The sequence below is a fragment of the Sphaerotilus natans genome (genome assembly GCF_900156335.1).
In the GTDB taxonomy this organism is placed as follows: Bacteria; Pseudomonadota; Gammaproteobacteria; order Burkholderiales; family Burkholderiaceae_C; genus Sphaerotilus; species Sphaerotilus natans.
On sequence record NZ_FTMZ01000030.1, the window covers coordinates 1 to 51715 of the forward strand.

Here is a 51715-nt window from a genome sequence, read left to right on the forward strand (position 1 = left end):
GCCTGGGGATAAGCCGGGAGCTGGTGGAGAGGCTGGGCGGGACGCCGGAGGCGCTGGAGGATCTGGCGACATCAATGGTGCGCTTGGCGACGGTGCGAGAGCCCGCCGACACCAGCCTGCTGTCAGAAGCGGCGACAATCTATGCTGCGCTGGTGCAGCGGTGTCCTCAGGTGACGGTCTATGCCGATCGACTCGCCTCCATGCAGAACCTGCTCGATACCGGCAAGAACGCTTTTCCCGACCCCCGTCCCGACGACTCCAAGTGAAATACATCAGCACCCGAGGCGACCAGACCCCCCGCCGTTTCTGCGAGATCCTGCTGGAGGGCCTGGCGCCCGACGGCGGCCTGTACCTGCCGGTCAGCTATCCGGTGATCGATGCGGCCAAGCTGGCGCGCTGGCGCGGCCTGTCGTATGCCGAGCTGGCCTTCGAGATCCTGTCGCTCTACATCGATGACATCCCGCCGCTGGACCTGAAGGCGCTGGTCGACAAGACCTACACGGCCGAGGTGTTCGGCACCGCCGCGATCACGCCGGTCACGCCGCTGGAGCCGGGCCTGTTCCTCGAAGGCCTGTCGAATGGCCCGACGCTCGCCTTCAAGGACATGGCGATGCAGCTGCTGGGCAACCTGTTCGAGTTTGAACTGGGCCGCCGCGGCGAGCAGCTCAACATCCTGGGCGCGACCTCGGGCGACACCGGCAGCGCGGCCGAGTACGCGATGCGCGGCAAGAAGGGCGTGCGCGTCTTCATGCTCAGCCCGCACGGCCGCATGAGCCCCTTCCAGCAGGCGCAGATGTTCAGCCTGCAGGACGAGAACATCCACAACCTGGCGGTCGAAGGCGTGTTCGACGACGCGCAGGACATCGTCAAGGCGGTCTCCAACGACCTCGAGTTCAAGCGCGCCTACCGCATCGGCACCGTCAACTCGATCAACTGGGCGCGCCTGCTGGCCCAGGTCGTCTACTACTTCGCCGGTTATTTCCAGGCCACGAAGAGCAACGACGAGCAGGTCAGCTTCACCGTGCCGTCGGGCAACTTCGGCAACGTCTGCGCCGGCCATGTGGCGCGGCAGATGGGCCTGCCGGTCAAGCACCTGGTCGTGGCCACCAACGAGAACAACGTGCTCGAGGAGTTCTTCCGCACCGGCACCTACCGCGTGCGCGCAAGCAGCGAGACCTACGAGACCTCCAGCCCGTCGATGGACATCTCGAAGGCCTCGAACTTCGAGCGCTTCATCTGCGATCTGGTCGAGCGCGACGGCGCGCGCACCCAGGCGCTGTTCGGCGCGGCGCTGTCGAAGGACGGCGTCTTCACGCTCACGGCCGAGGAATTCGCCCGCGTGCAAGGCTACGGCTTCCAGGCCGGCCGCTCGACCCACGCCGACCGCCTGGCGACGATCCGCGCCACTTACCAAGGCCAGGGCGTGCTGATCGACACCCACACCGCCGACGGCGTGAAGGTCGCGCGCGAGCTGATCGAGCCGGGCGTGCCGATGATCGTGCTGGAGACGGCGCTGCCGGCCAAGTTCGAGGGCACGATCGCCGAGGCGCTGGGCACCGAGGTCAAGGCGCCGCGCCCGGCGGCTCTGGCTGATCTGGAATCGCGCCCGAAGCGCTTCCAGGTGGTGCCGGCCGACACGCAGGTCGTCAAGCAGTACCTGCGCGACCACGTGCCGCTCTGAGCGTCCGGGCCCGGCCACGATGCAGGTCATCGGACTGTGCGGAGCCTCGAACTCCGGCAAGACCACGCTGGCCGAGAAGCTCATCCGTGCGCTGAAGGCGCGCGGCTGCCGCGTCTCGGTGGTCAAGCATGCGCACAAGCGCTTCGACATCGACCGCCCCGGCAAGGACAGCTTCCGCCACCGCGAGGCCGGCGCCTTCGAGGTGCTGGTCGCCAACGGTCAGCGGCTGGCGCTGATGCGCGAGTTCGAGGTCGAGGCCGAGCTCTCGGTGCACCAGATGCTGGCCGAGCTGAGCGATCTCTCGGCGCTGGGCCTGGAGCATTGGGTGCTGGTCGAGGGCTTCAAGCACGCCGACCTGCCCAAGATCGAGGTCTGGCGCGCCGCGCATGGTGCGCGGCCGCTCTATCCGGACGATCCGTTTGTCGTCGCGCTGGCGGTGCCTGCCGCCGACGCGCTGCCCCATCCCTGCGGCCTGCCGCGCTTCGACCTCGACGAGGCCGACGCCGGGGCGCTGGCCGATTTCCTTCGCAGCGATCCTTCCCGCCATGAGTACCACGCCCCCGATCCCGAGCTCGGCTGAGGCTCCGCGCCGCTCCGCGCTGCGCAGCCTCGACGAGGCGCTTGCGGCCCTGCTGGACGGCCTGTCGCCGGTCTGCGCCGCCGCGTCCGAGACCGTGCCGACCGCCGACGCGCTCGGCCGCGTGCTGGCCGCCGATGTCGTCTCGCTGCTGGACGTGCCGCCGGCCGACAACACCTCGATGGACGGCTACGCGATGCGCGCCGCCGACGTGCCGCGCGAGGGCACGGTGCTGCCGGTGTCGCAGCGCATTCCCGCCGGCGTGGTCGGCGAGCCGCTGCAGCCCGGCAGCGCTGCGCGCATCTTCACCGGCGCGCAGGTGCCCGCCGGCGCCGACGCGGTGGTGATGCAGGAGGTCTGCGAGGCGCTGCCCGACGGCACGGTGCGCATCAACCAGGTGCCCGCGCCGGGCCAATGGGTGCGCCGCCGCGCCGAGGATGTCGCGCGCGGCGCGGTGGTGCTGGCCGCCGGCACCCGGCTGACGCCGGCCGCGCTTGGCCTGGCCGCCTCGGTGGGCGCGGCCACGCTCGCGGTCGCGCGCCGGCCGCGCGTGGCCGTCTTCTCGACCGGCGACGAGCTGGTGATGCCGGGTGAGGTCGCGCCCGAGGCGATGCGCCCGGGCGCCATCTACAACTCCAACCGCTACACGCTGCGCGGCCTGCTGCAGGCGCTGGGCTGCGAGGTCGACGACCTCGGCATCGTGCCCGACCGCCGCGAGGCCACCCGCGCGGCGCTGCGCGAGGCGGCCGCCGGCCATGACCTGATCGTCACCTCTGGCGGCGTCTCCGCCGGCGAGGAGGATCACCTCAAGCCCGCGGTCGAGGCCGAGGGCCGCCTGTCGCTGTGGCAGGTAGCGATGAAGCCGGGCAAGCCGCTGGCCTTCGGCGCGGTGCGCCGCCCGGACGGCGCCGGCGAGGCGGCCTTCATCGGCCTGCCGGGCAATCCGGTGTCGGTCTTCGTGACCTTCCTGCTGACGGTGCGCCCGCTGCTGCTGGCGCTGCAGGGCGTGCCGGCCGTCCAGGCGGCGCGGCTGCCGGCGCTGCCGCTGCCGGCCGGCTTCGACTGGCCCCGGCCCGACCGCCGCCGCGAGTTCGTGCGTGCGCGCGTGGGCGAGGACGGCCGCGTGCAGCTCTTCCCGAACCAGAGCTCGGGCGTGCTGACCTCGGCGGTCTGGGCCGAGGGCCTGGTCGACATCGCCGCCGGTCAGGCGATCGCCGCGGGCGAGACGGTGCGCTTCATCCCGCTGGCCGCGCTGAACTGAACCCGGAGACCTGAGCGATGACGATCCAGATCCGCTATTTCGCCTCGCTGCGCGAGGCCCTGGGCGCGGGCGAGACGCTGGTGCTGGAGCCGGGGGCACCGGCGCTGACGGTCGGCGCGCTGCGCGACCGGCTGATCGCGCGCGGCGATGCGTATGCCGAGGCGCTGGCCCGTGGCCGCGCCCTGCGCGCCGCGCTGAACCAGACGATGTGCGCCGAGACCGCCGAGATCGCCGACGGCGCCGAGGTGGCCTTCTTCCCGCCGGTCACCGGAGGCTGAGGCGATGAGCACCACGCCTGCGCGCCCGCGGGTCGCCATCCAGACCGAGGACTTCGACCTCTCCGCCGAGGTCGCCGCGCTGCGGGCCGGCGACGGCGCGGTCGGCGCGGTCACCACCTTCATCGGCACGGTGCGCGACCGCCACGCCGGCCAGCCCGACCCGGACAGCGCTTCGGTCAGCGCGATGGAGCTCGAGCACTATCCCGGCATGACCGAGCGCGCCATCGAGGCGATGATCGACGAGGCGCTGCGTCGCTTCGACATCCGCGCCGCGCGGGTGGTGCACCGCGTCGGCCCGCTGGCCATCGGCGACCAGATCGTGCTGGTGGCGGTCAGCTCGATGCACCGCGGCGAATCCTTCCAGGCCTGCGAGTTCCTGATGGACTGGCTCAAGTCCGAGGCGCCGTTCTGGAAGAAGGAGACGACCGCCGAGGGCGCGCGCTGGGTCGATGCGCGCGTCAGCGACGAGCGCGCGCTGGCGCGCTGGGGCATCGCCAGCACGAACGCCTCGCCGGCCGGCACGCCGTGAGCCTGGGCGCGGTCGCGCTCCAGACCGGCGCGGTCGCGCTGGGCGCCGCGCTGGGCGCGATCCTGCGCTGGCAGGCCTCGCTGCGGCTGGGCCTGGTCGTCGCGGGCTTTCCGATGGGCACGCTGCTGGTCAACCTGGTCGGCGGCTTCTTGATCGGTCTGGCCATTGTCTGGTTTCGCCTTCATCCAGAAGAAACTAACAGCCGACTGTTGATCGTCACCGGCTTCCTGGGCGGACTGACGACCTTCTCGTCGTTCTCGGGGGAGTCCTTGCTGCTGCTGCAGGCGGGGCAGGTGCCGCTGGCGCTGCTGCACAGCGCCGCGCACCTGCTGGGCGCGCTGGCGGCGGTGGCGCTGGGCTGGCGGCTCGGGCAGGTGATCTTCGGCGGCTGATCCTCGGCGCTTCTGGCATCCGGCTCCGCGCTTTCCCTGGCCTGTCGCTCGGGTGTCAGCACCAGCGGCCGGTCTGCGCACAGACTGCGCTCCCGTCCTCCCACGCTGCCCGGAGCCTCGCCGATGTCCGCCACCATGCGCGCCTTGATCTGTCACGCCTTCGGCCCGATCGCCGACCTCCAGGTCGAGACGGTGCCGGTGCCCGAGCCCGGTCCGGGCGAGGTACGGGTCCGCGTCGAGGCCGCCTCGCTGAACTTTCCCGACGCGCTGATCGTCCAGGGCCTCTACCAGGTCCGCCCGGCGCTGCCGTTCTCGCCGGGTGCCGAACTGGCCGGCACGATCGTCGCGGTGGGCGAGGGCGTCAGCGACTGGCGGCTGGGTCAGCGGGTGCTGAGCTTCTGCGGCCACGGCGGCTTCGCCGAGCAGGCGATCGTGCCGGCCGCACAGCTGCTGCCGCTGCCCGAGGGCATGGACATGGACACCGGCGCCGCGCTGGTGCTGACCTACGGCACCTCGCTGCATGCGCTGAAGGACGTGGCGCGCCTGCAGCCGGGCGAGACGCTGCTGGTGCTGGGCGCGGCCGGCGGCGTCGGGCTGGCGGCGATCGAGATCGCGCGCGACCTCGGCGCGCGGGTGATCGCCGCCGCTTCCAGCGCCGAGCGCCTGGCGCTGTGCCGCCAGCATGGCGCGCACGAGCTGATCGACTACAGCCGCGAGGATCTGCGCCGCCGTGTCGAGGCGCTGACGGGCGGGCAGGGCGCGCAGGTGGTCTGCGACCCGGTCGGTGGTGCCCTGACCGAGGCGGCGCTGCGTGCCACTGCCTGGCGGGGGCGCTACCTGGTGGTGGGCTTCGCGTCCGGCGAGATCCCGCGCCCGCCGCTGAACCTGGCGCTGCTGAAGGAGCGCCAGATCCTCGGGGTGTTCTGGGGCGACGCGGTGCGACGCGATCCGGCGCAGCATGCGCTGAACATGCGCCAGCTCGCCGAGGGCGTCGTGCAGGGGCGGCTGAATCCCTTCATCAGCGAGCGCCTGCCGCTGCAGGGCGCGCGCGACGCGATCGCGCGCATGGCCGCGCGCCAGGTGGTCGGCAAGGTGGTGGTCCGGCCGCAGGAGCCGGCCGGGGACGGCCGGCGATAATCCGCCGGATGAACGTCTCTCCTGCCTCCACTTTTGCCCCCGAGATCGAGGTCCGCATCCTCGACGAGCGCCTGCACGCCTGGGGCCTGCCGCGCTACCAGACCGACCTGGCCGCGGGCATCGACCTGATCGCCTGCCTGGATGCGCCGCTGCGCATCGAGCCGCAGGCCGCCGCGCAGCTGGTGCCGACCGGCCTGGCGATGCACATGGACTCCGACGCCTTCTTCGCGATGATCGTGGCGCGCTCGGGCCTGGGCCACAAGAAGGGCCTGGTGCTGGGCAATGGCACCGGCATCATCGACGCCGACTACATGGCCCAGATCTACGTGAGCGTCTGGAACCGCAATCCGGCCGGCGAGGCCATCGTCATCGAGCCGGGCGACCGCATCGCGCAGCTGCTGTTCGTGCCGGTGGTGCGCCCGCGCCTGAAGGTGGTGGCCGAGTTCAGCGGCGACAGCGCGCGCGGCCAGGGCGGCTTCGGCTCGACCGGCGTGGCCGCCAAGGGCTGAGCCGGCCTGCCGATCCTGCTCAGTGCAGCGTGGCGCCGGGCGGGGCCAGATCGGTCAGGCTGACCGCGCTCTCGCCGCCGACGCCGCCGTTCTCGATCTCCTCGTCGGTGGCCTCGCGCACCGCGTGCACCTTCATCTGCAGCACCAGCGCGATGCCGGCCAGCGGATGGTTGCCGTCGAGCACCACATGCGTGTCGTAGACCTCGGTGACCGAATAGATCACGTCGGCGGGCAGGTCTGGCGTGGTGCTGCCGGGTGGCGGGCCCTCGAAGCGCATGCCGACCTCGACATGCTCCGGGAAGATCGCGCGTTCCTCGAAGAACACCAGCTGCGCGTTGTAGTCGCCAAAGGCATGTTCGGGCTCGAGATGCAGCGTCATCTCATGGCCTTCGCCCTGGCCGGCCAGGGCTTCCTCGACCTTCGGGAAAAGGTCGTCGCCGCCGACGAGGAATTCGAGCGGTTCGGCCAGGTCGTCGATGAGCTGGCCATGGGCATCTTCGAGTCGCCAGCTCAGGCTGACGACGCAGGGGGCTTGGATCTGCATGGGCGCAATCATCGCATGCCGATCGGCTCAAGGCGTGCGTCCGTCACGCACCGGCACAATGCGCGGATGAACACGAATCCTGTTTCCGCCTCCTGCCATCCCGATCCTGCGGTCGCTCCGATCGACCAGCCTGTCGCCTTGCTCGGCGGCCTGAGCGCGGCCGACTTCATGCGCACGCACTGGCAGCGCCAGCCCTTGCTGGTGCGCCAGGCGCTGCCCGGCGTGCAGCCGCCGATCAGCCGCGCCGACCTGTTCCGTCTGGCCGAGAGCGACGAGGTCGAGTCGCGCCTGGTGGTGCGCCACGGCCAGGGCGATGACGCCGACTGGTCGCTGCAGCGCGGTCCGCTCGCGCGGCGCAACCTGCCGCCGCTGAAGCAGCGCGACTGGACGGTGCTGGTGCAGGGCCTGGACCTGCATGTGCCGGCTGCGCAGGCGCTGCTGACGCGCTTTCGCTTCGTGCCGCAGGCGCGTCTGGACGACCTGATGATCTCCTGGGCGGCCGAGGGCGGCGGCGTCGGTCCGCACTTCGATTCCTACGACGTCTTCCTGATCCAGGTGGCGGGGCGGCGGCGCTGGCGCATCGGCCGCATGCCCGACGCCCGGCTGCGCGAGGGCCTGCCGGTCAAGATCATCGAGAACTTCGTCTTCGAGCAGGAATGGGTGCTCGAGCCCGGCGACATGCTCTACCTGCCGCCGGGCTGGGCGCATGACGGCGATGCGGTCGGCGGCGAATGCATGACCTGCTCGGTGGGGTTTCGCTCGCCGCACCGCAGCGAGCTCGCGCGCGAGACGCTGCTGCGGGTGGCCGACGCGATCGAGGACGAGTCGGACGCCGGCACCCGCCCGGTCGTCTACCTCGATCCGCAGCAGCCCGCCACCACCGCGCCGGGGCGCATCCCGGCCGATCTGCTGCAGTTCACCGAAACGGCGCTGCGCCGGGTGCTCGACGAGCCGGGGGCGCTGGCGCGCGCGCTGGGCGAGTACCTGAGCGAGCCGAAGGCGAACGTCAGCTTCGAGATCGCCGAGGATCCGCTGCCCGAGGACTGCGGCGTGCAGCTCGACGCGCGCAGCATCATGCTCTACGACGAGGCGCACATCTTCATGAACGGCGACTCCTGGCATGCAGCCGACGAGGATGCCGAGGTGCTGCATCGACTCGCTGATGCGCGTCATCTCGATGCCGCCGCGGTCGCCGCAGCCAGCCCGGAGCTGCGCGCGCTGCTCGAGCAGTGGTGCGATGACGGCTGGATCCATCCGCAGGCATGACGCGGAGATGGCGTCTCGATCGTGGCGTAATTGAAACAGGCGGGAGGGCTGTCAACGGCTTTTTCGCCCCAGGCGTTACGATAACGGTGCTGTGCTGCAACATGATGGTGCCCCCGGCATGAGTCCCGGCGGGCTCCGCGTCAGCGAAGCACGAGGTTTGATGTTGTATAATGGAAGGCTGGTTGCAGAAATGCTCGAGCTTTCTGTTTCCTAGATGGCGCGTGAAGACCGCGGCAGGTTTGCCGCAAGTCCGACGAGCCGAAATTACCGGTAATTTTCTGTCTCTCAGACTGAGGTAAAAAGCATGAACAAGTCGCTCCTGATGGCCGCCCTGATCGCTGCCGCTGCCCTGGCCGCCTGCGGCAAGAAGGAAGAAGCCCCGGCCGCTCCGGCCGTTGACGCTGCTGCTTCGGCTGCCGCTCCGGTCGTCGAGGCCGCTTCGGCTGCTGCTGACGCCGCTGCTTCGGCTGCTACCGACGCCGCTTCGGCCGTCGTTGAAGCCGCTTCGGCCGCTGTCGACGCTGCTGCCTCGAAGTAAGTCCTGATGCCGCACCGGATGGTGCGGCTCTGGAAAAAAGAACCGCCCCTTGGGGCGGTTTTTTCATGGGCCCATGAATTCTCATGGGCACAAGGAAAAGGGCCGAGGCCCTGGATCAGCGCAGTTCGTCAGCGCAGTTCGCCGACCAGCAGCTGCGCGATGCTGCGTGCGCCTTCGTCGGCCACCGGGCGACTCTGCTCGTCGAGCACCGCCACCTGGGTGCGCTCGCCGGTGCCGCTCAGGCGCAGGCGGTAGCGTGTGCCGCTGAGGTCATCCTTGCGGGCACCGAACATGCGCGACAGCAGGCTGGGCTCTTCCTTGCCGGCGAGTTTCGGGTCGACATAGCGCAGGGTGTAGAGACCTGTGCCGCGATCGCGTTCCTCGACGGTGAAGCTGCTGCGGTCCAGCGCCAGGCCGACGCGGCGCCAGCTGCGCTCCAGGCTGTCGTCGATCTCCAGCGCGGCACCGGGCTGACCTTCGAGCAGGCGGGCGCGCTGCGCTGCAGCCGGTGCGGCGGTGACGGTCTTCAGCGCGCTGTCGACCGCCTGGGCCGAGGGCTTCGCGTTCTCGTCCGTGCTGCCCAGGCGCACCATGAGCCGCGCCAGCATTTCCGCCTCGAGGCCGGCATCGCTGGGCCGGGCGACCCAGCGCAGCGTCTCGGTGCGCTCCTTCGGGCCGGTGGCGATCTCCTCCAGGCCGCGGTGGCTGATGTAGATCTCGGTGAACTCGCCGTTGCGCTCGACCCGGGTGCGGTAGCGGTCGCGCTCGCCGGTGTCGCGCAGGCGATCGAGCACCTTGCCGACGGTGCGGCTGACCAGATCGTCGGGCAGCTTGGCGCGGTTCTCGGCCCAGTCGGTCTCCATGACGCCGGCTTGGGGCAGATCGCTGGCCAGCGCAAAGCCGCTGTCCTGCCAGAACTGGCGCAGCACCGGCCAGAGCTGTTCGGGCGTCTGGCGAGTGACCAGCCAGCGCTGCTGGCCGGAGCGTTCGATGCGGAGATCGCCGCTGGACTGCGGTGCGATCGTGGTGGCGGACGCGCCGGCCTGCGGCTTGCCGCCGACTTCGGCTGCAGCGGACTGCAGCGCGGTGGCGCTGACACTGCCGCCCACCGGCGGCTGGTAGCGCGGATCGCCGGAGAGCTGGGTCAGGTCGGGCGGCACCTGCAGCGTCGGCGCCGGCGTGGCGGCGGCTGCACGGTAGTCGACACGGCTCGACAGGAAGGAGTCGGTCGTCGTGGTGCAACCGGCCAGCGCGAGCGTGAATGCTGCGGTGCCGAGGGCGACCGGACGCAGGAACAGCGGGGACATCGTCATCCTCGGGAAAACAGGACGGAGGCTCAGAGCAGGCCGGCTTCGCGCATCGCGGCTTCCAGGCCGGGCATCAGCGCGTCGGTCATCGGCACCATCGGCAGGCGCAGCGTGCCGCCGCACAGGCCCAGGCGCTGCATCGCCCACTTGACCGGCACCGGGTTCGGTTCGGCGAACAGCAGCTTGTTGAGCGTGGCCAGGCGGAAGTGGATGTCGCGCGCGGTCTTGACGTCGCCCTCGACGGCGGCGTGGCACAGCTGCGCCATCAGGCGCGGCGCGATGTTGGCGGTGACGCTCACGTTGCCGCGGCCGCCCAGCAGCATCAGTGCGATGGCGGTGCCGTCGTCGCCCGAGTAGACGCCGAAGCCTGCGGGCGCGTGCTTGATCAGCCAGGCGGCGCGCTCGATGTTGCCGGTCGCCTCCTTGATGCCGAAGACGCCGGGCAGCTGCGCGGCGCGCAGCGAGGTCTCGGGCAGCATGTCCGCCACCGTGCGGCCGGGCACGTTGTACAGCATCATCGGGATGTCCACCGCCTCGGCAATGGCCCGGAAATGCTGGTAGATGCCTTCCTGCGACGGCTTGTTGTAGTAGGGCACGACGCTGAGCGTGCAGTCGGCGCCGACCTGCTTGGCGAACTTCGCCAGCTCGATGGCCTCGCGGGTGGAGTTGCCACCGGCGCCGGCCATCACCGGCACGCGGCCGCCCGCCTGCTCGACGGCGACGCGGATGATCTCGCAGTGCTCCTCGACCGACACCGTCGGCGATTCGCCCGTGGTGCCGACGACGCCGATGCACGCCGTGCCTTCGGCGACGTGCCAGTCGATCAGCCGGCGCAGGCTGGGGTAGTCGACGCTGCCGTCCTCGTGCATCGGGGTGACGAGGGCGACGATGCTGCCTGTGATCGGATTCATGTGCTGAGGTCCTTGTGATCCGTGAATTCTAAACTGGCGGGAAGAGGGGGAAATTCGGCTGGCTTGCGCAGGGCCGCGATGCGCTGGACCCGTCGCGGCGGATCCGGCAGCACGCCGTCCTCGTAGGCGACCACCGTCAGGTCATGGCGCTGCGCCAGCGCGAGCAGCTCGCCCGGGCGCAGCAGGAAGTCGGGCCGGCTCGGCCGGCCGAAGCGGGCGTGGCCCTGCGCGAAGGTCTCGTGCAGCAGCACGCCGCCGGGCGCCAGCAGCGCGACCGCCTCGTCCAGGCGCGGCCGCCAGAGGTAGTTGGTGATGACGACCGCATCGAACTGCCGGCCCGCCAGCGGCCAGGGCGTGCCCTCGAGCGGCTCCAGGTCGGCCGCGAGCGGGGTGATGCCGGGCAGGCCCGAGGCTGCGAGCGTGGCCAGCGCGGCGGTGTCGCGGTCGACCGCGGTGACCTGCGCACCCTGCGCGGCCAGCCATCGTGCGTGGCGGCCGGCGCCGCAGGCCAGGTCGAGCACCCGCGCGCCGGTGGACAGTCCGGCGATCAGCGGTGCGTGGCGGGTGATCCAGGACGAGGGCGCGCCGCTGCCGTGAGGCCAGGCGGACGGGGACAGCGACGGATTCAGAAGCAGCTCCAGAGACGGTTGCCGAGCTCGACGATCATCGACGGGCGAAGATAGCTCATGAACACCAGCGCCAGCACGCCGACGGCGAGCAGGCGCAGGGCCCAGCGCTGCGGGGCGCGCATGTCAGGCCGGCTGCGCGACCGGGCGCGCGATCGGGCCCTCGCGCACCGGCAGGTTGGCCAGCGCCGCGAACACGCCCAGCGCCACCGCCAGCCACCAGACGACGTCGTAGCTGCCGGTGGCGTCATAGAGCCGCCCGCCCAGCCACACGCCCAGGAAGGAGCCGACCTGGTGGCTCAGGAAGACGAAGCCGCCCAGCATCGACAGGTACTGCACGCCGAAGATCTGCGCGATGACCGCATTGGTCGGCGGCACGGTGGACAGCCACAGCACGCCCATCACGGCCGAGAACAGGTAGACGCTGGCGGGCGTCAGCGGCGCGGCCAGGAAGGTCACGATCGCCACCGAGCGCAGCAGGTAGATGGTCGAGAGGATGTGGCGCTTGGCCAGGCGCTGGCCGAGCACGCCCGCGCCATAGGTGCCGAAGACGTTGAACAGGCCGATCAGCGCCAGCGCGGTGGTGGCCACCTCGGGCGCCAGGCCGTGGTCCTTCAGGTAGCTGGGCATGTGCACGCCGATGAAGACCACCTGGAAGCCGCAGACGAAGTAGCCCGCCATCAGCCACTGGAAGCTGCGGTAGCCGAAGGCCTCGCGCAGCGCCGCGCCGATGCTCTGCTGCGCACGTGCCGGGCCGCCCGGCGCCACCGGCTCGCGCAGGCCCAGCGCCAGCGGTGCGATCACCAGCGCCGCGCCGCCCAGCAGCATCAGCGCCTGCTGCCAGCCGAAGGAGGCGATCAGCCACTGCTCGACCGGCACCATCAGGAACTGCCCGAAGGAGCCGGCGGCCGCCGCCACGCCCATCGCCCAGGAGCGCCGCGCCGGGTCGATCTGGCGGCCGATGATGCCGTAGACCACCGCGTAGGTCGTGCCCGACTGGGCGATGCCGATCAGCAGGCCGGCGCTGGCGGTGAAGGTGGCGCCGGTGGGCGAGAGCGCCATCAGCACCAGACCGAGCGCATAGAGCAGCGCGCCGCCCGCCAGCACCCGGAAGGCGCCGAAGCGGTCGGCCAGCATGCCCGCCACCGGCCCGGCCACGCCCCAGGCGAGGTTCTGCACCGCCATCGCGAAGGCGAAGGTCTCGCGCGTCCAGCCGCGCTCCATGGTGATCGGGGTCAGCCACAGGCCGAAGCCGTGGCGGATGCCCATCGACAGCGTCACCACCAGCGCCCCGCACAGCAGGACCTGGTGCATCGACAGTCGGGCGGCCTGACCGGGCGGGGAGGGGGGGACGGCAGTGCTCATGGCCGGACACTGTAGCGAAATTCACGAACCCCGGCCGTCGCCGCCACGACGGGCGCGGCGGTCGACCTGCCTACAATCGCCCGCCATGGCCACCAAGACCACGAATTCCGCGAACTCCTCCGCGTCCACCGCCCCGTCCGCCTATGGCGAGGCCTCGATCCGGGTGCTCAAGGGCCTGGAGCCCGTCAAGCAGCGCCCGGGCATGTACACCCGCACCGACAACCCGCTGCACATCGTGCAGGAGGTGCTCGACAACGCCGCCGACGAGGCGCTGGCCGGCCACGGCCGGCGCATCGGCGTGACGCTGCATGCCGACGGCTCGGTCTCGGTCGAGGACGACGGACGCGGCATTCCCTTTGGCCTGCATCCCGAGGAGGGCGTGCCGGTCGTCGAGATCGTCTTCACCCGGCTGCATGCCGGGGGCAAGTTCGACAAGGGCTCGGGCGGCGCCTACAGCTTCTCCGGCGGCCTGCACGGCGTGGGCGTGTCGGTGACGAACGCGCTGTCCACCCGGCTGCAGGTGACGGTCTGGCGCGAGCGCCAGGTCGCCACGCTGGCCTTCTCCGGCGGCGACGTGATCGAGCCGCTGGCGGTGCGCCCGGCCGGGCCGGCGTCTTCCGGCGACCGCAGGCAGGGCACGACGGTGCGCGTCTGGCCCGACGCGAAGTACTTCGAGAGCCCGGAGCTGCCGCGCGGCGAGCTGATGCACCTGCTGCGCAGCAAGGCGGTCCTGATGCCGGGCGTCACCGTCACGCTGCACCACGAGAAGAGCGGCGAGACCCAGACCTGGTGCTATGCGGCGGGCCTGCGCGACTACCTGGCGCAGAACCTCGGCGGCGAGGTGCTGATCCCGCTGTTCGAGGGCGCGCGCCACGCCGGCGCCGGCGAGAGCGAGAGCTTCGCCGAGGGCGAGGGCGCCTCCTGGTGCGTCGCCTTCCTGGAAGAGGGCGCCAGCCTGCGCGAGAGCTACGTCAACCTGATCCCGACGGTGGCCGGTGGCACCCACGAGGCCGGCCTGAAGGACGGCCTGTTCCAGGCGGTCAAGGGCTTCATCGAGCTGCATGCGCTCTGCCCCAAGGGCGTCAAGCTGATGCCCGACGATGTCTTCGGGCGCGCCAGCTTCGTGCTGTCGGCCAAGGTGCTCGACCCGCAGTTCCAGGGCCAGACCAAGGAGCGCCTGAACAGCCGCGATGCGCTCAAGCTCGTGTCGGCCTTCGTGCGTCCGGCGCTGGAGCTGTGGCTGAACCAGCATGTCGAGCATGGCCGCAAGCTCGCCGAGCTGGTCATCCGCCAGGCGCAGGCGCGCCAGCGCGCCGGCCAGAAGGTCGAGAAGAAGAAGGGCTCGGGCGTGGCGGTGCTGCCGGGCAAGCTCACCGACTGCGAGAGCCGCGACATCGCGGTCAACGAGGTCTTCCTGGTCGAGGGCGACTCGGCCGGCGGCAGCGCCAAGATGGGCCGCGACAAGGAGACGCAGGCCATCCTGCCGCTGCGCGGCAAGGTGCTCAACGCCTGGGAGGTCGAGCGCGACCGGCTGTTCGCCAACAACGAGATCCACGACATCGCGGTGGCGGTGGGCGTCGATCCGCACGGCCCCGGCGACCAGCCCGACCTGTCGGGCCTGCGCTACGGCAAGATCTGCATCCTGTCGGACGCGGACGTCGACGGCTCGCACATCCAGGTGCTGCTGCTGACGCTGTTCTTCCGCCATTTCCCGAAGCTGATCGAGGCCGGCCATGTCTTCGTCGCGCGCCCGCCGCTCTACCGGGTGGATGCGCCGGCGCGCGGCAGGAAGCCTGCGGCCAAGCTCTACGCGCTCGACGAGGGCGAGCTGCAGGCCATTCTCGACAAGCTGCGCAAGGAAGGCGCGCGCGAGGGCGCCTGGTCAGTGAGCCGCTTCAAGGGTCTGGGCGAGATGAACGCCGAGCAGCTCTGGGAGACGACGCTCAACCCCGACACCCGCCGGCTGCTGCGCGTCGAGCTCGGGCCGGTCGATCTGGCGGACACCACCCGCTCCTTCGGCCGGCTGATGGGCAAGGGCGAGGCGGCGGCGCGGCGCGAGCTGATGGAGCTGCACGGCGACGCGGTCGAGATCGACATCTGACCCTCTTTCCTTCCTCCCTTCCTCCCTTCCGAGAGACAGAGAGCTTTGCCCATGAATGCCCCCCATGCGCGCCTGCGCATTCTCATCGTCGACGACCACCCGATGATCCGCAACGGTCTGGCCGCGATGGTCCGTGGCGAGGCCGACTTCGAGCTGGTTGGCGAGGCCGCACATGGCGCGGATGCGGTGCGCATCGCGCCGGAGCTGGCGCCCGACGTGGTGCTGATGGACCTGGTGATGCCGCAGATGGACGGCATCGAGGCGATGGCGCGGCTGCGCCCGCTCTTGCCCTCCACCCGCTTTGTCATCCTGACCAGCCTGACCGAGCCGGGCGAGGTGCAGCGCGCGCTGCAGGCCGGCGCCAGCGGCTACCTGAACAAGACGGCTTCAGCGCAGGAGCTGGTCAATGTCATCCGCGCTGCCCACGGCGGGCGCCGGGTGCTCTCGCCCGAGGCCACCGAGGCGCTGATCGCGGCCTCGCAGCCCGGCCAGCCCGGCGCCGACCTGACCCAGCGCGAGCGCGAGCTGCTGGCGCTGATGGCGCGCGGCCTGACCAACCAGGACATCGCCGAGCAGCTGCGCATCGCGCTGCCGACCGTCAAGTTCCACATCACCAACATCCTGTCCAAGCTGGGCGTGGGCAACCGCACCGAGGCGGTGCTGCTGGCGCTCAAGCACCGGCTGGTGCCGCCGGCGGGCTGATCCCCCGCAGGCTCTGCGCAGGCTCATGCGCCGGGCCATGCTTTGGGCGGGTGCGTGCGTGCGTGCCCGGTCTGAAAATTCTCCTCGCGGGCCGCATGTCCACTCCCCCGCGGACGGCCCGCAGGGAACATAACTGGCAGGGAGGAACTTTTTTTCGATATTCAGGAAATCTGCCAGATTTCCCCCTTGTTTCCGGGGCGCAGCCGTTCAGGCGTGCGAGAGATCCGGAATCGATACTCAGGCGCGACTCCTCACCCGTGCCCGTGGCATCGACTTCCATGATCTCTCGCCTGCGATCCCTTCTCCCCATTCTTCCCCCTCAGCACCGGCCGACGCTGACCGCGCTCCTGCTGGGCGTGTCTGCGCTGTGGCCCGCCGTGTCGGCATCGGCCGAGCCGGCCGCCGCGGCGCCGGTGCTGGCCGGCTGCACGATGTTCCCGCCGCAGGCGATCTTCAATCAGCGCATCGACGACGTGATGCGCTTTCCCGCCCATGCCCGCAGCGCCGAATGGATCGGCATGATCGGCGCGGGCCGGCCGCTGCATCCCGACTGGGGCCGCGAGACCGACCCGAACCAGGTCGGCAAGTACTACGGCATGCCCTGGAACGTCGTCGACGGCAGCGAGCGCAGCACCCGCTGGCCGCTGGTCAGTCATGCGATCGTCGATCCGCGCGATGGCAACGGCGCCGGTGCGCCCGACCAGAGCGACTGCGCGGTCATCGAGCAGGGCAAGGTGTCGATCCGGGCCTGCGACAGCGTCATCGCGTCGCGGCGGCGCTTTCCCTTTCCGCTCGACAGCCAGATCCGCGTCGAGGGCGGCCACTGCAACGATCCGGCGCGCTGCGGCGACCGCCATGTGCTGGTGCTGGAGAAGGGCGCGGGCGGCGCCTGCCGGCTCTGGGAGAGCTATTTCAGCTACCAGGACAGCGCCGGGCGCTGGAACGCCTATGCGACCGCCGCCTGGGACCTGGGCTCGCTGGCGATGCGCCCGGACGGCTGGACCTCGGGCGACGCCGCCGGCCTGCCGATCCTGCCGCTGCTGCTGCGCGCCGAGGAGGTCGAGTCCGGCGTGATCCGCCATGCGCTGCGGGTGACCTTCCGCGATGCGGTGCTCGATCGCCGCCATGTCTGGCCGGCGCGCCATTCCGCCGGCAACACCCGCGCCGAGGGCATCCCGTTCGGCGCGCTGCTGCGCCTGCGCGCCGACTTCGAGATCCCGTTCTGGTGGAACGCGCAGGCGCGCACCATCGCGCGGGCGATGCAGAAGTACGGCCTGTATGTCGCCGACATCGGGACGGACTTCTTCGTGCAGGGCGATCCGGACGAGCGCTGGAGCCCGGTCACGCTGATGACGCTGCGCCAGCTCAAGCTCAATCAGTTCGAGTTCGTCGACACCGGGGCCATCACCCGCCATCCGCGCTTCGATCCCGACTCCTACGCCGCGAGCTGGTGAGCCTCGACCTTGGTCGGGTACCGGCCCGGCCCCGGGACCGGTGCCCCGGCCGCCTCGCCGGCCGATCATGCGCATGCCGGTGATTGTTTCCCCCCCGCAGATCGCCGGCCCACGACAAACCTTCAGGGAGGACTTTTTCCGGCGTTCGGCTGGCGTTGCCTGGCCAGCTTGTCGTCGGGTCCTGCGGATTCCCGAGGAGCTGGTGATGTTCTCGACCTTCCATGACCTGGGCCTGGGCATGATCTCGGTGCTGGTCCAGCTGCTGCTGATTCTGGTGCTTGTGGCGCTGTTCTCGGGGCGGCGCCATCTGCGCAGTCGTCAGCAGCGCTATCGCGATCAGACGACGCCGCGGCGACGGCGCGTGGTGGCGGCCAAGGCTGAGACCACGCCTGCGGAGGCGCGCGTGGCGGCATCTCGCCCCAGGCGCACTTCCGGCCTGCGCAGCGACGACCTGCTGCCGCCCAGCTTCGCCGACACCTGCGCCGACTGGACCCCGTTGGCACCGCAGCCGGTCGAGCGCGCACGCGGCTGCGCGGCCGACCCGGCCTCGAACCGCATCGACCTGGACGCGCCGCTGCGCTGCACCGCGCTGGAGCAGCCCTTCGACGAGGCGGATCGCACGCATGCACGGGTCCGGCCCGTGTTGTCCTGCACAATCGGGCGCCAGGTGCACATGCACGCCTGATGCCCGACGATGGACCAGACGACGATCGACTTCTCCTCCCTTCCTCCCGCCACCCCGGCCGATGACGCGCTGACGCTGGCGCACTATGCCGAGCGGGCCTATCTCGAATACGCGCTGAGCGTCGTCAAGGGCCGCGCGCTGCCGGATGTCGGCGACGGCCAGAAGCCGGTGCAGCGGCGCATCCTCTACGCGATGCACCGCATGGGGCTGGCGACGCAGCGCGCCAGCAACGGCGCCACTGGCGGCGCGCGGCCGGTCAAGAGCGCGCGCGTCGTGGGCGACGTGCTCGGCCGCTTCCACCCGCACGGCGACACCGCCGCCTATGACGCGCTGGTGCGCATGGCGCAGGACTTCTCGCTGCGCTATCCGCTGATCGACGGCCAGGGCAACTTCGGCAGCCGCGACGGCGACGGCGCGGCGGCGATGCGCTACACCGAGGCGCGCCTGGCGCCGATCGCGCGGCTGCTGCTCGACGAGATCGACGAGGGCACGGTCGACTTCGTGCCCAACTACGACGGCTCGACCGAGGAGCCGCGCCAGCTGCCCTCGCGCCTGCCCTTCGTGCTGCTCAACGGCGCCAGCGGCATCGCCGTGGGCCTGGCCACCGAGGTGCCCAGCCACAACCTGCGCGAGGTCGCCGCGGCGGCGGTCGCGCTGATCCGCGACGAGCACCTGAGCGACGACGCGCTGCACGCGCTGGTGCCCGGCCCCGACTATCCCGGCGGCGGCCAGATCATCAGCAGCGAGACCGAGATCCGCGAGGCCTACCGCACCGGCCGCGGCTCGCTGAAGGTGCGCGCGCGCTGGAAGATCGAGGAGCTCGCGCGCGGCCAGTGGCAGCTGGTGGTCACCGAGCTGCCGCCGGGCACCAGCAGCCAGAAGGTGCTCGAGGAGATCGAGGAGATCACCAACCCGAAGGTCAAGGCCGGCAAGAAGGCACTGACCCCGGAGCAGGTCCAGCTCAAGGGCGCGGTGCTGGCGCTGCTCGACGGCGTGCGCGACGAGTCCGGCAAGGAGGCGGCGGTGCGCCTGGTCTTCGAGCCGCGCAGCCGCACGATCGAGGTGCGCGAGCTGATCACCGCGCTGCTGGCGCACACCAGCCTGGAGAGCTCGGCGCCGATCAACATGACGATGATCGGGCTGGACGGCCGCCCGACGCCCAAGGGCCTGCGCCAGGTGCTGCGCGAGTGGACCGGCTTCCGGCTCGACACGGTGCGCCGGCGCACCGCGCACCGCCACGAGCGGGTCAGCGAGCGCATCCATGTGCTGGAGGGCCGCCAGCGGGTGCTGCTCAACCTCGACGAGGTGATCCGCATCATCCGCGAGAGCGACGAGCCCCGGGCCGCGCTGATCGCGCGCTTCCGCCTGAGCGAGCGTCAGGCCGAGGACATCCTGGAGATCCGCCTGCGCCAGCTTGCCCGGCTGGAGGCCCTCAAGATCGAGCAGGAGCTGGCCGAGCTGCGCGGCGAGCAGGCGAAGCTCGAGGACATCCTGGGCAACCCGGCCTCGCTGCGCCGGCTGGTCATCCGCGAGATCGAGGCCGATGCCAAGCAGCACGGCGACGAGCGCCGCACGCTGATCCAGGCCGAGAAGAAGGCCGTGGCCGAGGTCCGCGTGGCCGACGAGCCGGTCACCGTCGTCGTCAGCCAGAAGGGCTGGGTGCGCGCGCGCACCGGCCACGGTCATGATCCGGCCGGCTTCGCGTTCAAGGCGGGCGATGCGCTGCACGGCACCTTCGAGTGCCGCACCGTCGACACGCTGGTGGCCTGCGCGAGCAACGGCCGCGTCTATTCGGTGGCGGTCAGCGCCTTGCCGGGCGCGCGCGGCGACGGCGCGCCGATCACCTCGCTGATCGATCTGGAGCCGGGCACGCAGGTGCTGCATTACCTGACCGGGCCAGCCGACCAGATGCTGCTGATGGCGCACAGCGGCGGCACCGGCCTGCTGGCGCGCCTGGGCGACCTGTTCGCGCGCAACAAGGGCGGCAAGGCCTTCCTGACGCTGGAGCCGGGCGAGCAGTGGTTCGCGCCCGTGTCGGTGGAGGCCGCGCACACCCGCGTGGCCTGCCTGAGCGCTACCGGCCGGCTGCTGGTCTTCGGGCTGGACGAGCTCAAGCACCAGTCGGGCGGCGGCCGCGGCCTGATGCTGATGGCCGACATCGACCTGCAGGCCGATGCGCTGCTGGCGGTGACGGTGCTGGGCGAGGGCGGTCTGCGCGTCAGCGGCCTGGGCCGCGGCGCCAAGCCGCGCGACGAGGACCTGAAGCCTGCCGCGCTGGCCGGCTGGGTCGGCCGGCGCGCGCGCAAGGGGCGCGCCTTGGAGACGACGATGAAGGTGCAGGGCCTGGCCCCTCTGCTGCCCGCAGTCGCATCGCCGCGCTCCGGGGCTTAATGCAATCCAAGATTTCTCCGGTAATCTCTCGGCCAGATGAGATGATTGGTACCATTTGTAATAGCTGTGATCTGATGCACGAGACTGGTCGTCTCCGTGCATGATCAAAGACGCGCCGATGAAGATTGCCGGCGCCGGCGACGACAACCCGGATGTCGTCACAGTTCCCCCGCACCGTGCCGCTTCGGCGGCGCGGGCTTCCAGGCCCTTCCGTCGGAAGGGCCTTTTTTTTCCCCTCCCGCCGTGGCGACTAAGCCGGGATTCATCGCTCGCCGCTACGATCGGGGCCTGTCCACCGAGAAATTTTCCACATCATGCGACTGCTGCTTGCCGAAGACGATCAGCTGCTCGGCGACGGTCTGCGTGCCGGCCTGCGGGCCCTGGGCTTCCAGGTCGACTGGGTGCGTGACGGCGTGGCCGCCGAGCGCGAGCTGCTGAACCAGACCTATACCGCCGCCATTCTTGACCTGGGCCTGCCGCGGGTCGACGGCATCGACGTGCTGCAGAGCCTGCGCAACCGCGGCGTGGCCACGCCGGTGCTGGTGCTGACCGCGCGCGACGGCGTGCCCCAGCGCATCCAGGCGCTGGACATCGGCGCCGACGACTATGTCGTCAAGCCGGTCGACCTGCATGAGCTGGCCGCGCGGCTGCGCGCGCTGGTGCGCCGCTCGCACGGCCAGGCGCAGGACCGGCTCAGCAGCAACGGCGTCGATCTGCAGCCGGCCTCGCGCGAGGTCTGGGCCGACGGCGAGGCGGTCAAGCTCTCGAGCCGCGAGTTCAGCCTGCTGCATGTGCTGATGCTGCGCCCGGGCCGGGTACTGACGCGCGAGCAGCTCGAGAACCACCTCTACGGCTGGGGCGAGGAGGTCGGCAGCAACACCATCGAGGTGCATGTGCACCACCTGCGCCGCAAGCTCGGCTCGCACCGGATCCGCACGGTGCGGGGGGTCGGCTATGCCTTCGCGGCCTCGACGCCAGCCCCTCAGCCGGAAGCGGGCGCGACCGGTGCCGAGGCCGAGTCGGGCGCCGACACCGGCAGCGTGCCGCTCGCGGCCTCGTGAGCCCGGTGCGTCCGCTGCGGCGCAGCTCGCTGCGCGCGCGGCTGCTCGGCCGGGTGCTGGCCGGGGTGACGATGCTGTGGATGCTCGCGGCGGTGCTGGCCTGGGTCGATACGCGGCGCGAGCTCGACAGCCTGCTCGACGGCCATCTGGCGCAGTCGGCCGCGCTGCTGATCGCGCTGCAGCTCGAGGATGGCGGCGAGGCGGCGCTGCCGCCGGCCTCCAATCTGCATCGCTACTCGCCGCGGGTGGCCTTCCAGGTCTGGCGCGACGGCGTGCTGGAAATGCATTCCTGGAATGCGCCGGCCGAGCCGCTGGCGCCGCTGGTGCCGGGCTTTCACGCCACCCATCTGTCGGGCCGTGACTGGCGGGTCTACGCCGCGCGGCCGCGCCAGGCCTCCGACGCGATCGTGCTGATCGGCGAGCTGGGCTATTCGCGCGAGGAGATTCTCGAGGCGGTGCTGCGCAGCTCGCTGCTGCCGCTGCTGGTGGCGCTGCCGCTGCTGGGCTTGAGCGTGTGGTGGGCGGTGCGGCTCGGTCTGGTGCCGCTGGACCGGCTCGGGCGCGAGCTGGCCACGCGCGATCCGGCTGAGCTGACGCCGGTGCGCATCGACGACGCGCCGGCCGAACTGCTGCCGCTGATCCAGGCGCTCAACGAGCTGTTCGACCGCACCCATGCGCTGCTGAGCTCGGAGCGGCGCTTCACTGCCGACGCCGCGCACGAGCTGCGCACGCCGATCGCCGGCATCCGCGCGCAGGCTCAGGCCGCGCTGGCGGTGGCCGATCCGGCCGCGCGTCGCCATGCGTTGCAGGCGACGCTGGCGGGCTGCGACCGCGCCACCCGCCTGGTGCAGCAGCTGCTGACGCTGGCGCGGCTGGAGGCCGAGCCGCAGTGTCGCCAGGGCCGCGCCGACCTGGTGGTGCTGGCCCGGGACGAGGTGGTCGAGATCGCCTCCACCGCCTTCGAGGAGGGCCAGGACCTGCAGTTCGAGGCGCCGGAGGAGGAGGGCTGGCTGCAGGTGCGCGGCGAGCCCACGCTGCTGGCGGTGCTGCTGCGCAACCTGATCGACAACGCGCTGCGCTACAGCCCGTCCGGCGCGACGGTGCGGGTGACCGTGCTGCCCCCGTCTGCGGCCGAGGCCTCGACGGCGACGATGCCCGACGGCACGGAAACGCCCGCGCCCCGTGCCCGGCTGATCGTCGAGGACAGCGGCCCCGGCCTGTCGCCGGAGCATATGCAGCGTCTGGGCGAGCGCTTCTTCCGCGCGCTCGGCAATGACCGTCCGGGCAGCGGCCTGGGCTGGTCGATCGTGCGGCGCATCGCGATGGCGCTGCAGCTCGACATCCAGGTCGACCGTTCGCCCGATCTCGGCGGGCTGCGGGTCAGCGTGGCGGTGATGATGGCGCCGCAGGAGCCGGAGCCGACTGCGGCTGCTTCCGCGGCCGCGGCCGATCAGCCGGCGAGGCCGTCCGCTCCACCGCCGGAGCCGGAGCGCTCGCGCACATAGCGGCACAGGGTGCCGCTCTCGGGCAGCAGGTAGATCACCTGCGCATCGTCGGTCTCGGCGAGGCTGCCGCCGCTGCCGGTCTGTGCCCAGGTCGGGCGGCGGCTGCGCCCCTGCGGCAGGCGGGCGAAGGCCCGCACCCGGCGCTCCAGCGAGGCGCTGTCCTCGCTGTCGAAGCGCTCCCAGGCCAGATCGACCGGCTCGCCGTCGATCAGGCGCAGCAGCGTCGCGCCTTCGTCGCGCGGCAGCACCAGCACCGCGTCGGCATCGCGGATCTGGCGGCCGACCCGCTGCCATTCGGCATGCAGCAGCGGCTCGATCTGGCCGGCCCGCAGGCCGGCGTGCTGAAGCGTTTCGGTCCAGGTCGCCAGATCGGCCGCCTCGAGCGCGCTGGCGAGCCAGCGCTGGCGGCCCATCGGCAGCAGCATCAGATGGCGTGCCCCGTCGCCGAGCACCGCCCGGAAGCGCTGCTGTGCCTCCTGCCGGACCTGGGCGCGCGAGCCGTCATGGTGCAGCAGCAGGTGCAGCAGGTACTCGTCGGCCACCCGCAGCCGGGCCTGGCCCGGCAGCACGTCGACATCGGCCAGGCGCAGCGCCGACAGCGCCGCGCCCAGCGCGGCCGCGCCCCGCCCGCTGCCGCTGGCCGCGGCCAGGCTGCGCTCGCGCCAGCCCGCGCCGATGAGCCGGGCCTGGCAGCCGCGTGCACGCAGGTCGAGCCAGAGTTCAGGGCGCCAGCGGAGCGGCACGCTCGGCATCCTCCTGCGCGATCTCGCCCGCGCGCAGCCGCTGCTGAAGCCGCTCGGCCATGCCGGGGCTGCGTCGCTGCCGGGCCAGCCGGTCGAGCCGGGTGGCTGGCGCACCGATCTCGATCGCCTCGGCCAGCGCGCGGCTGGTGTCGATCCAGCTCTCGATCACGCAGCGGCCCAGCCGGCCGCTGTCTTCGCAGTCCGGGCAGCCGCTGCCTTCGCAGTGCGGGCAGATCCGCGGCAGCAGCTGCTGCACCAGCATCCCGCCGAGGCTGCGGCCGATCACCTGGCGTGGCAGGCCGGCGCGGTGCAGCCGCTCGATGGCCGACCAGGGCGAGACCGCCCGCACCGCCAGCACCAGCGCCCGGCCCTCCAGCGCCAGATCGGCCAGCCGCTCGGCAGCGCCGGGGCTCATCTCGCCGCTCTGGTCGATGAGCAGCCGGTCGGGGTCACGCCTCAGGGCGTGCTCGACCGCATCGCGGTCCGGGGCATCCAGCGTCAGCGCGAGCTGGCCTTCCTGATGGCTTTGTCCGGCCAGCGCCCGCAGCAGGGTGCTCAGGCCCTGGCCGGGAGGCGCCACCAGCAGCGTCAGCCCGTGGACCGGCTGCAGCGACCGGCGCAGCGCGGCACAGGTGGCCGGCGCCAGCCCGAGGGCCTCGAGCGAGGGCGGCGGCAGGCGCTCGTCGCGGTCCGGCAGCCGCAGCACGATGTGGCCGGGGTGCATCTCGACCGGCAGGCTCAGCGGGCGCCCGCCCTGGACGATGTCGAGCTGGCCGTCGCGCAGGATCTGCGGGCCCAGCATCGCCGCCAGCGCATGCAGCATCTCGCCGGCCGGGGCGGGGCGTTCGTCGTCCGGATGCGCCGGGCCGGCGGGCTGCAGCCGGCCGTCGATGCGCAGCCGCACCGAGGCGGCGGCCGGGTCATGGGCCGGCAGGTCCAGATGCAGATGGCTGGCGCCGCGCTCGAAGGCCAGACGCAGCAGCCGGTTGAGCGGCTCCAGCGCCGGCGTGCCGGCCGCGCCGATATCGTCATGGCGGGACGCGCGCACGCCGAAGCGGCTGACCTCATGCTCGAGCCGGGCCTGCTCGACCCGCTCGACGAAGGCCAGCAGCGCCGGCGCCGGCGCCACATACCAGCGGGTGCGCAGTCGGCCCTCCTGGCGCAGACGCGCCTCGATCCAGAGCCGCTCGGCGCGGTCGAAGGGATCGGCCAGCACCAGCGCGGTGGCCTGGTCGGGCGTGCGCAGCGCCACGCACAGCCGTCGGCGGGCCTCGCCGGTGGGAATCAGGCGGGTGTCGGCCAGGGTCGGCTCGGCGCGCTCCATCGCCGCGGGCATCATGCCGCTGGCCAGGGCCAGCCAGCGCCGGAAGGCCGGATCCTGGCTGGAGTCCGGCGCCGGGCCGCGGGTGTCTGCGCTGTAGCGGCGCATCAGACGCTGCACCACCCGCTCGGCCTGTTCCGCCGCGCCGATGCGGCTCAGCTCATGCTCGCTCATGCGGGAATTGGACCGTGTCGGCCGCCGTCAGCCAGCCCCCGCGACGCGGGGACAGGCGCCCTGACAGCAGGGATGCGGGCCGACGGAAAAAGGTCTTCATGCGAAATACGCGGCAGTTTCTGCCAAGTATTTCACATTGTCGTGGTCGAGCGCGTCAGGCCTGTCGTGCAAGACGGGCTGCGGCTGCGCCCAGCAGCACGAACAGCGCCGCGCTCCACAGCTCGAAGGGCACGCCCAGCAGCGACACCGCCGCCTCGGCGCAGGAGGCGCGCACCTCGAAGACCTCCGGCTGCCAGGCGTCCAGCCCCAGGCCGGAAATGATCCGGTCGGCCAGCGTCAGGTCGCAGGAGGGCAGCTTGGCGGCGACGAAGTGCTGGTAGAGCGCCGCTGCGGTGCCGGCCAGCGCCAGCAGCAGCATCAGCCCGCCCGAGAGCCGGCGCGACAGCCGCGCGGCGCCCGCCGCCTCGGGCAGCAGTGCCGCCAGGCCGGCGACCGTGCCGATCAGCAGGAAAAGAATGCGCTGCAGGATGCACCACGGGCAGGGCTGCATGTCCAGGTGATGCTGGGCGAACAGCGCCCCGGCCACGCTGGCGAAGCAGGCCAGCGCCATCAGCGCCAGCAGCAGGCGCGGGCGCGGATTCACTCGACCTCGGCGATCAGCTCGATCTCGACGCAGGCGCCCATCGGGATCTGCGCGACGCCGAAGGCGCTGCGGGCATGGGCGCCCACCTGGTCGCCGAAGACCTGGGCGAACAGCTCGGAGGCGCCGTTGGTGACCAGGTGCTGCTCGGTGAAGTCGGCCGTGCTGTTGACCAGGCTCATGACCTTGACGATGCGGCGCACCTTCGACAGGTCGCCGACGGCGGCCTGCAGCGTGCCCATCAGGTCGATGGCGATGGCGCGAGCGGCTTCGCGGCCGGTGGCGGTGTCCATGTCGCGGCCGAGCTGGCCGACCCAGGGCTTGCCGTCCTTCTTGGCGATGTGACCGGACAGGAAGACCAGGTTGCCGGTGCGCACGAAGGGCACATAGGCGGCGGCCGGCACGGCCACCGGCGGCAGGCTGATGCCGAGGTCCTGGAGGCGCTGGGAAATGCTCATGGCGGGAGTTCCGTGAATCGGTTCGGTTCGGGGTGAATTTTTCGTTTCCGGTGCGGTGCGTTCAGGCGCTGTCAAGCGCGGATCACCCGTGCACCGCCCGGCTGGGCGCGATCCTACACTGAGCCGAAAGGGGAGGGCGCATGGTCAGCAGCCTGCACGGGGTCTCGGCCGTGATGCAGCTGGGCGTGGCGGCCGTCGCGGTGCTGGCGGGCACGCTGCTGCAGCTCCAGCAGCCGCGCCTGCTGGCGCCGCCCGAGCGCCAGGCCCTGCTGGCGGCCGCGCTGCTGCTCCTGCTGGCCTGGGGGGGCGGGCAGACCCGGTGGATCTGGCGGGTGTGCAGCCGCTGGCCGCAGAGGCTCGGCGTCATCGCGCTGGTGCCGGCCGCGCTGCTGCTGACCGATCTGCGGGCCGAGGCCGGCCTGCGCGACCGGCTCGATCCGGCGCTGCAGGACCGGCTGGTGCAGGTCGAGGGCGTGATCGTCGGCCTGCCGGTCTGGCGCGAGGGCGCCTGGCGGGGCCAGATCGCGGTGGAGCGTGCCGGCTGGCCCGGCACCTTGAGCGGCGCGCATGCGGCGGATGCGCCCGAGCCGGCGCGGCTGGTGCTGCCGCGCCGGCTGCAGGTCTTCTGGGGCGAGAGCGGCCTGTCCGGACCGCCGCCTCGTGCCGGGGCGCCACGCGCCGGCCAGCGCTGGCGACTGGCGCTGAGACTGCGTCCGGTCGAGGCGCCGGCACCGCTGCATGGGCCGGACCTGGCGCTGCGTGCGCTCGAGGAGGGTCTGGGCGGCCAGGGCCGGGTGGTGCAGCGCAGCGGCGTCGCGGCCGACCGGCCGGTGCTGCTGGGCGAGACCGGCCAGGCCCGCATCGACCGCTGGCGCCAGGACCGGCGCGAGCATCTGTTCGCGGTGCTGGGCGAGCGGCCGGCGGCCGGGGTGATCGCCGGTCTGAGCCTGGGCGACCAGAGCGCGATCGAGCGCGAGGACTGGGCGCTGTTCCGCCTGGCCGGCCTGAGCCACCTGATGGCGATCAGCGGCCTGCATGTGACGATGTTCGCCTGGCTGGCCGGCGGGCTGATCGCGCTGCTGTGGCGGCACGGGCCCTGGCCCGGGCTGATGCTGAGGTGTCCGGCGCCGCGTGCGGCCCGGCTGGGCGGGGTGCTGGCGGCGCTCGGCTACGCGCTGCTGTCGGGCTGGGGCGTGCCGGCGCAGCGCACCGTGCTGATGCTGGCCACGGTGGCACTGCTGCGCGAAGGCGCGCGCGACTGGCCGATGCCGCGCCTGCTGGCGCTGGTGGCGGCGGTGGTGGCGCTGGCCGATCCCTGGGCCTTGCTGCAGCCGGGCTTCTGGCTGTCCTTTGTCGCGGTGGCGCTGCTGATCGCCTCGGAGCCGCCTGGCGCGCGCATGCGAACGAGGCCGGCGCAGCCGCTGGGGGGGGCGTGGCTGCGCGAGTCGCTGCGCGCCCTGCTGCGCAGCCAGTGGGTGGCCACGCTCGGGCTGGCGCCGTGGACCTTGCTGTTCTTCCAGCAGATCGCGCTGGTCGGGCTGCCGGCCAATCTGGTGGCGATTCCGCTGATCACGCTGGTGGTGACGCCGCTGGCGCTGCTGGGCCTGCTGCTCGAGCCGCTGTGGCTGCCGGCGGTCTGGGCGATCGACCTGCTGCGCCTGATGCTGGCGCCGCTGCTGGCCTGGCCGGGTGCGGCCTGGAGTCCGGCGGCGGCGCCAGTCTGGGCGCAGGCGCTGGGTCTGGCTGCGGCGGTGCTGCTGACGCTGCCCTGGCCCTGGGCGCTGCGTCTGCTGGCGGTGCCGATGCTGCTGCCGCTGCTGTGGCCGGCGCTGGTGCGGCCGCCACCCGGGCATTTCGAGCTGATCGTGCCCGATGTCGGCCAGGGCCATGCGGTGCTGGTGCGCACCGCGGGCCACGATCTGCTGCACGACACCGGACCGGCCTACGGCCGCCAGGGCGAGGCCGGCGACGCCGGCGAGCGGGTGCTGCTGCCGCTGCTGCGCCGCCTGGGCGTGCGCGAGCTCGACCATCTGGTGCTGAGCCACCGCGACAGCGACCACAGCGGCGGCGCCGCCTCGCTGCTGGCGGCGCTGCCGGTGCGGCTGATGCACAGCTCGCTCGAGCCCGGCCATGCGCTGCGTGACCGCCTGGCCGGCGTGCCGCACCAGCCTTGCCAGGCCGGCCTGCGCTGGGCGCGCGATGGCGTCGAGTTCGAGTTCCTGCATCCGACGGCGGCGGCCCTGGCCCGCACCGGGCCGGAGCGTCCCGGCTCGAACGCGCTGTCGTGCGTGCTGCGGGTGGCCGGCGGTGGTCGGGTCGCGCTGCTGACCGGCGACATCGGCCAGGCGCAGGAACTGATGCTGGTGCTGCGCCAGTCAGGGCGCCTGCGGGCCGACGTGATGCAGGTGCCGCACCACGGAAGTGCATCTTCATCGAGCTTGCAATTTGTCAATTCGGTGACTCCGGGCTGGGCTATCGTGCAGGCCGGGAGGTTCAATCCGCATGGTCATCCGGCGGTGGCGGTCGTGCAGCGTCTTCAATCACGCGGTACAGAAGTGATCCACGTGAACCGCTGTGGTGCATGGCACTGGTACGGTGCGAATGCATCGGCGTGGTGCGAGCAGGACGATCGCATCCGCTACTGGCATCTGCCACTGTCTCCGGACGACAGACCGTGACTGGCCCTGAACTTGCTAAACCCTGTGCACGCTCAACCACCACGACGAGAACAATGATGTTCGATGAAATGAATGCGAGCGGTCCGGTCGTCCGGGACCACTACCGTACCTATGAGCGCTGGCTGCAGCAGCAGCCCGGAGAGGTCATGCAGGCCCGCCGGGAGGAGGCGGAGATGATCTTCCGCCGTGTCGGCATCACCTTCGCCGTCTATGGCGACAAGGATTCCGGCGAAGGCACCGAGCGGCTGATCCCCTTCGACCTGATCCCGCGCGTGATTCCCGCCCACGAATGGCGCGAGCTGGAAGCCGGCCTGCGCCAGCGGGTCACCGCGCTGAACCGCTTCATCCACGACGTTTACCACGGCCAGGAGATCGTCAAGGCCGGCATCGTGCCGCCGGAGCAGATCCTGGCCAATGCGCAGTACCGCCCGGAAATGATCGGCGTGGACGTGCCCGGCGGCATCTACTCGCACATCGCCGGCATCGACATCGTGCGCGCGGCCAACCCCGACGGCTCGGGCACCTACTACGTGCTGGAGGACAACCTGCGCGTGCCCTCGGGCGTGAGCTACATGCTCGAGAACCGCAAGATGATGATGCGGCTCTTTCCCGAGCTGTTCGCGCAGCACCGCATCGCGCCGGTCGCGCACTACCCCGATCTGCTGCTGGAGACGCTGCGCTCGGTGGCGCCGGGCGGCATCAACGATCCGACGGTGGTGGTGCTGACGCCGGGCATGTACAACTCGGCCTACTTCGAGCACGCCTTCCTGGCGCAGCAGATGGGCGTCGAGCTGGTCGAGGGCCAGGACCTGTTCGTCAAGGACAACTTCGTCTTCATGCGCACCACGCGCGGCCCGAAGCGCGTCGACGTGATCTACCGCCGCCTCGACGACGACTTCCTCGATCCGCTGGCCTTCCGGCCGGACTCGACGCTGGGCTGCCCCGGCCTGCTGGCGGCCTACCGCGCCGGCAACGTGACGCTCTCCAACGCCATCGGCACGGGCGTGGCCGACGACAAGTCGATCTACGCCTACGTGCCGAAGATGGTCGAGTTCTACCTCGGCGAGAAGCCGATCCTGAACAACGTCCCGACCTGGCAGTGCCGCGAGACCGAGGACTTCAAGTACGTGCTCGACCACCTGCCCGAGCTGGTCGTCAAGGAGGTCCACGGCGCCGGCGGCTACGGCATGCTGGTCGGCCCGGCCGCGAGCAAGGACGAGATCGCGAAGTTCCGCGAGCACCTGATCGCCAATCCGACCAACTACATCGCGCAGCCGACGCTGAGCCTGTCGACCTGCCCGACCTTCGTGGAGAAGGGCATCGCGCCGCGTCACATCGACCTGCGTCCCTTCGTGCTGTCCGGGCGCAACGAGGTGCAGATGGTCTGCGGTGGCCTGACCCGCGTGGCGCTGAAGGAGGGCTCGCTGGTGGTCAACTCCTCGCAGGGCGGCGGCACCAAGGACACCTGGGTGCTCGAGGACTGAGCCGGGCGTGACGCCCGCACAACGACAACGAAAGACAAGGTCAAGGATTTCCGCATGCTGTCTCGAACCGCCGACCACCTGTTCTGGATGTCGCGCTACATGGAGCGCGCCGAGAACACCGCCCGGATGCTCGACGTCAACTACCAGACCGCGCTGCTGCCGCAGTCGGCGGCTGTCTCCGAGCTGGGCTGGCGCGGCCTGCTGAGCATTTCCGAGCTCAGCGGCGACTTCGCGCGCCGCTATGGCGACGTGACCGCCGCCACCGTCATGACCTACATGGTCCGCGACGAGCGCAACCCGTCGTCGATCTGGAGCTGCCTGCGCGCGGCGCGCGAGAACGCCCGCGCGGTGCGCGGCGCGCTGACCACCGAGGTCTGGGAGACCACCAACCAGACCTGGCTGGAGTTCAACCGCCTGCTGCGCGACGGCCTGCTCGAGCGCGACCCCAGCGCGCTGTTCGAGTGGGTGAAGTTCCGCTCGCACCTGTCGCGCGGCGTGCAGGTCGGCACGATGCTGCAGGACGAGGCGCTGCACTTCGTGCGCATCGGCACCTTCCTGGAGCGCGCCGACAACACCGCGCGGCTGCTCGACGTCAAGTTCCATGCGGTCGAGAGCGACTTCTACGGCGCCGCCGACGACCGCGACCAGGAGTACGACTTCTACCACTGGGCGGCGATCCTGCGTTCGGTCTCCGGCTTCGAGGTCTACCGCAAGGTCTACCGCAACGTCATCCAGTCGGACAAGGTCGCCGAGCTGCTGATCCTGCGCCCGGACATGCCGCGCTCGCTGGCCGCCTGCACGCAGGAGGTGGAGGTCAACCTGAAGCTGGTGGCCAACGACCACTCGTCGGAGACGCTGCGCCGCGCGGGTCGGCTGCACGCCGATCTGGAGTACGGCCGCATCGACGAGATCCTCGCCACCGGCCTGCATGCCTACCTGACGCAGTTCCTCGACCGCGTCAACGAGCTGGGCGCGGGCATCAGCCGCGACTTCCTCGTCGCGGTCTGACGGACGGACTGATTCCTGCCGCGGACCGGACCCGTGCCGGCCCCGCTCGCCCCGGCGAACCGTCGTGCACCGTGCGGTCATGCACGGTGACTACAGTCGCCGGGGTCGTCTTTTCATTTCAAGAAAGATCACGCCGTGTCCATCCACGTCGCTCTCCATCACGTCACCCACTACCGGTATGACCGGCCGGTGACGCTCTCGCCCCAGGTGGTGCGCCTGCGCCCGGCGCCGCACTGCCGCACGCCGGTGCTGTCGTACTCGCTGCGCGTCGAGCCCGAGACGCATTTCATCAACTGGCAGCAGGATCCGTTCTCGAACTATCTCGCCCGCCTGGTCTTCCCGGAGAAGACCACGCAGTTCAAGGTCACCATCGATCTGGTGGCCGAGATGGCGGTCTACAACCCCTTCGACTTCTTCCTCGAGCCGGGCGCCGAGAACTTCCCCTTCGTCTACGAGGACGGCCTGAAGCAGGAACTGGCCCCGTACCTGGAGCCGGCGCCGGCCACGCCCGCGCTGCAGGCCTTCCTCGACACCATCGACCGCAGCGAGGTGCGCACGATCGACTTCCTGGTCGGGCTGAACCAGCGCCTGCAGAACGAGATCCGCTACACCATCCGCCTCGAGCCGGGCGTGCAGACGCCGGAGGAGACGCTGACCAAGGCCTCGGGCTCCTGTCGCGACACCGGCTGGCTGCTGGTGGAGACGCTGCGCCACATGGGCCTGGCCGCGCGCTTCGTCTCCGGCTACCTGATCCAGCTGAAGTCCGACGTCGTCGCCCTGGATGGCCCCAGCGGCACCGAGGTCGACTTCACCGACCTGCATGCCTGGTGCGAGGTCTATCTGCCGGGCGCGGGCTGGATCGGGCTGGACCCGACCTCGGGCCTGCTGGCCGGCGAGGGCCACATCCCGCTGGCCTGCTCGCCGCAGCCCTCCAGCGCGGCGCCGATCACCGGCGCGGTCGACGAGTGCGAGGTCGAGTTCGCGCACGAGATGAAGATCACGCGCATCTGGGAATCCCCGCGCGTGACCAAGCCCTACAGCGAGGACCAGTGGTCGGCGGTGCTGGCGCTGGGCGAGCAGGTCGATGCCGAGCTGGTCGCGGGCGACGTGCGCCTGACGATGGGCGGCGAGCCGACCTTCGTCTCGGTCGACGACCGCGATGGCGCCGAGTGGAACACCGACGCGCTCGGCCCCACGAAGCGGCTCTACGCCACCGAGCTGGTACAGCGCCTGCGCGACGAGTACGGCCAGGGCGGCTTCCTGCACTTCGGCCAGGGCAAGTGGTACCCGGGCGAGCAGCTGCCGCGCTGGGCGCTGTCGGCCTACTGGCGCGCCGACGGCCAGCCGTGCTGGCACGACATGTCGCTGTTCGCCGACGAGCGCGACAACCACCAGTACACCTCGGCCGATGCCAAGCGTTTCATGCTGGGCCTGACCGCGCGCCTGGGCCTGACCGACCAGTTCGTGCAGACCGGCTATGAGGACACCTGGTACTACCTGTGGCGCGAGCGCCGCCTGCCGGTCAACGTCGACCCGTTCGACTCGCGGCTGGACGACGAGCTCGAGCGCATGCGCCTGCGCCGTGTCTTCGACCAGGGCCTGGAGCAGGAGATCGGCTACGTGCTGCCGATCAAGCCGGCCGAGGGCCCGGCGCTGGGCGGCCCGCGCTGGGTCACCGGCCCGTGGTTCTTCCGCGACGAGCGCATGTACCTGGTGCCCGGCGACTCGCCGATGGGCTACCGCCTGCCGCTGGACTCGCTGCCCTGGGTGGCGAAGAAGGACTATCCCTTCCTGATCGAGCAGGATCCGTTCGCGCCGCGCGACGCGCTGCCGGCCGCCCATGTGGTGCGCCAGCAGTACGCCGCGCATGTGGCCGGCGGCGGCTTCGCCGAAGGCGGCACGGTGGCGCTGCAGGGCGGCACCTTCGACGGCGACTACGGCTTCGGCGACATCTACGGCAATGCCGACGGCAGCACCGCCACCGGCAGCACAGCCCGTCATCCCCGCGAAGGCGGGGACCCACGCGGTCAGACGGCGCTGGATGGCGGCGTGGCCGGTGCGGCGGGCGTGGATTCCCGCCTGCGCGGCAATGACGGGAATGGGACCGGCGCGACCGGCCGCGCCGGCACCCTGTCGCCGCTCGACGGCCTGAGCGCCGAGGAACTGGCGCGCCATCCGCAGCGCTTCGAGTCGGCGCACTGGATCACCCGCACCGCGCTGTGCGTCGAGGTGCGCGACCCGCGCCGCGCCAACGGCCCGAAGGCCGAGAAGGTCGGCAGCCCGTCGGGCGTGATGTATGTCTTCATGCCGCCGCTGGCGCGCCTGGAGGACTACCTCGAACTGCTCGCCGCCATCGAGGCCACGGCGGCCGCGCAGGGCGTGAAGGTCGTGCTGGAAGGCTACCCGCCGCCGCGCGATCCGCGCCTGACGCTGCTGCAGGTCACGCCCGACCCCGGCGTCATCGAGGTCAACATCCACCCGGCGAAGAACTGGCGCCAGCTGGTCCAGCACACCGAGTTCCTCTACGACGCGGCCTGGAAGACGCGCCTGTCGACCGAGAAGTTCATGCTCGACGGCCGCCACACCGGCACCGGCGGGGGCAACCACATGGTCATGGGCGGCGCCACGCCGGCGGACTCGCCCTTCCTGCGCCGGCCGGACCTGCTGGCCTCGCTCCTGGTCTACTGGCACAACCATCCCTCGCTGTCCTACCTGTTCTCGGGCCTGTTCATCGGCCCGACCAGCCAGGCCCCGCGGGTGGACGAGGCGCGCAACGACCAGGTCTACGAGCTGGAGATCGCGCTGCGCGAGATCGAGCGCAACAAGGGTGTCTACGGCGCGGACATGCCGCCCTGGCTGGTCGACCGCACGCTGCGCAACGTGCTGATCGACGTCACCGGCAACACGCACCGCAGCGAGTTCTGCATCGACAAGCTGTATTCGCCTGATTCCAGCACCGGCCGGCTGGGTCTGCTGGAGCTGCGCGCCTTCGAGATGCCGCCGCACGCGAAGATGTCGATCGTGCAGCAGCTGCTGCTGCGCACGCTGATCGCGCGCTTCTGGAACGAGCCCTACCGCGCGCCGCTGGTGCGCTGGGGCACCGAGCTGCATGACCGCTTCCTGCTGCCGAGCTTCGTGCGCATGGACTTCGAGGACGTGATGGAGGACCTGCAGCGCGCCGGCTATGGCTTCGACGCCGCCTGGTTCGCGCCGCATTTCGAGTTCCGCTTCCCGAAGGTCGGCGAGGTCTCGGCCAAGGGCGTGCATCTGACGCTGCGCAGCGCGCTCGAGCCCTGGCACGTCATGGGCGAGGAAGGCGCGATCGGCGGCACGGTGCGCTATGTGGACTCGTCGCTGGAGCGCATCGAGGTGCATGTCAGCGGTCTGGTCGAGCGCCGCCATGTGGTGACGGTCAACGGCGTGCCGCTGCCGCTGCAGCCCACCGGCCGTGTCGGCGAGTATGTGGCGGGCGTGCGCTACCGCGCCTGGCAGCCGCCCTCGGCGCTGCACCCGACCATCGGCGTGCACGCGCCGCTGACCTTCGATCTGGTCGACACCTGGAACGAGCGTTCGCTGGGCGGCTGCCAGTACCACGTCGCGCATCCGGGCGGGCGCAACCACGAGACCTTCCCGGTGAACTCCTACGAGGCCGAGAGCCGCCGCCTGGCGCGCTTCTTCGCGATGGGTCATACCCCGGGTCGCATGGTCGTCGGCGAGACCAAGCGCAGCCTGGAGTTCCCGTTCACGCTGGACCTGCGCCGGGGCTGATCGCTGCCGCGACGGCTGATCCGGAACTGCAACATCGGTACGCGTCGGGACACGATTGCGGCTCTCCCGGAGCCGCAAGTCCCGCGCTCCGGTGCATGATGCGCCGATGCAATCGAGTCTTCTTCCCGACGAGACGCCCGGGGCGGCCCTTCTGGCCGCCGCGTCGGCGCTGGCCGGAACGACCGGACACCATGACGAGCTGCGCGGGGTGCTCGTCGGATCCGGATCCCCGGCGACCCCCTCCGGCCTGGCGCCGGTGTGGGAACGCTTCTTCGAGGCCAACGGCGTGGCCGGCTGGCTGGACCTGTCCGCACGCCTGTCGCGGGTGCAGCGCCGGGTGCGCGAGGATGGTGCGACCTACAACGTCTATGCCGAAGGCGGCGAGAGCGCACGCTCCTGGCCGCTGGAGCTGCTGCCGCTGCTGATCACGCCCGACGAGTGGCGTCACATCGAGGCCGGCGTGCGCCAGCGCGCGCGCCTGCTCGACGCGACGCTTGCCGATCTCTACGGCCCGCAGGACCTGCTGCACGACGGCCTGCTGCCGCCCTCGCTGGTGCTGGCGCATCCGCAGTACCTGAGGCCGATGCACGGCGTGCGCCCGGCCGGCAACCGCTGGCTGCATGTGGTGGCCTTCGACCTGGCGCGTGCGCCCGACGGCAGCTGGCGGGTGGTCGGCCAGCGCACCCAGTCGCCCTCGGGCCTGGGCTATCTGCTGGAGAACCGGCTGATCATCGGCCAGCAGTTTCCCGAGGCCTTCCGCGCGCTGAAAGTGCAACGGGTGGCCTCGGCCTTCCGCACGATGATCGAGGGCCTGCTGCGCGACAGCCCGGCCGGCGCGCACTCGCGCATCGCGCTGCTGACGCCGGGGCCGCGCAACGAGACCTACTTCGAGCATGTCTTCCTGGCGCGCTATCTGGGCATCACGCTGGTGGAGGGCTCGGACCTGACGGTGCGCGGCAACCGGCTTTATCTCAAGACGCTCGGCGGGCTGGAGCAGGTGCATGTGCTGCTGCGCCGGGTCGACGACGAGTGGCTCGATCCGCTGGAGCTGCGCCCGGACTCGGCGCTGGGCGTGCCGGGCCTGGTGCAGGCGGTGCGCGCCGGCGAGCTGGTGCTGGCCAATGCGCCCGGCGCCGGCGTGCTGGAAAGCCCCGGCCTGAGCGCCTTCTGGCCCGGCATCGCCGACCGGCTGCTGGGCGAGCCCCTGAAGCTGCCGGCGCACACCAGCTGGTGGTGCGGCGAGGCCAGCGTCTGGGAGGCGACCCGCCCGCGGCTGCGCGACTACCTGATCGTGCCGACCTTCCCGGCCGGCGCGGTGACGCGCAGCTTCGCGCCGGTGATGACCAGCGAGCTCTCGCCGCAGGCGCTGCGCGAGTGGGAGGCACGCATCGACGCCGACCGCGCCGCGCACACGCTGGTGATGCCGGCGCGTCCCTCCGAGCTGCCGGTCTGGCATGGCGGACGGCTCGAGCCGCGCCCGGTGGTGGTGCGGGTCTACGCGATGTCGGACGGCGCCGGTGGCTGGCAGGTGCTGCCCGGCGGCCTGACCCGGGTGGCCGGGCGGCGCAGCGGCGTCGATGCCTACCTGTCGATGCAGTCCGGCTCGGCCAGCACCGACACCTGGGTGCTGACCGACGGCGAGGTCGACGCCACCACGCTGCTGCCGCGTCCGCTCGATGCTGCCGACCTGGCCGGCTGGCGACGGGTGGTCACCAGCCGGGCGGCGGAAAATCTCTTCTGGCTCGGCCGCTACACCGAGCGGGCCGAGAACTCGGTGCGGCTGGCGCGGCTGGCGCTGGAGGCGCTGCCCGCGGGCAGCGCGCCGGTGCTGCAGGTGCTGCACCGGCTGCTGGTCGGGCAGGGCATGATCGGCGCGGCGGTACCGCTGCCGGTGCAGGGCTCCTCGCAGGCCGCAAGGGTGTTCGAGCGGGCGCTGATCCATTCGCTCGGCGACACCCGCGGCAGCTTCAGCGTGGCCTACAACCTGCAGGCGCTGCGCCAGTGCGCCGAGGCGCTGCGCGAGCGGCTCTCGACCGAGCACTGGGGTCTGATCAAGCACCTGAGCGAGCTGTTCTCTCGCCAGCTCGCCGGCATCGGCGCGCGCGAGGGCCACGAGCCGCTCAGCGACGTGCTGGGCGTGCTCAACCAGGCCGCGCTGCATCTGGCGGCCATCACCGGCGCGCAGACCGACCGCATGACCCGCGACGACGGCTGGCGCCTGCTCAGCGTCGCGCGCCAGATCGAGCGGCTCGACATGCTGGCGCAGGCGCTGGAGGCCGGCTTCGAGGCCGGGCTGCACGATCTGGACGACGGCTTCGCGCTGCTGCTGGGCCTGTTCGACTCGACCATCACCTACCGCGCGCAGTTCCAGGCCCGCCGCGAGGTGCCGCCGCTGCTGCATCTGCTGGTGCAGGACACCGACAACCCGCGCTCGCTGGCCTGGGTGGCGCGCACGCTGCGCGAGCGGCTGCGCAAGCTCGCCCGCCACGATCCGGACTGGGCCGCGGCGGTCACGCTGACCCTGCCGCGCCCGTCGGACTGGTCGCTCGAGACGCTCAGCACCCGCGACGCCCACGGCCGCCACAGCGCCCTGATGAGCGCGCTGCAGGAATGCCACCAGGCCGCGCTGGGCGTCTCCGGCGAGATCAGCCGGCATCTGTTTTCCCATGTCGGCCCGGCCGACCGCACCGTCTGGCAATGACGCTTCCCGAGATCCAAGAGCCTTCCGAGCCCCTCGAAGTGGTCGATCCGCAGGCGCCGCGCCGCCTGCGGGTGCTGCACGAGACCTGCTACGACTACGACGCGCCGGTCGAGCTGGCCCATCACCTGGGCATGCTGCGCCCGCGCCACACGCCGCTGCAGCAGGTGCTGGAGTGGCAGCTGACGGTCACGCCGCAGCCCGATGTCACTGCAATGGCTGCTGGCGAGGTGGTGCTGCCGGCTGGGCTGCGCGCCGGCGACGAGACGGTGCTGGTCACGCCGGGCGTGCAGCAGAGCCTCGACCCCTGGGGCAATCACCGGGTGAGCTTCTCGCATTCGCGGGTGCATGACCGGCTGGTGGTCAGCTCCAGCTTCGTCGCCGACATCGCGCCGCTGCCGCGGCTGCAGCCCGAGGCCAGTCCGGCCTGGGAGGTGGTCGCCGAGCGGCTCGACTACCGGCCCGGCGCCGGCTTCGAGCCGGCCGTGGAGTTCACGCTGGGCTCGCTGTACGCGCCGCGCGAGGCCTCGCTGGCGCGCTTCGGCGCCGAGGTCTTCCGCCCGGGCGTGCCGCTGCTGGCCGGGGCGCTGGCGATGATGCACCTGATCCATCGCCGCTTCGAGTACCGGCCGCTGGCCACCTCGGTCAACACCCGCGCGCCCGAGGCGCTGGCGCAGCGCCAGGGCGTCTGCCAGGACTTCGCCCATGTGATGATCGGCGCGATGCGCTCGCTCGGGCTGGCGGCGCGCTATGTCAGCGGCTATCTGCTGACGCAGCCGCCGCCGGGGCAGCCGCGGCTGGTCGGCGCCGATGCCTCGCATGCCTGGGTCGCGGTCTGGTGCCCGCTGCATGGCTGGGTCGCGCTCGATCCGACCAATGCGGTGCCCGCCGGCCTCGATCATGTGACGCTGGCCTGGGGCCGCGACTATGCCGACGTGGCACCGCTGCGTGGCGTGATCCGCGGCGGCGGCCGTGCGGTGCCGCGTGTCGGCGTGACGGTGATGCCGATGGAGTGAGCGCCGATGGCGTGAGCGGGCCCCGGCTCCGGGCGCGATTCTTGCGATCGTGGTGCGGATCGTGAAACTGAAAATCCGTCACCTGACCCGCTACCGCTACGCCAGCCCGCTGCGCGCCGCGGTCCAGACCCTGTGCCTGACGCCCGGCTCCGGCGCCGGGCAGCAGGTCCACCACTGGTGCCTCGATGTCAGCGGCCGGCTGCAGCCGCACACCGACGCCTGGGGCAACCGCAGCCATCTGATGCACATCGAGGCCGGCGAGCGCGAGCTGCGCTGCGAGGCCTCCGGCGTGGTCGAGACGCACGGCCAGGCCTGGTCGCCGGAGCTGGCCGGGCCGGATCCTCGTGTCTATCTGGCGCCCTCGCCGCTGGCCGTGCTGGATGCAGCGATGCGCCATGATCTGCGCGAGGCCGGTCTGGACGCGCCGCGCGACGAAGACCAGGCGCTGGCGCTGGCCCGCCATGTGGCCGCACGGGTGCGCTATCGCTCCGGTGCCACCGATGCCACCACCACCGCGGCACAGGCCTGGCAGGGCGGAGCGGGCGTCTGCCAGGACCAGGCGCATGCCTTTGTCGCCGCCTGTCGCGGTCTGGGCGTTCCGGCCCGCTATGTCAGCGGCTATTTCCATGCGCCGGGCAGCGAGTCGCTGGCCAGCCATGCCTGGGCCGAGATCTGCCCCGATCCGGCCTCGCGCCGCTGGCTGGGTATCGACATCACCCATGTCGGGCTGGTCGACGCGCGTCATGTGCGGCTGGCGGTCGGCCCCGACTATGCGGCCTGCTCGCCGATCCGCGGCGTGCGCAGCGGCGGCGGGCGCGAGCGGCTGACGGTCGAGGTGGAGATCGTCGCGCTGCCGGGCTGAGCGGCGCGGCCGTGCCCCCTGACCGCGTGGGAAGCTGCGGAACCGGCAGAACTTCAGCCCGGTTGCGGTCTGGCCGATAAGGAGGCAGAGAAACCGCCTTCACCCGTCCACCATGTTCAAGGCCTTGCAGAAGCTGCAGAAGATGTTCGGCTCCCGTCCGGAGGACGAGCCCGACTCGCGGCTGCTTGATGGCTGGGCCCACAGCCGCGGGCATCAGCTCAAGCGGGTACGGCGCGGCGAAGGCCGGGTGATCGAGTTCGACTGCGATGACCGGCGCGGGCGCATGGAATGGGGCCCCTCGCACCGGGCCTACATCAAGGGCCGCGAGCTGCGCATCCGCATCGACGCCGGACTGCCCGGGCAGATGGAGATGATGCTCATGTCGCGCCGTCTGGCCCAGCAGCTCGGCGGCGAGGCCTACCAGACGCTGACCAGCGCCCACCAGACCGGCATCGATGCCGATCTGCCCGAGGAGGTGCGCTGGCTGTCGATGCTCGAGAAGGTGCCGGTCCCGTCATCGGCCGCCGGCTATGTGCTGATGTCGTCCTCGCCGGTGCACGCGCGGCGCTGGCTGGATGGCGATCTGCTCAGCCGCGTCAGCCGGGCCTCCAACCTCTGGCTTGGCGACACCGCGCCGCTGGTGCTGATGACGCTGCGCGGCTGCATCCACCTGCGCACTGAGGCGGGCGCGCTGGAGGAGTCGATGCTCGACGGCGCCCGTGCGCTGGCGCAGTCGGCCCTGCTGTCGGCCCGCCAGGCGCTGCTGCGCCCGGTCGACGAGCCCGATGCACCACCGCCCGCGCCGCTGCGCCCGGGCCTGTCGAGTGCGGCTGGCGGCCGGCGCATCGGCGCGATGGGGCCGCCCTCGGGCTTCGAGAATCCGTCGGTGCTGGAACTGCCGATGGACAGCGACATGATGGCGATGTCGATGCCTGCGCCCACCCAGCCGCCGCCGACGCCGCGGCGCTGAGCCTCCGCCCGGTCAGCGCGCCCCGGCACGCTGCGCGTGCCGCCAGGCCAGCTCGGCCATCGGGCGGGCGCCGGCCGCGGCCTGGCGGGCCTGCGCGCTCGAGGCGGTGCCGTCGACCACCCGGCGCGCGATGCCCTGCAGGATCGCGCCGATGCGGAACAGGTTGTAGGCGAGGTAGTAGTCCCAGTCGGCCAGCAGCGCCTCGACCGCGTCGGCCGTCATGCCGGGGCGGGTGCGCGCCAGGTAGCGGCGCACATGGTCGTCCTCGGCTGGAATGCCCAGCGCGGGCAGGTCGCAGCCGCCGATGCCGCGGAATGCGCCCGGCGGGATGTGCCAGGACATCGCGTGATAGCTGAAGTCGGCGATCGGGTGGCCCAGCGTCGACAGCTCCCAGTCCAGCACCGCCAGCACCCGCGGCTCGGTCGGATGGAAGATCAGGTTGTCGAGCCGGTAGTCGCCATGCACCACCGCGACCTGCGTGTCGTCGCGCGCGGCCGCAGGCAGATGGGCCGGCAGCCAGTCGATCAGCCGGTCCATCTCGGCGATGGGTTCGGTGACCGAGGCCTGGTACTGGCGACTCCAGCGCGCGATCTGGCGCTCGAAGTAGCTGCCCGGGCGGCCGAGGTCGCCCAGACCGACCGCCTGCGGATCGACCCGGTGCAGCGCGGCGATCACGCGGTTCATCTCGTCATAGATCGCGCCGCGCTCGGCCGGTGTCATGCCCGGCAGCGTCTGGTCCCACAGCACCCGGCCCTCGACATGCGCCATCAGGTAGAAGGCGCGGCCGATCACCGTCTCGTCCTCGCACAGCAGCAGCATGCGCGGCACCGGCACCTCGGTGGTGGCCAGCGCGCCCATCACCCGGAATTCCCGCTCGATCGCGTGTGCCGAGGGCAGCAGCTTCGCCGCCGGTCCCGGCTTGGCGCGCATCACCCATTGGCCGGAGGGCGTGCGCAGCCGGAAGGTCGGGTTGGACTGGCCGCCGCTGAACTGCTCGACCTGCAGCGGGCCGTCGAAGCCGTCGAGCCGCCCGCGCAGCCAGGTGGCCAGCGCGTCGGTGTCGAAGGCATGCTGAGGAGCGACCGGGCGGGTGGTCGGGGCGGGAGCGGTCATCGCAGGCATCTCCGGGCAGGGGAGGAATCGGGGCGGCGGCGCTTCGGTGACGGACGGTCAGCGATCAGTGGTCAGCGATCAGTGGTCATCGCTCGGCGATCGCCATGAGCTTCTCGCGCGAGAGCACCACCAGTCGCGTCGGCTCGACCCGCACCGCGCCCTCGCGCTCGAAGCTCTTGAGCTCCTGGTTGACGCGCTGGCGCGAGGCGCCCACCAGCTGCGCCAGGTCTTCCTGCGCCAGCTGCAGGCCGATGCGGATCTCCTCGCCGTGGCTGATGCCGTAGCTGCGCGACAGGTGCAGCACCTGCTTGGCCAGCCGGGCCGACAGCGGCCGGGTGTTCAAGTCCTCGAAGGAGGCGAACATCAGCCGCAGCCGGCGGCAGTTCAGCCGCAGCAGCGCCTCCGACAGCTCCGCATGGCGCGAGAGCAGGTCGAAGAAGTCATGCTTGCGCACGATCAGCAGCGTGGTCGGGCCGTGCGTGGTGGCGTCATGGGTGTGCGGCAGGCCGTCGAACAGCGAGATGTCGCCGAACCAGGTGCCGGGCTCGACATAGGTCAGCGTGATCTGCTTGCCCGACATCGACACCGAGCTGGCGCGCACCGCGCCGCTGGCCACCGCCATCCAGTCGGTGGCGGGGGCGCCGCGGGTGCCGATCTGGATGCCGTCGGGGTAGCGGCGGATGATGGTGCGGCTGATGATGTCGTGGCGCAGCGCCGGCGACAGCTTGGAGAACCAGGAGCCGGATTCGATGTTCCGGCGCTCCTCGGGGGTCAGGACAGGGGTGGTCATCGCGTCGTCAGGCCGCCGGCGTACTGCGCCAGCAGTCTTTCCATCGTGGTGGTGCGTTCGTCGGGCTGCAGCCAGTCGGTGGGCGAGAGGTTGACGGCGCGCAGCACCGCATCCTGTCCGCCGGGGCCGAGATCGACGATGTTGATGCAGGCCGGCGACTGTTCCAGCCGGCCGAGAAAGGCGCGGCCGCCGCACAGCCAGCCCGACAGCAGCGCGCGGTTGACGCCGCCGTGCAGCACCAGCAGCGCGGTCTGCCAGCCGGCGTCGTCCTGCAGCCGCGCCATCGCCGGCAGCACCCGGTCGAGCAGCGCGCCGATCGTCTCGCCGCCGAGAAAGGCGCGCTGCTCGATCCTCTGCGCCTGGGTCTCGCCGGGCGCCGGCTCGAACGCGCCGGTGAAGGCCGCGCGCAGCTGCTCCGGCGCCAGGCTGGACAGCCGGCCCGGGCGGATCTCCTCGAAGTCCGGCTCGATGTCGATCGGCCGCTCGGACTGGCCGCAGGCGGCCAGCACCCGGCGCGCGGTCTCCAGCGTGCGGGGCAGGCCGCTGACGACGACCCGGTCGAAGGCGACGCCCGCTGCAGCGAACAGCGTGCCAGCCGCATCGGCCTGAGCGCGGCCGGCGGCGTTCAGCGGCACCTCGTGCGGGGGCAGCGGCGTGCCGTCGGGCAGGAAATAGTCGACCGCCCCGTGCCGCATCAGGTAGAGGCGGCGCCGGGGCGGCGGGGTGAAGAGATCGGCGGCAATCGGCATGGGCGCCGATTCTGGCATGCAAAAAAGAACGATCGTTCGTTCTTTCTGGCGCAAACGGTTCCGATCAGATCGGGACTTTCCCTCAGGCCTGCGGACCGTGCGGGACCAGGTGCTGGCGCAGCCGCTCGAGCGCGCGCTCGAGCGTCTCGTCGCGCTTGGCGAAGCACAGCCGCGCGAACTGCTGGTCGCGCCCGTCCGGGTAGAAGGCCGACAGCGGAATGGCGGCCACGCCGACCTCGCGGGTCAGCCATTCGCAGAAGGCGACTTCTGGCAGCGCGGCGATCTCCGGCGCCAGGCCGGCGTAGCTCACGCACTGGAAATAGGTGCCTTCGCAGGGCAGCAGCGCGAGACCCGTGCCGGCCAGCCCGGCGCGGAACCGGTCGCGCTTGCCTTGGTAGAAGGCCGGCAGCTCGAGGTAGGGCGCCGCATCCGTCATGAAGGCCGCCAGCGCGTGCTGCATCGGCGTGTTGACGGTGAAGACGTTGAACTGGTGGACCTTGCGGAACTCGGCCATCAGCGCGGCCGGCGCGGCGACGAAGCCGACCTTCCAGCCGGTGACGTGGTAGGTCTTGCCGAAGCTGGAGATCAGCACCCCGCGCTCGGCCAGCGCGGGGTGGCGCGCGATGCTCTGGTGCGTCGCGCCGTCGTAGACCATGTGCTCGTAGACCTCGTCGGCCAGCACCAGGATGTCGGTGGGGGCCAGCAGCGCGGCGAGCTGCTGCATCTCGGCCTCGGTCCAGACGGTGCCGGTCGGGTTGTGCGGTGTGTTGATCAGGATGGCGCGGGTCCGGGGCGTGATCGCCGCGGCGATGGCGGCGAAGTCGGGGCGGAAGCGGCCCGGCGTCAGCGCCACATGCACCGCGCGCGCCCCCGCCAGCAGGATCGAGGGCTCGTAGCTGTCGTAGCAGGGATCGAGCACGATCACCTCGTCGCCCGGATGCACCAGCGCCAGGATGGCGGTCAGGATCGCCTGGGTGGCGCCGGCGGTGACGGTGATTTCCAGGCCGGGATCGTAGGCGCGGCCGTGCAGCGCGGCGATCTTGGCGGCGATGGCCTCGCGCAGCGCGGGCACGCCGGCCATCGGCGGGTACTGGTTGTGGCCGGCGTCGAGCGCGTCCTTGACCGCCTGCATCAGCCGCGGGTCGCCGTCGAAGTCCGGGAAGCCCTGGCCGAGGTTGACCGCGCCGTGCTGCTGCGCCAGCGCGCTCATCGTGGTGAAGATGGTCGTGCCGACAGCCGGAAGGCGGCTGGTGAGGGCGGGCGTGGGCATCGGGGGTCTCCAGGGCAAAGGCGGTGGGCGGGGCTCAGAGGCCGTCGCTGGCGGCGGGCTGGTCGAGGCTCTGGCCGAGCATCGCGCGCTCGATCAGCGGCCGGGTCAGCCGGTCCGACAGCAGCTCGGCGAAGGTGTAGACGAAGTTGCGCAGGTAGGCGCCGCGCTTGAAGGCGATGCGCGCCACGTTCGGGCCGAACAGATGGCCGACCGGCCGCGCGGTCAGGTCGCCGCCGGGGGCGCACAGCACATCGTCGAGCACCGCCATCTCGGCGACCAGCCCCACGCCCAGACCCAGCCGGACATAGGTCTTGATGACGTCCGAGTCGATCGCCTCCAGCACGAAGCTGGGCTTGAGGCCGCGCTGCTCGAAGGCCGCGTCGATCTTCGAGCGGCCGGTGAAGGACGGGTGGTAGGAGATCAGCGGCTCGGCGGCGAGCTGCTCGAGCGTCGGGCGCTCCAGCCGCGCCAGTGGATGGCCGACCGGCAGCACCGCGACATGGCGCCACTCGTAGCAGGGCAGCGTCACCAGCTCGTCGTACTGGGTCAGCCGCTCGGTGGCCATGCCGATCTCGGCCGCGTCGTCGAGAATCATCTGCGCCACGTCCTCGGGCGTGCCCTGGTGCAGGCTGACCGCGACCTTGGGGTAGCGCGAGCGCAGCGCCGCCACCGGCGTGGGCAGCACGTAGCGCGCCTGGGTGTGGGTCGCGGCGATGGAGAGCGTGCCGGCCTCCTGGCGCGAGTAGTCCTCGCCGATGCGCTTGAGATTGGCGACCTCGCGCATGATGATCTCGATCGACTGCAGCACCTGGCGGCCGGGTTCGGTCACGCGGCGCAGCCGCTTGCCGTGGCGCGCGAAGATGTCCACGCCCAGTTCCTCCTCCAGCTCGAGGATAGCCTTGGAGATGCCGGGCTGCGAGGTGTGCAGCGCGCGGGCGGTCTCGGTCAGGTTCAGGTTGCGCCGGGCGGCCTCCTGGACGAAGCGGAACTGGTGCAGGTTCATGCGGCGGGCGCTCCGGCGCGGGGGTCGTCGACCAGCGTCAGCGCGGCCTGCGCGATCGCGCGGGTGATGGCCTCGGTCTCGCCGATCGCGGCGGTGTCGCGGATCGTCACCGCCGGCAGCTGCGCGCGCAGGCGGGCCAGCAGCTCGGGCAGGTCGCGGCGCACATGGCCGCCGGCGCCCAGGAACAGCGGCACCACGGTGATCGTGGTGCAGCCCTGCGCGGCCAGCGCGTGGGCGGCCGCGTCCAGGCGCGGCTCCATCAGCTCGAGATAGGCCAGCGCGACCGGGCGGCCGCCGGCGGCCTCGCGCATGCGCGCGGCGATGGTCTCGAAGGGGCGCGCCCAGGCGGGATCGCGGGCGCCGTGGGCGAACAGCAGGATGCCTTGCATCGGGGGTCTCCGGACAGGGTGCAGGATGGGGTGGGGGGCGTCAGCGGTAGCGCACCAGCCAGCTGAAGGCCGCCAGCGACATCAGCAGGTAGACCACGCTGGGCACGCTGGCGGCCAGCCAGGGCGTCCAGTCGTGCAGCAGGCCCAGATGGCCGCTGACATTGTTGAGCAGCACGAAGCTGATGCCCAGCAGGATGCCACCGAAGACCTTCAGCGGCACGCCGCCGGCGCGGGCGTGCAGGTAGGCGAAGGGCAGGGCCAGGCCCAGCATCACCAGGCAGGCGAAGGGGTAGAGCGCCTTCTTCCAGAACTGGATCGCATGGCGCTGGGCGGTCTGCTCATGGTTGGAGAGGTGGCTCATGTAGGTCCACAGCGCCGCGGTCGACATGGTGCGCAGCGGCAGCACCGCGGCCGAGACCACCTCGCGGGTCAGCGTCGAGGGCCAGTCGAGCGTGGCGTGGCGGCGGTCGGGCTGCAGCGCCGGCGTGGCATCGGCCGCCCACTGCGACACCAGCACGCCTTCGAGCCGCCAGGTGCCGTCGGCGCCGACCCGCGCGCGCTCGGCGGTGGTGCGGGTGCGCAGCTCGCCCTTCGGGCCGAACTCGAGAATGCGCACCCGCTCGAGCTCGCCCTCGTCGGGCGCCGCGCCGATGCTGATGGTGAAGCGGTGCTCGCCGTCGGCCTCGGCACGGCTGTCGCGCAGCCACAGGCCACCGCGCCCGACCGACAGCCCGCCATGGCGGCGCGACTCGATCACGGTGGCCTGCGCGTCGCACCAGGGCGCGACATAGTCGCCGACGACGAAGGTCAGCGCTGCCATCACCAGCCCCAGCCGCGTCAGCAGCCACAGCGCGCGCCCCGGCCCCAGGCCGCCGGTGCGCAGGATGGTGAACTCGCTCGACTGCGCCAGCCGGGCCAGCGCGTAGATCGCGCCGATCAGCAGCGCGATCGGCATCAGCTCGTAGAGATGGCCGGGCAGCTGCAGCACGCACACCAGCAGCGCCTGCTCGAGGCGATAGTCGCGCCCGATCGCGTCGAGCTCGCTCACCAGGTCGATGAAGAAGAACAGGCCCAGAAAGGCCAGCGTGACGAACAGCGTCGCGCCGAGAATCTCGCGGTAAAGCAGCCGCCGGACGGTGCGCATGGTCGGTCGTTCGTTCGGGAATTCAGGAGGTCGGTGAAGGGGGGCGGTGCCAGGGCAGGCGCGGCAGGTTCGAGCCCGCCACCCGCCAGCGCAGCAGCGCCAGCGCGCCGGCCAGCATCGAGCCGTGCACCGCCAGCAGGGCGCCTGCGGCCGGCAGCCGGCCGTTGGCCACCCAGGCCTGGCTCAGCGAGACCAGGTTGAAATAGACGACGAAGCCCAGCAGCGCCACCATCAGCACCCAGTTGTTGCCGCCGCGCGGCCCGCCCGAGGCCAGGCCGATGCCCCACAGCAGCAGGTTGAAGGCGGCCAGGATCATGCCCAGGCGCCAGACCAGCTCGCCGCGGCTGCGGGCGCTGTCCGCGCGCAGCAGGGCCAGCGTGTCCTGCGCCTTCGGAGGCAGCTCGACCAGCGGGCCGGCGCTTTTCTCGCCGATGCGCACCACATAGCGCTCGAAGCGCGCGATGGTGCGGGTGCCGCCCTCGACATCGAGATCGGTGCGCGCGCCGTTCGACAGCACCAGCTCGCGCTGGCCGTCCTCGCGCGGCTCGATGCGCCCGGCCTGGGCGGTGGTCACCGACTCGCCGTCCTCGCGCTGGTCGAGAATGAAGATGTTGCGCCCGTCGCTGCTGTCGGCCGACTGCTTGTCGAGAAAGAACACCCGCCGGCCGTCGCTGGAGGTCTGGAACTGGCCCGGCGCGACCCGCGACAGGTCGGAGCGGCGCTCGTAGCGGTCGCGCAGCTCGGTGGTGTTGCGGTTGGCCCAGGGCCAGACCAGCAGCATCAGCGCCGCCACCGCCACCAGCACCGGTACGGCGAAGCGCAGCACCGGCCGCACGAAGCGCGCGATCGACACGCCGCTGCTGAACCAGACCGCCATCTCGCTGTCGCGGTACATGCGCGTGAGCACCGACACCACCGCGACGAACAGCGACAGGCTCAGCATCGTCGGCAGCTGCGCCAGCGCGATGTAGCCCAGCAGCAGCACGACATCCTGCGGCGAGACCTTGCCGCCGGCGGCCATGCCGAGGGTGCGGATCAGCATCATCGTCAGCACGATCGTCAGGATGACGATCAGCGTGCCGCCGAAACTTCGGGAAAGATCCTTGCGTAGGGTGGAATCGAATAACATCGGCGCGTCTTGGAACAGCGCGGAATTATGGACGTTCGAACTCTCGTGGCGGAATCGCCGGACTTTTCGCAACTCGACCGCGAGGCGCTGGTCGTGGTCGTGCCTCCGGATCGTGCCCAGTGGCAGCTCGACGCGGCGCTGTGTGCGCTGCTCGACGAGGCGGTGGCCGCCGGCGACCTGGCGCTCAAGCCGGGGCGCACGCTCTATGTGCATCGCCCGGCCGGCCTGAAGGCCGCGCGGCTGGCGGTCGCGGTGGCCGCCGACGGCAGCGCCCGCGCCTGGAAGAAGGCGTTGGCCGCCGGCCTGGGCCTGATCAAGGGAGGCGGCGCCAGCCGTGCCGCGCTGGTCTGGGCGGGCTCAGGCCAGCCCGACGCCGCGATGGCCGAGGCTGCGGCCTGCGTGGCCGCTGATCTGGTCTATGTCTACCGTCTGACCAAGCCGAGCGCGCCCGAGGCTTCGCGCCTGGTCACGGTCGAGCTGGTCTGTGCGCCGGCCGCCGAAGCCGAGGTGAGCACCGGTCTGGCGCGCGGCGCCGCGATCGCCGCCGGCGTCGAGCTGGCGCGCGAGGTCGCCAACCGCCCGGCCAACCACTGCACGCCTTCGCATCTGGCCGACGAGGCCCGCGCGCTGGCGAAGATGAAGGGCGTCAAGGCCGAGATCCTCGAGCGCAAGGAGATCGAGGCGCTGGGCATGGGCTCCTTCCTGGCCGTCGCCCAGGGCTCGGAAGAGCCGCCGCGCTTCATCGTGCTGAAGTACCAGGGCGCGGGCAAGAAGGACGCGCCGGTGGTGCTGGTCGGCAAGGGCATCACCTTCGACACCGGCGGCATCTCGATCAAGCCGGCCGCCGAGATGGACGAGATGAAGTTCGACATGGGCGGCGCCGCCAGCGTGCTGGGCACCTTCCGCGCGGTGGCCGCGCTGCGCCCCAAGGTCAACCTGATCGGCCTGATCCCGACCTGCGAGAACATGCCCGACGGCCGCGCGGTCAAGCCCGGCGACGTGGTCACCTCGATGTCGGGCCAGACGATCGAGATCCTCAACACCGATGCCGAAGGTCGGCTGATCCTGTGCGACGCGCTGACCTACGCCGAGCGCTTCAAGCCGGCGGCGGTGGTCGACATCGCCACGCTGACGGGCGCGTGCATCATCGCGCTGGGCCATCACCACGCCGGCCTCTTCAGCCCGGACGACGCGCTGGCCGACACGCTGCTGGCCGCGGGCCGTGCCGCGCAGGACACCGCCTGGCGCCTGCCGCTCGACGAGGAGTACGACGAGGTGCTCAAGAGCAACTTCGCCGACGTGCCCAACGTCGGCCCGCGTGCGGGCGGCGCGATCACCGCGGCCAAGTTCCTGCAGCGCTTCGCCCAGGCCTACCGCTGGGCGCACCTCGACGTGGCGGGCGTGGCCTTCCGCGGCGGTGCAGCCAAGGGCGGCACCGGCCGCCCGGTGCCGCTGCTGACGCACTTCGTGCTGTCGCAGGCCCAGTGAGCGATGCCTCCGTGAGCGCGGACGGCGTGATGCCGGCGGTCGCCTTTCACTTCAACGTGCCCGAGCGCCGTGGCTATGTCTGCCGACTGCTGCGCAAGGCCTGGCGCAGCGGTGCGCGGGTGGTGGTGACCGGCGAGGCGGCGATGCTCACCGAGATCGACCGGCTGCTGTGGACCTTCGAGCCGCTGGAATTCGTGCCGCACTGGCGCGGCGCGGATGCCGACGTGGTGCCGCAGCGGCTGCGCGAGACGCCGGTGCTGCTGCTCGAGCGCCACAGCCCGGCGCTGGGCCATGACGTGCTGGTCAACCTCGGGCACGAGGTGCCGTCCGACTGGCAACAGTACCGGCGTGTCATCGAGGTGGTCAGTCGCGACGAGTTCGATCGCGATCGCGCGCGCGCGCGCTGGCGCCGCTACGGCGCTGCCGGCGCGACCATCGAGAAGCACGAGGCGGGCGGCGCATGAGCCCGACTGGCATGCCGCCGCGCATCGCGCCGCCCGAGGTGCCGGTCCTCACCGAGGTGGTGCTGCCGGCCCGGCCCGAAGTTGCGCTGCCGGAAGCACTACCGGCTGCAGGCGGTGGCGGCGCGCTGCCCGCGGCCGAGGCGGTGGCGGTCGCGCTGGCCATCGAGTCCGGCCGCAGCCTGCTGTCCGCGGGGGCTTCGGCCGTGGCCGAAGCTGCGTCGTCGCCGACAGCGGCCGCCGCGCTGCCGGCCGATCTGCAGGAGCAGATCGTGCTGCAGGTGCTCGGCGACATGCAGCGTCAGGTCGACCGGCTGCTGGAGTTCCGGCTGCGCGAGAGCCTGGCGCCGGTGCTCGAGCGCCTGGCCGACAGCCTGGTCGACGAGGTCCGCGAGCAGCTGGTGCTCACGCTGCGTGACGTGGTGCGCCGGGCGGTGGCGCAGGAGCTGGCGCGGCATCGCTCGCGCTGAAGTCCCGGCGTCATCCGGATCGGCGGCTCCGCCGTTGTCTGAGGGCTTACCCGCGAACTTGATCCAGCCGCTGGAGAGCGGTCCGGATTTGGGTTAAGTTTTCCGCCTGTCATTCCCCATCATTCGCAACCCTGGAGTTCTGATCCATGAATCACAAGCTCAATGTCGCTCTCGCTGGCCTGGCGCTGCTGGCTGCCGCAGGCTCTGCCTCGGCCCAGGAAGTGGTCAAGATCGGCCATGTGGGCCCGACGAGCGGCGGCATCGCGCACCTGGGCAAGGACAACGAGAACGGCGCGCGCATGGCCGTGGACGAGCTCAATGCCAAGGGCGTGACGATCGGCGGCAAGAAGGTGAAGTTCGAGCTGCTGGCCGAGGACGACGGCGGTGACCCGAAGCAGGGCACGGCGGCGGCGCAGAAGCTGGTGGACTCGAAGGTCGCCGGCGTGGTGGGCCACCTGAGCTCGGGCACGTCGATCCCGGCGTCGAAGATCTACAGCGACGCGGGCATTCCGCAGGTGTCGCCGACGGCGACGAACCCGAAGTACACGCGCCAGGGCTTCAAGACGACCTTCCGCGTGGTGGCGGACGACGTGCACCTGGGCGGCACGCTGGGCAAGTACGCGGTGACGCAGCTCAAGGGCAAGTCGATCGCGGTGATCGATGACCGCACCGCCTACGGTCAGGGCGTTGCCGACGAGTTCGAGAAGGGCGTGAAGGCCGCGGGCGGCCGCACGGTGGCGCGCGAGTTCACCAACGACAAGGCGACGGACTTCACCGCGATCCTGACCAACCTGAAGGCGAAGAAGCCGGACATCGTGTTCTTCGGCGGGATGGACGCGGTGGCGGGCCCGATGATCCGGCAGATGAAGCAGCTGGGCATCAAGGCGAAGTTCATGGGCGGCGACGGCATCTGCTCGGGCGAGCTGCCCAAGCTGTCGGGCGGCGCGATGGAGGACAGCCAGGTGGTGTGCGCCGAGGCTGGCGGCGTCGAAGGCGAGCAGAAGAAGGGCATGGACGAGTTCAAGGCCCGCTTCAAGACGAAGTTCAACGCGGACGTGCAGATCTACGC

General features: G+C 71.5%; 48 protein-coding genes. 30 read left to right on the forward strand and 18 right to left on the reverse strand.

Annotation, left to right across the window (positions count from 1 at the left end; translation table 11 throughout):
- From BW996_RS21830 to dut, 9 genes are all read left to right on the forward strand, one after another.
- Positions 1–266, forward strand: a 266-nt coding sequence (locus BW996_RS21830; protein WP_175619149.1) for a hypothetical protein, incomplete at its 5' end; no start/stop codon positions are given.
- Complete coding sequence (thrC, locus tag BW996_RS19320) at positions 263–1681, forward strand: threonine synthase (RefSeq protein ID WP_037480395.1); 1419 nt, start codon at positions 263–265, stop codon at positions 1679–1681. The genes BW996_RS21830 and thrC, both read left to right, overlap by 4 nt.
- A 19-nt stretch (positions 1682–1700) precedes the next feature.
- Positions 1701–2261, forward strand: a complete 561-nt coding sequence (mobB, locus tag BW996_RS19325; RefSeq protein ID WP_037480398.1) for a molybdopterin-guanine dinucleotide biosynthesis protein B — start codon at positions 1701–1703, stop codon at positions 2259–2261.
- Positions 2227–3519 (forward strand): molybdopterin molybdotransferase MoeA, encoded by a 1293-nt coding sequence (locus tag BW996_RS19330; protein ID WP_051631781.1) that lies wholly within the window; start codon positions 2227–2229, stop codon positions 3517–3519. The genes mobB and BW996_RS19330 overlap by 35 nt, the downstream gene beginning before the upstream one ends.
- 17 nt (positions 3520–3536) lie before the next feature.
- Positions 3537–3797 carry a MoaD/ThiS family protein gene (locus BW996_RS19335; protein ID WP_037480401.1) on the forward strand — a complete coding sequence of 87 codons (261 nt, stop codon included), beginning with the start codon at positions 3537–3539 and terminating at the stop codon, positions 3795–3797.
- Between the two features lie 4 nt (positions 3798–3801).
- Entirely contained in the window at positions 3802–4326 is a 525-nt protein-coding gene (locus BW996_RS19340) for a molybdenum cofactor biosynthesis protein MoaE (protein ID WP_037480404.1), read from the forward strand.
- Entirely contained in the window at positions 4323–4718 is a 396-nt protein-coding gene (gene crcB / locus BW996_RS19345; RefSeq protein ID WP_375131353.1) for a fluoride efflux transporter CrcB, read from the forward strand. Before BW996_RS19340 ends, crcB begins: the two co-directional genes overlap by 4 nt.
- A gap of 135 nt (positions 4719–4853) precedes the next feature.
- The gene (locus BW996_RS19350; RefSeq protein ID WP_037480448.1) at positions 4854–5855 is read left to right on the forward strand and encodes an NADPH:quinone oxidoreductase family protein; all 1002 of its coding nucleotides are present in this window, start codon (positions 4854–4856) and stop codon (positions 5853–5855) included.
- An 8-nt stretch (positions 5856–5863) separates the two neighbouring features.
- Positions 5864–6364 (forward strand): dUTP diphosphatase, encoded by a 501-nt coding sequence (dut, locus tag BW996_RS19355; protein ID WP_037480406.1) that lies wholly within the window; start codon positions 5864–5866, stop codon positions 6362–6364.
- Between the two features lie 19 nt (positions 6365–6383).
- Here the strand turns inward: dut and BW996_RS19360 are convergent, their stop codons facing one another.
- Complete coding sequence (locus BW996_RS19360) at positions 6384–6908, reverse strand: FKBP-type peptidyl-prolyl cis-trans isomerase (protein ID WP_037480408.1); 525 nt, start codon at positions 6906–6908, stop codon at positions 6384–6386.
- A 66-nt stretch (positions 6909–6974) separates the two neighbouring features.
- Between BW996_RS19360 and BW996_RS19365 the strand changes: the two genes are divergently transcribed.
- Both BW996_RS19365 and BW996_RS21835 read left to right on the forward strand, forming a co-directional pair.
- A complete protein-coding gene (locus BW996_RS19365) occupies positions 6975–8174 on the forward strand; it encodes a cupin domain-containing protein (protein WP_051631782.1) in 1200 nt (399 codons plus the stop codon).
- A gap of 322 nt (positions 8175–8496) precedes the next feature.
- Entirely contained in the window at positions 8497–8712 is a 216-nt protein-coding gene (locus tag BW996_RS21835) for a hypothetical protein (protein WP_375131356.1), read from the forward strand.
- 128 nt (positions 8713–8840) lie between these two features.
- Here the strand turns inward: BW996_RS21835 and bamC are convergent, their stop codons facing one another.
- Genes bamC through BW996_RS19390 form a run of 5 tightly spaced genes read right to left on the reverse strand, consistent with a single transcriptional unit; the run spans position 8841 to position 12921 of the window.
- Positions 8841–10019, reverse strand: a complete 1179-nt coding sequence (gene bamC / locus BW996_RS19375) for an NlpB/DapX family lipoprotein (RefSeq protein ID WP_241461919.1) — start codon at positions 10017–10019, stop codon at positions 8841–8843.
- 29 nt (positions 10020–10048) lie between these two features.
- Positions 10049–10930 carry a 4-hydroxy-tetrahydrodipicolinate synthase gene (gene dapA / locus BW996_RS19380; RefSeq protein WP_037480414.1) on the reverse strand — a complete coding sequence of 294 codons (882 nt, stop codon included), beginning with the start codon at positions 10928–10930 and terminating at the stop codon, positions 10049–10051.
- Positions 10927–11547: a class I SAM-dependent methyltransferase gene (locus BW996_RS19385; RefSeq protein WP_076459060.1), complete on the reverse strand. Its 621-nt coding sequence runs from the start codon at positions 11545–11547 to the stop codon at positions 10927–10929. The genes dapA and BW996_RS19385 overlap by 4 nt, the downstream gene beginning before the upstream one ends.
- A gap of 8 nt (positions 11548–11555) precedes the next feature.
- Positions 11556–11681, reverse strand: coding sequence for a hypothetical protein (locus BW996_RS22410; RefSeq protein ID WP_259373349.1), 126 nt, complete (start codon positions 11679–11681; stop codon positions 11556–11558).
- A gap of 1 nt (position 11682) precedes the next feature.
- Positions 11683–12921 carry an MFS transporter gene (locus BW996_RS19390; protein ID WP_051631784.1) on the reverse strand — a complete coding sequence of 413 codons (1239 nt, stop codon included), beginning with the start codon at positions 12919–12921 and terminating at the stop codon, positions 11683–11685.
- Between the two features lie 85 nt (positions 12922–13006).
- Between BW996_RS19390 and BW996_RS19395 the strand changes: the two genes are divergently transcribed.
- The 7 genes from BW996_RS19395 (at position 13007) to BW996_RS19425 (ending at position 22820) form a co-directional block, all read left to right on the forward strand.
- Positions 13007–15022 carry a DNA topoisomerase IV subunit B gene (locus BW996_RS19395; protein WP_037480420.1) on the forward strand — a complete coding sequence of 672 codons (2016 nt, stop codon included), beginning with the start codon at positions 13007–13009 and terminating at the stop codon, positions 15020–15022.
- Between the two features lie 51 nt (positions 15023–15073).
- A complete protein-coding gene (locus tag BW996_RS19400; protein ID WP_037480423.1) occupies positions 15074–15724 on the forward strand; it encodes a response regulator in 651 nt (216 codons plus the stop codon).
- A gap of 278 nt (positions 15725–16002) precedes the next feature.
- A complete protein-coding gene (locus BW996_RS19405; RefSeq protein ID WP_139330957.1) occupies positions 16003–17178 on the forward strand; it encodes a hypothetical protein in 1176 nt (391 codons plus the stop codon).
- A gap of 205 nt (positions 17179–17383) precedes the next feature.
- Positions 17384–17863 carry a hypothetical protein gene (locus tag BW996_RS19410; RefSeq protein WP_037480426.1) on the forward strand — a complete coding sequence of 160 codons (480 nt, stop codon included), beginning with the start codon at positions 17384–17386 and terminating at the stop codon, positions 17861–17863.
- A gap of 9 nt (positions 17864–17872) precedes the next feature.
- The gene (gene parC, locus BW996_RS19415; RefSeq protein WP_037480428.1) at positions 17873–20254 is read left to right on the forward strand and encodes a DNA topoisomerase IV subunit A; all 2382 of its coding nucleotides are present in this window, start codon (positions 17873–17875) and stop codon (positions 20252–20254) included.
- A 314-nt stretch (positions 20255–20568) separates the two neighbouring features.
- Positions 20569–21315, forward strand: a complete 747-nt coding sequence (locus tag BW996_RS19420) for a winged helix-turn-helix domain-containing protein (protein ID WP_051631786.1) — start codon at positions 20569–20571, stop codon at positions 21313–21315.
- Positions 21312–22820, forward strand: a complete 1509-nt coding sequence (locus BW996_RS19425; protein WP_076459061.1) for an ATP-binding protein — start codon at positions 21312–21314, stop codon at positions 22818–22820. Before BW996_RS19420 ends, BW996_RS19425 begins: the two co-directional genes overlap by 4 nt.
- On the opposite strand, the gene BW996_RS19430 is transcribed toward BW996_RS19425, so the two are convergent.
- The 4 genes from BW996_RS19430 to BW996_RS19445 all read right to left on the reverse strand — a co-directional run bounded on the left by BW996_RS19430 (position 22766) and on the right by BW996_RS19445 (position 26156).
- The gene (locus BW996_RS19430; RefSeq protein WP_139330958.1) at positions 22766–23563 is read right to left on the reverse strand and encodes a hypothetical protein; all 798 of its coding nucleotides are present in this window, start codon (positions 23561–23563) and stop codon (positions 22766–22768) included. The two genes, BW996_RS19425 and BW996_RS19430, sit on opposite strands and share 55 nt — an antisense overlap.
- A complete protein-coding gene (locus BW996_RS19435; protein WP_037480433.1) occupies positions 23541–25058 on the reverse strand; it encodes an ATPase, T2SS/T4P/T4SS family in 1518 nt (505 codons plus the stop codon). Before BW996_RS19435 ends, BW996_RS19430 begins: the two co-directional genes overlap by 23 nt.
- 154 nt (positions 25059–25212) lie before the next feature.
- Positions 25213–25701, reverse strand: a complete 489-nt coding sequence (locus BW996_RS19440) for a disulfide bond formation protein B (protein ID WP_037480435.1) — start codon at positions 25699–25701, stop codon at positions 25213–25215.
- Positions 25698–26156, reverse strand: a complete 459-nt coding sequence (locus tag BW996_RS19445) for a RidA family protein (RefSeq protein ID WP_037480438.1) — start codon at positions 26154–26156, stop codon at positions 25698–25700. The genes BW996_RS19440 and BW996_RS19445 overlap by 4 nt, the downstream gene beginning before the upstream one ends.
- Before the next feature lie 140 nt (positions 26157–26296).
- On the opposite strand from BW996_RS19445, the gene BW996_RS19450 reads away from it, so the two are divergent.
- The 8 genes from BW996_RS19450 to BW996_RS19485 all read left to right on the forward strand — a co-directional run bounded on the left by BW996_RS19450 (position 26297) and on the right by BW996_RS19485 (position 40640).
- Positions 26297–28834 (forward strand): DNA internalization-related competence protein ComEC/Rec2, encoded by a 2538-nt coding sequence (locus BW996_RS19450; protein WP_051631787.1) that lies wholly within the window; start codon positions 26297–26299, stop codon positions 28832–28834.
- A 68-nt stretch (positions 28835–28902) separates the two neighbouring features.
- Positions 28903–30318, forward strand: coding sequence for a circularly permuted type 2 ATP-grasp protein (locus BW996_RS19455; protein WP_245801929.1), 1416 nt, complete (start codon positions 28903–28905; stop codon positions 30316–30318).
- 54 nt (positions 30319–30372) lie between these two features.
- A complete protein-coding gene (locus BW996_RS19460; RefSeq protein WP_037480442.1) occupies positions 30373–31326 on the forward strand; it encodes an alpha-E domain-containing protein in 954 nt (317 codons plus the stop codon).
- Positions 31327–31461: 135 nt separating this feature from the next.
- The gene (locus BW996_RS19465) at positions 31462–35094 is read left to right on the forward strand and encodes a transglutaminase family protein (RefSeq protein WP_076459063.1); all 3633 of its coding nucleotides are present in this window, start codon (positions 31462–31464) and stop codon (positions 35092–35094) included.
- Positions 35095–35200: 106 nt separating this feature from the next.
- Positions 35201–37795 (forward strand): circularly permuted type 2 ATP-grasp protein, encoded by a 2595-nt coding sequence (locus BW996_RS19470; RefSeq protein ID WP_037485997.1) that lies wholly within the window; start codon positions 35201–35203, stop codon positions 37793–37795.
- Between the two features lie 38 nt (positions 37796–37833).
- Positions 37834–38808 (forward strand): transglutaminase family protein, encoded by a 975-nt coding sequence (locus BW996_RS19475; protein ID WP_037486014.1) that lies wholly within the window; start codon positions 37834–37836, stop codon positions 38806–38808.
- 61 nt (positions 38809–38869) lie between these two features.
- Complete coding sequence (locus BW996_RS19480; RefSeq protein WP_037486017.1) at positions 38870–39670, forward strand: transglutaminase family protein; 801 nt, start codon at positions 38870–38872, stop codon at positions 39668–39670.
- A gap of 112 nt (positions 39671–39782) precedes the next feature.
- The gene (locus BW996_RS19485; RefSeq protein WP_051632321.1) at positions 39783–40640 is read left to right on the forward strand and encodes a hypothetical protein; all 858 of its coding nucleotides are present in this window, start codon (positions 39783–39785) and stop codon (positions 40638–40640) included.
- Positions 40641–40652: 12 nt separating this feature from the next.
- Here the strand turns inward: BW996_RS19485 and BW996_RS19490 are convergent, their stop codons facing one another.
- From BW996_RS19490 to lptF, 8 genes are all read right to left on the reverse strand, one after another.
- The gene (locus tag BW996_RS19490) at positions 40653–41753 is read right to left on the reverse strand and encodes a phosphotransferase (RefSeq protein ID WP_139330959.1); all 1101 of its coding nucleotides are present in this window, start codon (positions 41751–41753) and stop codon (positions 40653–40655) included.
- A gap of 85 nt (positions 41754–41838) precedes the next feature.
- Entirely contained in the window at positions 41839–42543 is a 705-nt protein-coding gene (locus BW996_RS19495; protein WP_037486002.1) for a Crp/Fnr family transcriptional regulator, read from the reverse strand.
- On the reverse strand, positions 42540–43292 hold the full coding sequence (locus BW996_RS19500) for a histidine phosphatase family protein (protein WP_037486003.1): 753 nt from the start codon (positions 43290–43292) through the stop codon (positions 42540–42542). The genes BW996_RS19495 and BW996_RS19500 overlap by 4 nt, the downstream gene beginning before the upstream one ends.
- 82 nt (positions 43293–43374) lie before the next feature.
- A complete protein-coding gene (locus BW996_RS19505) occupies positions 43375–44562 on the reverse strand; it encodes a pyridoxal phosphate-dependent aminotransferase (RefSeq protein ID WP_037486004.1) in 1188 nt (395 codons plus the stop codon).
- Positions 44563–44596: 34 nt separating this feature from the next.
- A complete protein-coding gene (locus BW996_RS19510; RefSeq protein ID WP_037486005.1) occupies positions 44597–45565 on the reverse strand; it encodes a CysB family HTH-type transcriptional regulator in 969 nt (322 codons plus the stop codon).
- A complete protein-coding gene (locus BW996_RS19515) occupies positions 45562–45954 on the reverse strand; it encodes a sirohydrochlorin chelatase (protein ID WP_037486006.1) in 393 nt (130 codons plus the stop codon). The genes BW996_RS19510 and BW996_RS19515 overlap by 4 nt, the downstream gene beginning before the upstream one ends.
- A gap of 40 nt (positions 45955–45994) precedes the next feature.
- Entirely contained in the window at positions 45995–47098 is a 1104-nt protein-coding gene (gene lptG / locus BW996_RS19520) for an LPS export ABC transporter permease LptG (protein WP_037486007.1), read from the reverse strand.
- A gap of 22 nt (positions 47099–47120) precedes the next feature.
- A complete protein-coding gene (lptF, locus tag BW996_RS19525; RefSeq protein ID WP_037486008.1) occupies positions 47121–48227 on the reverse strand; it encodes an LPS export ABC transporter permease LptF in 1107 nt (368 codons plus the stop codon).
- Between the two features lie 27 nt (positions 48228–48254).
- Here lptF and BW996_RS19530 point away from each other — a divergent pair, with 27 nt between their 5' ends.
- From BW996_RS19530 to BW996_RS19545, 4 genes are all read left to right on the forward strand, one after another.
- Complete coding sequence (locus tag BW996_RS19530) at positions 48255–49715, forward strand: leucyl aminopeptidase (RefSeq protein WP_037486010.1); 1461 nt, start codon at positions 48255–48257, stop codon at positions 49713–49715.
- Positions 49712–50179: a DNA polymerase III subunit chi gene (locus BW996_RS19535; protein ID WP_245801930.1), complete on the forward strand. Its 468-nt coding sequence runs from the start codon at positions 49712–49714 to the stop codon at positions 50177–50179. Before BW996_RS19530 ends, BW996_RS19535 begins: the two co-directional genes overlap by 4 nt.
- Positions 50176–50646 (forward strand): hypothetical protein, encoded by a 471-nt coding sequence (locus BW996_RS19540; protein ID WP_139330960.1) that lies wholly within the window; start codon positions 50176–50178, stop codon positions 50644–50646. The genes BW996_RS19535 and BW996_RS19540 overlap by 4 nt, the downstream gene beginning before the upstream one ends.
- A gap of 146 nt (positions 50647–50792) precedes the next feature.
- Positions 50793–51715, forward strand: a 923-nt coding sequence (locus tag BW996_RS19545) for a branched-chain amino acid ABC transporter substrate-binding protein (protein ID WP_076458592.1), incomplete at its 3' end; no start/stop codon positions are given.

Bases quoted from the DNA above. Each gene is read 5' to 3' on its own strand.
- mobB (WP_037480398.1), top strand. From the start codon at position 1,701: ATGCAGGTCATCGGACTGTGCGGAGCCTCGAACTCCGGCAAGACCACG.
- BW996_RS19330 (WP_051631781.1), top strand. From the start codon at position 2,227: ATGAGTACCACGCCCCCGATCCCGAGCTCGGCTGAGGCTCCGCGCCGC.
- BW996_RS19335 (WP_037480401.1), top strand. From the start codon at position 3,537: ATGACGATCCAGATCCGCTATTTCGCCTCGCTGCGCGAGGCCCTGGGC.
- BW996_RS19340 (WP_037480404.1), top strand. From the start codon at position 3,802: ATGAGCACCACGCCTGCGCGCCCGCGGGTCGCCATCCAGACCGAGGAC.
- BW996_RS19350 (WP_037480448.1), top strand. From the start codon at position 4,854: ATGCGCGCCTTGATCTGTCACGCCTTCGGCCCGATCGCCGACCTCCAG.
- dut (WP_037480406.1), top strand. From the start codon at position 5,864: ATGAACGTCTCTCCTGCCTCCACTTTTGCCCCCGAGATCGAGGTCCGC.
- BW996_RS19360 (WP_037480408.1), bottom strand. From the start codon at position 6,908: ATGCAGATCCAAGCCCCCTGCGTCGTCAGCCTGAGCTGGCGACTCGAA.
- BW996_RS19365 (WP_051631782.1), top strand. From the start codon at position 6,975: ATGAACACGAATCCTGTTTCCGCCTCCTGCCATCCCGATCCTGCGGTC.
- BW996_RS21835 (WP_375131356.1), top strand. From the start codon at position 8,497: ATGGCCGCCCTGATCGCTGCCGCTGCCCTGGCCGCCTGCGGCAAGAAG.
- bamC (WP_241461919.1), bottom strand. From the start codon at position 10,019: ATGTCCCCGCTGTTCCTGCGTCCGGTCGCCCTCGGCACCGCAGCATTC.
- dapA (WP_037480414.1), bottom strand. From the start codon at position 10,930: ATGAATCCGATCACAGGCAGCATCGTCGCCCTCGTCACCCCGATGCAC.
- BW996_RS22410 (WP_259373349.1), bottom strand. From the start codon at position 11,681: ATGCGCGCCCCGCAGCGCTGGGCCCTGCGCCTGCTCGCCGTCGGCGTG.
- BW996_RS19390 (WP_051631784.1), bottom strand. From the start codon at position 12,921: ATGAGCACTGCCGTCCCCCCCTCCCCGCCCGGTCAGGCCGCCCGACTG.
- BW996_RS19395 (WP_037480420.1), top strand. From the start codon at position 13,007: ATGGCCACCAAGACCACGAATTCCGCGAACTCCTCCGCGTCCACCGCC.
- BW996_RS19400 (WP_037480423.1), top strand. From the start codon at position 15,074: ATGAATGCCCCCCATGCGCGCCTGCGCATTCTCATCGTCGACGACCAC.
- BW996_RS19405 (WP_139330957.1), top strand. From the start codon at position 16,003: ATGATCTCTCGCCTGCGATCCCTTCTCCCCATTCTTCCCCCTCAGCAC.
- BW996_RS19410 (WP_037480426.1), top strand. From the start codon at position 17,384: ATGTTCTCGACCTTCCATGACCTGGGCCTGGGCATGATCTCGGTGCTG.
- parC (WP_037480428.1), top strand. From the start codon at position 17,873: ATGGACCAGACGACGATCGACTTCTCCTCCCTTCCTCCCGCCACCCCG.
- BW996_RS19420 (WP_051631786.1), top strand. From the start codon at position 20,569: ATGCGACTGCTGCTTGCCGAAGACGATCAGCTGCTCGGCGACGGTCTG.
- BW996_RS19435 (WP_037480433.1), bottom strand. From the start codon at position 25,058: ATGAGCGAGCATGAGCTGAGCCGCATCGGCGCGGCGGAACAGGCCGAG.
- BW996_RS19445 (WP_037480438.1), bottom strand. From the start codon at position 26,156: ATGAGCATTTCCCAGCGCCTCCAGGACCTCGGCATCAGCCTGCCGCCG.
- BW996_RS19450 (WP_051631787.1), top strand. From the start codon at position 26,297: ATGGTCAGCAGCCTGCACGGGGTCTCGGCCGTGATGCAGCTGGGCGTG.
- BW996_RS19455 (WP_245801929.1), top strand. From the start codon at position 28,903: ATGAATGCGAGCGGTCCGGTCGTCCGGGACCACTACCGTACCTATGAG.
- BW996_RS19460 (WP_037480442.1), top strand. From the start codon at position 30,373: ATGCTGTCTCGAACCGCCGACCACCTGTTCTGGATGTCGCGCTACATG.
- BW996_RS19470 (WP_037485997.1), top strand. From the start codon at position 35,201: ATGCAATCGAGTCTTCTTCCCGACGAGACGCCCGGGGCGGCCCTTCTG.
- BW996_RS19485 (WP_051632321.1), top strand. From the start codon at position 39,783: ATGTTCAAGGCCTTGCAGAAGCTGCAGAAGATGTTCGGCTCCCGTCCG.
- BW996_RS19490 (WP_139330959.1), bottom strand. From the start codon at position 41,753: ATGACCGCTCCCGCCCCGACCACCCGCCCGGTCGCTCCTCAGCATGCC.
- BW996_RS19495 (WP_037486002.1), bottom strand. From the start codon at position 42,543: ATGACCACCCCTGTCCTGACCCCCGAGGAGCGCCGGAACATCGAATCC.
- BW996_RS19500 (WP_037486003.1), bottom strand. From the start codon at position 43,292: ATGCCGATTGCCGCCGATCTCTTCACCCCGCCGCCCCGGCGCCGCCTC.
- BW996_RS19505 (WP_037486004.1), bottom strand. From the start codon at position 44,562: ATGCCCACGCCCGCCCTCACCAGCCGCCTTCCGGCTGTCGGCACGACC.
- BW996_RS19510 (WP_037486005.1), bottom strand. From the start codon at position 45,565: ATGAACCTGCACCAGTTCCGCTTCGTCCAGGAGGCCGCCCGGCGCAAC.
- BW996_RS19515 (WP_037486006.1), bottom strand. From the start codon at position 45,954: ATGCAAGGCATCCTGCTGTTCGCCCACGGCGCCCGCGATCCCGCCTGG.
- lptG (WP_037486007.1), bottom strand. From the start codon at position 47,098: ATGCGCACCGTCCGGCGGCTGCTTTACCGCGAGATTCTCGGCGCGACG.
- lptF (WP_037486008.1), bottom strand. From the start codon at position 48,227: ATGTTATTCGATTCCACCCTACGCAAGGATCTTTCCCGAAGTTTCGGC.
- BW996_RS19530 (WP_037486010.1), top strand. From the start codon at position 48,255: ATGGACGTTCGAACTCTCGTGGCGGAATCGCCGGACTTTTCGCAACTC.
- BW996_RS19540 (WP_139330960.1), top strand. From the start codon at position 50,176: ATGAGCCCGACTGGCATGCCGCCGCGCATCGCGCCGCCCGAGGTGCCG.